This is a genomic window from Vibrio sp. VP6 (genome assembly GCF_028823755.1).
Taxonomy (GTDB): Bacteria; Pseudomonadota; Gammaproteobacteria; order Enterobacterales; family Vibrionaceae; genus Vibrio; species Vibrio parahaemolyticus.
Map to the genome: position 1 here is coordinate 1 of NZ_JAPEID010000036.1, position 49,702 is coordinate 49,702.

General features: G+C 42.8%; 34 protein-coding genes and 2 pseudogenes. 31 read left to right on the forward strand and 5 right to left on the reverse strand.

The window, feature by feature from the left end:
- The 4 genes and pseudogenes from OU793_RS19000 to OU793_RS19015 form a co-directional block, all read left to right on the forward strand.
- Positions 1–634: pseudogene (locus tag OU793_RS19000) on the forward strand (hypothetical protein); the annotation flags it as partial.
- A gap of 755 nt (positions 635–1,389) precedes the next feature.
- Positions 1,390–3,084, forward strand: coding sequence for a hypothetical protein (locus OU793_RS19005; protein WP_140103951.1), 1,695 nt, complete (start codon positions 1,390–1,392; stop codon positions 3,082–3,084).
- Between the two features lie 3 nt (positions 3,085–3,087).
- On the forward strand, positions 3,088–4,188 hold the full coding sequence (locus OU793_RS19010; protein ID WP_023624937.1) for a hypothetical protein: 1,101 nt from the start codon (positions 3,088–3,090) through the stop codon (positions 4,186–4,188).
- Complete coding sequence (locus OU793_RS19015) at positions 4,188–8,963, forward strand: OmpA family protein (RefSeq protein WP_140103953.1); 4,776 nt, start codon at positions 4,188–4,190, stop codon at positions 8,961–8,963. Before OU793_RS19010 ends, OU793_RS19015 begins: the two co-directional genes overlap by 1 nt.
- A 70-nt stretch (positions 8,964–9,033) precedes the next feature.
- On the opposite strand, the gene OU793_RS19020 is transcribed toward OU793_RS19015, so the two are convergent.
- Both OU793_RS19020 and tssH read right to left on the reverse strand, forming a co-directional pair.
- A complete protein-coding gene (locus OU793_RS19020; protein ID WP_042772516.1) occupies positions 9,034–10,665 on the reverse strand; it encodes a sigma-54-dependent Fis family transcriptional regulator in 1,632 nt (543 codons plus the stop codon).
- On the reverse strand, positions 10,652–13,324 hold the full coding sequence (gene tssH, locus OU793_RS19025; protein WP_021454247.1) for a type VI secretion system ATPase TssH: 2,673 nt from the start codon (positions 13,322–13,324) through the stop codon (positions 10,652–10,654). Before tssH ends, OU793_RS19020 begins: the two co-directional genes overlap by 14 nt.
- A 454-nt stretch (positions 13,325–13,778) precedes the next feature.
- On the opposite strand from tssH, the gene OU793_RS19030 reads away from it, so the two are divergent.
- The 13 genes from OU793_RS19030 to tssG all read left to right on the forward strand — a co-directional run bounded on the left by OU793_RS19030 (position 13,779) and on the right by tssG (position 29,313).
- Positions 13,779–14,297: an Hcp family type VI secretion system effector gene (locus tag OU793_RS19030; RefSeq protein WP_005480650.1), complete on the forward strand. Its 519-nt coding sequence runs from the start codon at positions 13,779–13,781 to the stop codon at positions 14,295–14,297.
- 72 nt (positions 14,298–14,369) lie between these two features.
- A complete protein-coding gene (tssI, locus tag OU793_RS19035) occupies positions 14,370–16,448 on the forward strand; it encodes a type VI secretion system tip protein VgrG (protein ID WP_140104054.1) in 2,079 nt (692 codons plus the stop codon).
- Positions 16,448–16,933: a hypothetical protein gene (locus OU793_RS19040; protein ID WP_020903831.1), complete on the forward strand. Its 486-nt coding sequence runs from the start codon at positions 16,448–16,450 to the stop codon at positions 16,931–16,933. Before tssI ends, OU793_RS19040 begins: the two co-directional genes overlap by 1 nt.
- A gap of 95 nt (positions 16,934–17,028) precedes the next feature.
- Entirely contained in the window at positions 17,029–18,348 is a 1,320-nt protein-coding gene (locus tag OU793_RS19045) for a hypothetical protein (RefSeq protein ID WP_021823341.1), read from the forward strand.
- Positions 18,329–19,321, forward strand: coding sequence for a DUF2169 domain-containing protein (locus OU793_RS19050; protein WP_015296668.1), 993 nt, complete (start codon positions 18,329–18,331; stop codon positions 19,319–19,321). The genes OU793_RS19045 and OU793_RS19050 overlap by 20 nt, the downstream gene beginning before the upstream one ends.
- The gene (locus tag OU793_RS19055; protein ID WP_025541357.1) at positions 19,314–20,258 is read left to right on the forward strand and encodes a hypothetical protein; all 945 of its coding nucleotides are present in this window, start codon (positions 19,314–19,316) and stop codon (positions 20,256–20,258) included. The genes OU793_RS19050 and OU793_RS19055 overlap by 8 nt, the downstream gene beginning before the upstream one ends.
- A 234-nt stretch (positions 20,259–20,492) precedes the next feature.
- A complete protein-coding gene (locus OU793_RS19060) occupies positions 20,493–22,496 on the forward strand; it encodes a protein kinase family protein (protein ID WP_025536438.1) in 2,004 nt (667 codons plus the stop codon).
- Entirely contained in the window at positions 22,496–24,070 is a 1,575-nt protein-coding gene (gene tssA / locus OU793_RS19065) for a type VI secretion system protein TssA (protein WP_086590953.1), read from the forward strand. The genes OU793_RS19060 and tssA overlap by 1 nt, the downstream gene beginning before the upstream one ends.
- Before the next feature lie 26 nt (positions 24,071–24,096).
- Positions 24,097–24,603: a type VI secretion system contractile sheath small subunit gene (gene tssB / locus OU793_RS19070; protein WP_005480589.1), complete on the forward strand. Its 507-nt coding sequence runs from the start codon at positions 24,097–24,099 to the stop codon at positions 24,601–24,603.
- Positions 24,604–24,611: 8 nt separating this feature from the next.
- Complete coding sequence (tssC, locus tag OU793_RS19075; RefSeq protein ID WP_140103949.1) at positions 24,612–26,087, forward strand: type VI secretion system contractile sheath large subunit; 1,476 nt, start codon at positions 24,612–24,614, stop codon at positions 26,085–26,087.
- A gap of 61 nt (positions 26,088–26,148) precedes the next feature.
- Positions 26,149–26,559, forward strand: a complete 411-nt coding sequence (tssE, locus tag OU793_RS19080) for a type VI secretion system baseplate subunit TssE (protein WP_005480585.1) — start codon at positions 26,149–26,151, stop codon at positions 26,557–26,559.
- Positions 26,560–26,569: 10 nt separating this feature from the next.
- Complete coding sequence (gene tssF / locus OU793_RS19085; protein WP_005480666.1) at positions 26,570–28,318, forward strand: type VI secretion system baseplate subunit TssF; 1,749 nt, start codon at positions 26,570–26,572, stop codon at positions 28,316–28,318.
- Positions 28,315–29,313 (forward strand): type VI secretion system baseplate subunit TssG, encoded by a 999-nt coding sequence (gene tssG, locus OU793_RS19090; protein ID WP_180793932.1) that lies wholly within the window; start codon positions 28,315–28,317, stop codon positions 29,311–29,313. Before tssF ends, tssG begins: the two co-directional genes overlap by 4 nt.
- A 63-nt stretch (positions 29,314–29,376) precedes the next feature.
- Here the strand turns inward: tssG and OU793_RS19095 are convergent, their stop codons facing one another.
- Genes OU793_RS19095 through OU793_RS19105 form a run of 3 tightly spaced genes read right to left on the reverse strand, consistent with a single transcriptional unit; the run spans position 29,377 to position 34,568 of the window.
- Positions 29,377–29,829 carry an Lrp/AsnC family transcriptional regulator gene (locus OU793_RS19095; protein WP_005480668.1) on the reverse strand — a complete coding sequence of 151 codons (453 nt, stop codon included), beginning with the start codon at positions 29,827–29,829 and terminating at the stop codon, positions 29,377–29,379.
- Between the two features lie 32 nt (positions 29,830–29,861).
- Entirely contained in the window at positions 29,862–33,251 is a 3,390-nt protein-coding gene (tssM, locus tag OU793_RS19100; protein ID WP_140103947.1) for a type VI secretion system membrane subunit TssM, read from the reverse strand.
- Positions 33,252–33,272: 21 nt separating this feature from the next.
- Positions 33,273–34,568: a type VI secretion system ImpA family N-terminal domain-containing protein gene (locus OU793_RS19105; RefSeq protein WP_015296676.1), complete on the reverse strand. Its 1,296-nt coding sequence runs from the start codon at positions 34,566–34,568 to the stop codon at positions 33,273–33,275.
- A 519-nt stretch (positions 34,569–35,087) separates the two neighbouring features.
- On the opposite strand from OU793_RS19105, the gene OU793_RS19110 reads away from it, so the two are divergent.
- The 14 genes and pseudogenes from OU793_RS19110 to OU793_RS19175 all read left to right on the forward strand — a co-directional run.
- Positions 35,088–35,687 (forward strand): hypothetical protein, encoded by a 600-nt coding sequence (locus OU793_RS19110; RefSeq protein ID WP_005480745.1) that lies wholly within the window; start codon positions 35,088–35,090, stop codon positions 35,685–35,687.
- A gap of 9 nt (positions 35,688–35,696) precedes the next feature.
- On the forward strand, positions 35,697–37,211 hold the full coding sequence (locus OU793_RS19115) for a type VI secretion system-associated FHA domain protein (RefSeq protein ID WP_159404127.1): 1,515 nt from the start codon (positions 35,697–35,699) through the stop codon (positions 37,209–37,211).
- Positions 37,204–37,761: a type VI secretion system lipoprotein TssJ gene (gene tssJ, locus OU793_RS19120; protein ID WP_274647821.1), complete on the forward strand. Its 558-nt coding sequence runs from the start codon at positions 37,204–37,206 to the stop codon at positions 37,759–37,761. The genes OU793_RS19115 and tssJ overlap by 8 nt, the downstream gene beginning before the upstream one ends.
- An 11-nt stretch (positions 37,762–37,772) precedes the next feature.
- Positions 37,773–39,098 (forward strand): type VI secretion system baseplate subunit TssK, encoded by a 1,326-nt coding sequence (tssK, locus tag OU793_RS19125; protein WP_005480714.1) that lies wholly within the window; start codon positions 37,773–37,775, stop codon positions 39,096–39,098.
- Entirely contained in the window at positions 39,095–39,886 is a 792-nt protein-coding gene (icmH, locus tag OU793_RS19130; RefSeq protein ID WP_005449458.1) for a type IVB secretion system protein IcmH/DotU, read from the forward strand. Before tssK ends, icmH begins: the two co-directional genes overlap by 4 nt.
- Before the next feature lie 101 nt (positions 39,887–39,987).
- Positions 39,988–43,233 carry a PAAR-like domain-containing protein gene (locus OU793_RS19135; RefSeq protein WP_236578017.1) on the forward strand — a complete coding sequence of 1,082 codons (3,246 nt, stop codon included), beginning with the start codon at positions 39,988–39,990 and terminating at the stop codon, positions 43,231–43,233.
- Positions 43,234–43,851, forward strand: coding sequence for a hypothetical protein (locus tag OU793_RS19140; protein ID WP_025536768.1), 618 nt, complete (start codon positions 43,234–43,236; stop codon positions 43,849–43,851).
- Positions 43,852–44,164: 313 nt separating this feature from the next.
- Positions 44,165–46,240, forward strand: a complete 2,076-nt coding sequence (locus OU793_RS19145) for a PAAR-like domain-containing protein (protein ID WP_236578016.1) — start codon at positions 44,165–44,167, stop codon at positions 46,238–46,240.
- On the forward strand, positions 46,240–46,833 hold the full coding sequence (locus OU793_RS19150) for a hypothetical protein (protein WP_159404126.1): 594 nt from the start codon (positions 46,240–46,242) through the stop codon (positions 46,831–46,833). The genes OU793_RS19145 and OU793_RS19150 overlap by 1 nt, the downstream gene beginning before the upstream one ends.
- Entirely contained in the window at positions 46,833–47,384 is a 552-nt protein-coding gene (locus tag OU793_RS19155; protein ID WP_180793996.1) for a hypothetical protein, read from the forward strand. The genes OU793_RS19150 and OU793_RS19155 overlap by 1 nt, the downstream gene beginning before the upstream one ends.
- Positions 47,385–47,528: 144 nt before the next feature.
- On the forward strand, positions 47,529–47,975 hold the full coding sequence (locus OU793_RS19160) for a hypothetical protein (protein WP_229652933.1): 447 nt from the start codon (positions 47,529–47,531) through the stop codon (positions 47,973–47,975).
- Between the two features lie 494 nt (positions 47,976–48,469).
- Positions 48,470–48,913 (forward strand): DUF1629 domain-containing protein, encoded by a 444-nt coding sequence (locus tag OU793_RS19165; RefSeq protein ID WP_029799952.1) that lies wholly within the window; start codon positions 48,470–48,472, stop codon positions 48,911–48,913.
- Between the two features lie 21 nt (positions 48,914–48,934).
- Complete coding sequence (locus tag OU793_RS19170) at positions 48,935–49,423, forward strand: hypothetical protein (protein ID WP_159404124.1); 489 nt, start codon at positions 48,935–48,937, stop codon at positions 49,421–49,423.
- 139 nt (positions 49,424–49,562) lie between these two features.
- Positions 49,563–49,702, forward strand: a pseudogene (locus OU793_RS19175) (TerC family protein); the annotation flags it as partial.

Here is a 49,702-nt window from a genome sequence, read left to right on the forward strand (position 1 = left end):
GCCAACCTTGACCAGCGCGACCTTCAATCCAACGCACCAGTTGGAAGGACAAAGTGTGACGGTCAGACTGGAGTTCGACAAAGAACTCCAAGCGGTAAGCGCGGCGTTGGGCGGTTCGGCGCTGGCATTAACCCAAACGGCTGACGCGAGTGTCTGGACCGGTGATGTTGTTGTGCCAGTAACGTCAGAGCTGACCGTTGGATTGGTGGTGAAAGACTACCAAGACTTGTCAGGCAACACAGGCGCAGAAGATAGCACGTATTCGATGCCAGTTACCCCAACGATCACGATCGGAACCATCAGTGATGTATCGGGTAATACAACAGTAACTATCAATGGCACAACTACTCGTTTTGAGGCGGGGGAGACAATAGCACTCAAAGCTGTTGATACCGATAGCTTGGTGGTTCTGGGCAGTGCAACAGTGTTAGTTGATGGTACATGGACCGTTGATCTTGATTTGTCTACTTTGAAAGACGGAGTAATAACCGTTTATGCAAATGGTGCCAATTCACTCTTTGCGACCGCTGATGAGGTGAATACAACATTCAATTACTCTAGTACTACAGCTCTTGTTGTTCCAAGCTATTGGGAAAGATATTCCGCGGAGTTACCTTCCCAGAAAGCAGCCTAAAGGAAAGCGAGCATTAAGCTCGCTTTCTTTTTGCTTGTATTTAAGTGATCTAGTTCAAATGATTATGCTTTTTCCATAAATGAATCAGATAACTTTATCGCCTTAATACAAGGTGAAACATCTAGAATGCCTAGACCATTTTTGTTTTTACGAGGCAATACTGTGATTGTGATGGTAATTGATGATCTTCAGTGGTGAATATGCCATGTTGATAATATCTATTAATATTATATAGTTACATGCATGTCTATACCCTAGGTGTAGAGTTCTGCATTAGGTAGTGATTACTACCTGAGTTGTGTATCTATGATGAAGTGAAATTAGCCTAGCATCGCTTCATATTAGTTACACCTTTGTGGGTGTGACACGCACTCACCTTTTTATTCATACTTCCTCAGTCGCGATAGGCTATTTATTGCTACTGAGGAAGGCGTATCCCTCCAGAACCTCAACCTGCGGCTATCAGTGCTTAAATTGAATTTGTTAACTTCTGCCCAAAAGTAAAAAACTGTTTTTGCTTAAAGCCTACCTTTTGAGTTGGATTGAAGGGTAATAAGTTTGAATTGATAGTTAAAACAACCAAACAACCTGTGGTTTTGTTGTTTTTCGGGCGTTTCGGTTTTCTGAAAGTTTTCTATGTGATTGAATGTTATGAATTAAATTAGTAGCATTAGCACACCAAATCGTACTTGTAAGCCTTATCAGCTTAAACGTCACCGCAACCATATTTACGATGTTGGTTGTGGAGAATTCAAATGCATTTAGTTTGCAAATTTATACCTAGCTCGAAGCTTTCCTCCAACGAGCTATCCTACGTCCTTACACCTGATGAGTGTATAGGGCAGCTTTCGCGTGTGCGAAATTCAGAAGACATTCTCAGAAACCTTCCTAAAGAGCTTGCTCAGAAGATCTCAATCTCTGCCAAGAAGTCTAGCTCCGGGTTGCTAACGGCTATTCGACACGAGCTAGGAAATGGGAACTGGGTTGCGTTGTCTTCTTTCTCTCGTAGAACGCCGTTAACAGATACCCAATTACAAAGTTTCCCAAGATTAAAAGCACAGCTTGAATCGGTCTCATCGACTGGTGAGAGCAAAGTTTTTAAAGCGGGTTACAAGCAGGTTACTGACGATGTAGCTCTAGTTCGCAGTTACGCGCATGTCCCTTCTGAACCAAGTCCAGATCAAAAAATCGTTGTCGAGTTTGCAGGGCAGTGGTCTAGCAACGCGGCATGTTTGATGTTGGGAAAAACCGAAGCTCAAAAAGAAAAAGTGACTGTAGGCAAGGCCGATACCGAGAACAAACACCGCAGCCTTGCCACGTTTAAAGATCTCGAAGCTGAGGGCAAAACGCTCTATATCAAAATCCCATGCACTGACCAACCTCAGCCAATCTTGCTTAAACTCGCCGAAAACCTACAACCCGTTGATAAAGAAACTCAGATGGATGAGTGGGATAACGTGTTGGTGCCTGTAGTTCCTCTATACAAATCGGGTTCTTCATGGGATGGCTACACATCAGGGCGTGTTTACATTATTTGGAATGGGGAAGTTTGGCGCGAACTACAGGTAACAAATGATGGATATTTTGCCGATGTAGACATGAGCAATAGCCGAAAAAAAACAACGGAGACAAGACATGTCAATATAGATGGCTCTTCATTATTCCCCGGTGAGAACGTTGCATTTGAACCATTCTCAATTTTGCAAGATGGGGTAGAAGTATTTAGCGGTGAATTAGACATCAATGAGCAGGCAAGAGTGTTTAGCTTGGTTGCTGAGGAGGTCGAGATCAAGTTTGCAGGTTTTGAACATGAGAAATTGATGATTTCAACACACCCTAGCCCCATGAAGGCCTCTGGTGCACCGAGTGGTGAAGTGTTGGGCTATCCGCTGCCTCATATCTGGCTACCATACAAAGTGAAAGGCGAATGCCAAGATGTGTATCTGTATTACTCGTCTCAAGCCTTGAGTGATGGTGCTGTCTCTGAGTTAGAGAGTAACTATCAATCGATGGCAATTTCACTATCCGAGATGTCGGATTACAGCAGCTCTAAAGGTTTTACTCTACAAACGGTTTTTAAATTACCAACGCTATCTGAAAGTCAAAAAGTGAAGGCGGTTGTTAATGAGCAGAACAATTGTAATGTTGCGGCAGTAAACATACCGCCTCCTGGAAGCGAGATCATATTACGCTATCGTGTTCTGGGCTCCACCGATCAACCCGATGACTATTTTATGTTACAAAACGAAGAGCATAATTGGTCGCAAAAAGCATATTTTCGTTGTGCCAAAGTCGATGAAGATGGCTATCTCAATTTACGATTTAGTGGCTGGCCTGAAAAGGTTAAAGAAGTCGATATTTTAAGGGGGGCTCATGCATCACGAGGGAATGAAACTCCCGAAACATTTAAGTTGCGCGAAAAAGTAAAAGTTACGGATTTATTAGGCTAGAAAATGAAAAAAACACTACTAATCACGTTATTAGGCTTAGCAATCATTGGTTGTAATGACCAATCTCAACAGAGTGCTTCCCCTGTTTCGAGTTCTGCGCAAACAGAGCAAGAAAAACACCCAGATCGGGTCTATGTTGGCGAGCATAACTACTACGTAATGGAATCGGCAGTGACCAATGAGAATTGGGTAGCCGATGACAAAATAAAACCTATGCCGGGTCAGTTTCCTAAATACTATGTCTTTAATTCAGATGAATGGCCCAAGGAAGACATTAACGATGCTAGCTCTTATGACCTGCCGCGCTTTCAGTTTGCGTGGGCGAGTGATGGTGATCGTTACAACTTGCAAATCTGGAGCATGAAAACAAATGGCACAGATTTACGTTTAGTGGTGCCAGATACTAAGGTTGATGGCATTGTGCTTATTCGACGCTCTCCCAACTTACGCTATGTCGCTTGGATAGATAAAGCCACAAGCAAGTATGTTTATGACCTAAAAACGGGTGTAAAAACACGCTTGATGGGATTAGGCTCTCCTGGCATGGCTTGGTCAGAGGATAGCCGCTATTTGTATTTTCATACCATGGGCGACTTTGATAACGCTCGTTGGGATTCTGAAACTGGCGAAATTGAAGCTGTGGATTTTGGGATTGGTCCTTACGCTGTCCTGAAAGATAAGACAATAACGAATCTAAGTTACACAGGGGTGTTTAAGCGAAATTTAACGGATAATGCTCTGAAATATATAAGTATTAAGCCAACAGGTAAGGTTCAGCAAAGAGAGTGGTTGAGATTTCGGGGTATGAGCCCAACGGGTCGATATGCTTGGGGCCAAAATGATCAAAATCGATTCTTTTTCGATATTGAAAATGAAACTGTACAAAAATACGAAAAAACCGAATATGTGGGTTCAGGAATATTGGGAAAAGGTGCTCGATTCAGTGCGCACGACCGTGTATCCCGTATGACAGTTGTCGATCGTGAAACACTTCGACGCTGGCAATGGTATGCTCTAGGTACTGGTGAAATAGGCATTAATTCAAATATGAGTTTATACAATGGCTTGGCAAATGATGGTCTTTGGTTTAAGGAGAGTCAGTGATGGTTGACTTGTGTACTTACGATAAACCAATGTATTTGCTTGGAGTGCACTTTCAAGGTGAAGATACAGATACAGGGCGCGAATTCAGTAATTGGAATACAGTGCCAGACTTAACCAGCGTAGAACAAGTAAAGAATGTTCGACCTCTCCCTTTTACCCCAATACTAATAGATGCTCTCGCCCAAGACTCTATAACTTTGCCTAGGTTTTGGGGAAGTGACCAATATGGCAGGCTATGTAATCTATCGTACTTAAGTGAAGCCATAGAGGGCGAATCACAAGTGCTACTTCGCCACAATAGCCCAATTACAACGATTGATATTAATCAAAGCTATGAGATGTTGTTTCCACCCACCAATTTAATTGGCCAATTAGCGCAAAGTTCATCATCTATCACTGAAATTAAGGAAAGCGTAAAGTCTCTCTATACGAAAATGAATCCTGCGTTAAATAAGCCGAGGCTTTTTAAACCGTCGAAAATTTCAGTGAAACAACTTGCAAAACCTTTTACTCAGGAGTTTGGCGAGTCCCTTTCGCAAGAAGAAGAAAACTACAACCAATGGTATGCAGATATCCAGTTATCTGACGTTGAGTTTATTGAAGGGTTTGTCGTACCTAGTGTGAATACCATTAGCATCGTGTTTAGCAGTGATATTTACATAGGTGCGGAAGTGTCATTGATAAAATATTGCAGCACACTTGGCAATCAGCAAGAAACGTCAGAGGTCGTATTGGAAAGAGGCGTCGTGAGTCAGCCTTCTTATAACGATGAAAATCGAGAGTCACAAGCTTATAAAAACACTTTGCCATCAGTAGTATTTAATTTACCGTCGGTCATCGAACCTTCGAGTTCGGGGTCAAGCACAGAAGATAATCATATCGTGCTGGGTGATGGCTTCTACGGGCTGAGGGTCCAATTCTTTGTTAAAGATTATTTAAAAGCGAATGAACGTCTTCAAAATAAAGTTCCTGAAGTTATTCAGTCTGGGCGACTCCGATTTGAACGGAATAAATCGTCAGCAGTCACTGGCGTAGCAGATCAGGATTGTTATACCTACGAATTGAACGAAAAGGTAACGTTTAAATCAATCAGTGGTTACGGAAAACTCGCCATTGTGTGCGGTGATATGATCTCTCTTGAAGAGTGTTTGTTTTACCAGTATCCCCAAGCATTACCCTCTAATTACAGCGAGTTAATGACAAAAACCGGAAAATCGGTTCCTCTAAGCGGTACGGGTATTAATACTCTCGGTTTAGTATCTGCAATCAAAAAGAACGCGGAAAGTCTGCCTGAAGGTTTCCTAATGGGAGGAAATCCATTTTCAGAAGGCCTGAAAGATACAATGTTTAGTGTAGCTAAAGGCATCTGGTCGGACATTGAGCAAAAAAAGCTGCCTGATTTGATGACCAGCAGTGTTGCACTTGCTTTTGGCTTTTCAGCGTTTAAGGAAAGCCGTAAAGAATTGGCCAAAGCGATAAAATTTGCCAATAAGGGGCTCGACTTTAATCAGGTGGCGGCCTTGGCGTTTCGCAAGAGTGGTATGAACATCTCGTTTATTAAGCGCGAACTCGATGTGATAAAAGCTAGCTTGATCACGGGTACATTCAGTGAGAACTCAACACGACTTGCGAGGTCATGGTTTAATGGCTCCGTTATGGACAAGATGAACCGAGCATTTCCAATTCTTGTATCTGGCTCTAGCTTAGTTGACTTGTACGATTTGGTGCAAAAAGAAAACGAGCTTGAGAAGAAATCTCTTGAAGCCAAAGAAGACTTTGATGCGGTATCTCAAAGCTACCTTCAATCTATTTCAGTTATTAAAGCGTATCAAGAATGGGCACAAGCGTTAGACGACGCTAAAAACGTCATCAATGGTAGTAATGGTGAGTCGATAGCTCACATAGTTGAGGACAGCCAAGGGTTAGCGATTCATATCAATTTTAAGTTCAACGAGTGGCAACATGGTAATGAGCACGGCAAGCTGAGAACAGACATTAAACAAGTGTGTCAGAATTTGTCGCAATTGATGCTGGATAACCCGAGCTATAAACTTTTGATAGAAGGGCATGCGGGTAGGATTGGCTCTTCTGATGCGAACGATCTCGTTGCAGCTAAACGCGCAGAGACTGTTACCAACGCGATTATCTCCATTGACTCTAGCTTGGAAGAAAGGGTTTACACGGCGTCTTTTGGAAATACTCAACCGCTAACGGCTGATAGTACCAAGAGCGATATGTCACAGACCGGAGACAATGCCCCTGCAGCCCTAGATCGACGAGTTGAAGTGCGCTTGATTATTCCTAACTATCAAGTTGTTTTACCACCGAGCCGCAGCGGAATGGTGGAATTAGAGAAAGCACGCCAGTTGAAGCAAGCATTGGATGTTGGCTTAGATGATACGCAGAAGGAGCAAGTCGTGGCGGTGTTAACCACTCTTAGCGGGTTTGCGATGTTTACTCCGCTAGCTCCGCTTGCTGCGGGTATTTTGTATCTAAAGTCCGGAGCAGAGCTAGCAGACTGTGCGTTATCCGTGTTGGACGAGCTCATTACTGAAAAGGCCTATTCTGACTTTAAAGGACGTTATCAGAATATCGACCAGCTAAACCAGTTAGGTAAAATCCATATCCGAGTTCTTCAACAGTACAGAGATTTAAAAGTAACGATTGAGCGTAGTGAGATAAAGACACGTGATGAAGTTGAATCTCACCTGAAGAATAAAGAAACGGTGCAAGAACTGCAGAAACGATTTTTACTACGTGCTCTTGCGCTTAATGGACTCGTGGAACTGCTTGCTCGAATTTCTCTTTGGAACCCTAATGTTTCTAAGTTGCAAGGGTTGCTTGAGGAATATCGCGTTAAGGATTACATCGATGTTTACGTTATCAATGATAACTGGGAGGCTCCGTTAAGTAGCTACAACACCATGGCTCAGAATTGGATACAACGAGTTAGGGATGATAAGTCAGGTGCAAGTGCTGCCCGTGCTTTTGCGCAATCTTGGAAAAATGAACATTCGCAACAATTGTCACCTTTGTTGAAGAGAGCTCGCATCCAAGGGGCGTTTAATAAAGGTTTCCCAGTACAAGCCCGCTTATATCAGGGGGATGCGGACAATGGCTTTTCCGATTTCGCAAAAATGTTCGATAACAATGTTGAGTCGGTTAAATCGAGCGATATCGGCTTCAGCCGTTTGCTAGTTGATAGCAAAGGAGATGGGGTTTCTTGGAAGCCATTTGACGAGTGGATTTCCCCAAACAAAACCAATCGAATTACACCTTTTACACGTGTTAAGGTTCAGATTGTATTATCAAGTAATGCCTCTAAATCTAAGAAAAAGATATTTAAGACAACGCTGCAATATTGTTGTGAACGGTCGCTTTGGGACTTTAAAGGGCCAAGCTTTGAAGTGCTGATGGCACCAAGAAAAGCGGATGACTTAACTTTGTGCGGAAGCAACGATAAGCTAAAAAGTTACTTTGACCAACACGCAGTTGAAGAGCATCTGACATGTGTTGAATTTGAGCCAACATATTGGTTCGGCGAGTATGAAATCCCAGGTCTTAAACCTTTATATTCAAATTACGAGATTCAAGACTTTGATAAGTGGAAACAAAGTGGAGAAGCTCGCTCAATGCAATACTATTTCACTGCTGATGGGAGTACGTTATCGCTAGCAGAAACTGACGAGCGGTTGACCATGTTTAACTATGGTGTCGATGACAATAATACCTATGGCAAGCAGTGTTATCTGAATGACGATGGAGAAGTCGAGGTTGATGGCTTACCGCTTGTTCTATACGACGGTCTGGCGAATAGGCAAGTAGTGATTAACGAATATGATTTACTCATCGAAGAGTTTGTTAAAAGTGCTTCTGCTAAAAAATCTGAAGGTATTGCACCGTATCTAAAAGGTGATGTTTCGAGCTTTAGTGCTGTTTCGAAAGGGAGTGGTTTTGAGTGGTTCGATGAGAAAGCTCCAAAATCCTCTGTACTTGATTGGTCTAATGATAAACCAGTTACTATTTATGTCGCTTTACTTTCCGAAGGAGGCGAAAAAGAGACATATAGGCGTATGATGGGAGAGAGCTATCAGGTGCCAATGCGCTTATCTTTGTCGATTGAAGAACAAGAGTCGATGTTTTCAAAAGACACGACTGAAGGGCCGAGTTTCTTTGGTTCACTGCTGGAAGTAGGCGAGTACACTTATAAGAAAGAAGTCCCTTCTCCTTATGCAAAAGTAGAAATTAAAGAGGTGAGTTTTACTGAGGCGGATACTGAGGTTACATCGGAATTAGCATCTTTTGTGGAAGAGTTTCAGACGAAAGTAAAAGACGCTCCTAATCGATACCTAGACCCATTTAATGACCGTAGAACGCTACATATTGTTAAGTTTGAGCTTAGATACACCTCTCCTACTGGACGACGAGTGCCTACTTTGAGGCCATTTGGTCCTATCGTAGACAAGAAAAAAGCAGAGTTCTTACCGGTGCATATATCGGTATCCTCACTATCGCAAACGGGGCTTGCACCTGGTGTAGGGGAGTATCCTATAAAGCAGTCTCAGAAATTGTCTTTGCCTGGCGGTCAAAAATACAGTCTGGAAGGTGTACCTTGGATGGAAATTGAGGGAGATGCTTCTCGAATGAATGATTCGGCTTTTCTCTATTGGCAAAAAGAGTTAGCGAACAACTCAGTGAAACGAAAGGCGTGGATCGAGGATTGGATTGTGAAAGAACCGATGAATGTTAGTGCTCCGCAGCAAAAATCAATATAAAAAAACCGCCTTCGGGCGGTTTTTCTTTTCTTACCAATGAAAACTGAAGTAAGGTTTTCTCGCTTCTCGTTTAACCCGCAGCAGAAATGTCGTATTTCTTCATCTTATGGTTGAGAGTGCTCATTGGCAGCGCCAATTGCTCAGCGGCCTTCTTGGTGTGCCAATTACACGCATTTAAGCAATCGATGATCACTGTGCGCTCGTATTGGCTGACAACATCCTTAAGGCTCTTTGAAGCGTCTTCTAAATCCGCTTGTGCTGGCTGCTCGTAAGCAGGTTGTTCTGGAGTAGGTGAGGCTGCTTTCACTTCGACAGTTGGTACATCTTCTGGGATTTGTTCGCCAAACTCGATGTGAGTAATGGTTTCAAAATCGGACAGTAGCACCGAGCGCTCAATGATGTTCTTAAGCTCACGCACGTTCCCTGGGTATTGGTAGGCAAGGAGCTGTTTACGTACGTTGGCACTTAACCCTGGCGCTTGCGGCAAACCTAGCGTGTTGGTTGTGTGCTGCACGAAATGTTCTGCGAGAGGAATAATGTCTGACTCACGTTCTCTCAAGGGAGGCAGCGTAATCGGGAATACATTCAAGCGATAGAACAAGTCAGCACGGAACCCGCCGTCTTTGATCTGCTTCATAAGATTGCAGTGGGTGGCTGCGATAACTCGAACGTCTACCTCAATCTCTTTACTGGCACCTATGGGGCGAACCTTACGCTCTTGCAGTACTCGAAGTAGCTTAGCTTGAAGTAGCATTGGCATATCACCAATCTCATCCAAAAATAGTGTGCCGCCGTTGGCTGCTTCAAACAGGCCAACTTTGTCTTTGTCTGCGCCCGTAAATGAACCTTTCTTATGCCCAAAAAGCTCAGACTCCAATAACTGCTCTGGAATAGCCGCACAGTTTTGAACGATCAAAGGCTGGTCTGCTCGGTTAGAGTTTTCGTGAATGTATTTCGCGATCACCTCTTTACCGGCACCAGTCTCACCACGTAACAGAACGTCGACAGGAAGAGACAGCACTTTATCAAGACGATTCAAGACATTGACCATTTCTTCGCTCTCTGCAATCGGACCTTGGTAGGTTTTCTTGGTTCGCTTTTTAAGCTGAGTGTTCTCGCGCACTAGGGCTTGATTGTCGGCATTGAGATTTTTAATCACTTGCCCATATTGCTCTAACCAAACGGCTTGACGAATGTTACTTGCTGCCATTCGACAAAACTCAGTCAAGGCTGCCTCGTTGTCAATGACATTCAAATCGAGTAAGACTAACAGCCCAATGGTTTTGCTTTCGCTATCAATCAAAGGCCAAGCCAGTAAGTTCTCGCTTTTTAGTCCCAATGTCTGCTCTGTTTGATAAATGCTTTCGCAGTCGTAGCCGTTGTATTTGTATAACTCGTTAATCAACACCACTTCACCATTACGAATCGCAAAGTTAAATGGGTCGTTTTCACTGGCTGAGTCTAGCTGCAATGCTTCCCAAGGGTGGGAAACGACGGTTTTATCGTTATGGTGAGCGGTACTTGGAATCAACGCCTGTCCTGTCTGGTCCAAAACATAAATGATGCCGTGATTTGCTAAGGTCATTTGTCTCGCAGCGGTCAACACGGCATCCAATGTTTGGGTAAGCTGGCTGCGATCAGCCAAAGATTGGCTGATCGCAAGTAGGGCGTTGCTAAGTTCGCTATGGTTAGCTGAACGCATAGGTCAGTGTTCCTTGCTCATCGACAGAAACTGTGATTTGCGTGTGTGAATCATCCTTATCATGCACCAATAGCTGTGTCGATAGCTGAGGCAGTAACTGACGGTTGATGACCGCGTCGATGTTACGCGCGCCCGTTTCAGCAAGGCGACAGTTACCTAGTACGAACTCAACCAAACTTTCTTCGTAGCTCAGAGACAACTTGTGATGGCTCTGTAGACGCTGAGAAACTTTGTTCAGCTTATGGTGAATGATTTCTGTCATTGCTTCATCAGATAGCGGAACAAACGGAAGCACAGACATACGCGCCAACAGCGCTGGTTTGAAGTGTTGGTTCAAAGTAGGGCGGATAGCTTCTGCGATGATGTTTGCATCGATGTCTTTGGATTGATGAACCAAAGATTCAATCTCGTGCGTCGCAAGGTTGCTGGTCATGATGATCAGCGTGTTCTTGAAGTCAATAGTACGACCTTCACCGTCGTTCAGCGTACCTTTGTCGAACACTTGGTAGAACAGGTTCAACACTTCTGGATCGGCTTTTTCTACTTCATCGAGAAGTACAACAGAATATGGACGCTGACGTACCGCCTCTGTCAGCATGCCGCCTTCACCGTAACCTACGTAACCCGGAGGCGAACCGATTAGGCGAGATACCGTGTGCTTCTCTTGGAACTCAGACATGTTAATGGTCGTCATAAAGCGCTCACCACCAAACATTTGATCAGCGATCGCACGAGCAGTTTCGGTTTTACCCACGCCACTAGGACCAACTAGCAGGAATACGCCTGTCGGTGCGTCTGGATTACCCAAGCCAGCTTTTGCGGTTTGAATGCCTTCAGACAGTGCATCGATAGCGTATTCTTGGCCTTTGATGCTTTGTGTTAGGCTTTCTTTCAGTTTTAGCGTGGTTTCTGCTTCGTCTTGAAGCATCTTACCCATTGGAATGCCAGTCCAGTCTGAGATAACGTGGCTGACTTCATCTGGCCCAACTTCAAAGTGAACTAATGGGTTGCCATTGCGGATTGCGTCTAACTGTTCTTGGCATGCTGAAATCGCAATGCGGACCGCTTCTTCATCCATTTCTGTATATGGAGAAACGTCTTGTTCTGAATCTTCGTCTACAACAAGCTCTTCTTCATTTACTTTGCCAAAGACCAGTTCATGTAAGCGAGAGCGTAGAGCAATCATCTCTTGGATCTGCTCTTTTTCTTTGTGCCATTGTGCTTCTTGTTCTGCTAGCTCTTCTTTCGTTGTTTCCATTGCTAGTTTTAGGTCTGGAATATTAGCAAGGCTGTGCTTGTCGCCAGTTTGCTGCAGAGCATCACGCTCAAGTGCTTCAAGCTCGCGCTGTTGAGCTGCAAGTTCTTGCTGCAGAGTCTCTACAGAAGCAGGAATGGCATTAAGGCTGATGTTCACTCGTGCACACGCCGTATCTAGTACATCGATCGCTTTGTCTGGTAGTTGACGACCAGAGATGTAACGCGCAGAAAGTGCTGCCGCAGCAGTGATGGCGTCATCACGCACGTAAACGTTGTGAGACTTCTCGTATGCAGGGCGCAGACCACGAATGATCAATGCTGCTTGCTCAGGAGATGGTTCGTCGAGTTTCACCAATTGGAAACGACGCGCAAGAGCAGGATCTTTCTCAAAGTACTTTTTGTATTCCGACCATGTTGTTGCTGCGATTGTCTTTACTTCACCACGTGCTAGGGCAGGTTTTAATAAGTTAGCAGCATCGCTACCGCCCGCTTGGTTGCCGCCGCCAACAAGGGTGTGTGCTTCATCGATGAATAAGATGATCGGTGTTGGCGAGTTTTTCACTTCATCCAATACCGCGTTTAGGCGTTTTTCGAATTCGCCTTTTACGCTTGCGCCTGCTTGCAGAAGACCCATGTCCAGGCCGTAAAGCTCAACACCTTTAAGGTTGTCTGGTACGTCACCTTGTACAATCTTAAGTGCCAAGCCTTCTACTACTGCGGTTTTACCAACGCCCGGTTCACCAACAGCAATAGGGTTGTTTTTACGGCGACGAGCAAGAATGTCTACAATTTGGCGGATTTCTTGGTCGCGGCAGAAAACAGGATCGATTTCGCCTTTGCGTGCTTTACCAGTGAAGTCTGTCGTGAACTTGCTCAGTGCAGAACCATCTTCACGAGCTTGTGTTTTCTCAGAAGTCGCTACTTGCGCCTCAATAGAGTGGCTTGTTAGTTCTGCAAAGTTACGTTTAAGGCTATCAGGGTTTACTGCTTCAAGAATAGAGGCGTAACCATGTTGGCCATAACGCAGAGGGTTGCTAACAAGAGTAAGGAGTAGGGCGCCAGAGCGGATTTGTGTTTCGGATAGATCTAAAGAAGAAACCAGCCAGCTTTCTTGTAACCATTCGATTAATAAAGCAGAAAAAACAGGTTTGCTGCCATTTCCTTTGGCGTTGGTGTCGAGTGTGGATCGAACCGATTGTCTCAATAAGTTCTCAGAACAATCAAAATGACTTAATAAGACGTCAAAATCACTATTTGGCCTTTCTAATAGACTCAGTAAATAATGCTCAATTTGAACTTCGTTTGCTTTTTCCGAGACTGCGAGTGCTGCGGCATCTTCTAATGCTACTTTAGCTATCGGGTGTAGACGCTGAATTAATGAAGAAAGGTTTATATTTATCATAGCCATTTTATTCTTTAGAGGAAAAGAGGTGAGAGCTATTATACTAAAAGTGGTTACGCCATTTTTTTATCAAGATATTTTAACTATCGTTTTCTGGTGATTTGAATGGCTATGTTAGTGGGAATATTTATTACAAGTAATTATGCATTGCTATTGTGAATTAATTATTGGTTAATACGACTAAAATGCCAGTGTTATTAACTTTATTTTGTTCTTTATATATGGTCATTTTAACTTTTTAAAATTGAATCAATTTATTATTATCTGATTACAATTTATTGGTTTTTTATCCAATAAATTGTAAGAAACAAATTAATTCATAATGGAGTTTTATTGTAAATCATTGTTTTTGCTCTACTTTAAAAGTTGGCACGGAGTTTGATTATACCAAGTAGTCGCGGTGATAAGCGATTTGGTGATTTAAACAAAACAGATTTTAGAAAAGGAAATAGCGATGCCAACTCCAGCATATATGTCTATCAACGGTGAAACTCAAGGTCACATTACTAAAGATACATACTCTGCAGATTCAGTAGGTAACACATGGCAAGAAGCTCACGTTGATGAGTTCCTAGTACAAGAACTTGATCACGTGCTAACTGTTCCACGTGATCCACAAAGTGGTCAACCTACTGGTCAACGTGTACACCGTCCACTTGTTGTGACTAAAGTTCAAGACCGTTCTTCTCCACTACTATTTAACGCATTAGTGTCTGGTGAAAAACTTCCTGAGTGTTTGATTCGTTTCTACCGTACTTCAGTTCAAGGCAAGCAAGAGCACTACTACTCAATCAAGCTGATTGATGCGCTATTGGTAGATATCCAAACTCGTATGAACCACTGTCAAGATGCAGCAACAGCTGATCGCGTTACAGAAGAAGTTCTTAAGTTTACTTACCGTGCAATCGAAGTAACTCACGAAAACTGTGGTACAGCTGGTAACGACGACTGGCGTGCTCCACGCGAAGCATAATTGCTTTTTGCGTAAAGATTCAGGGCCAACAATTGTTGGCCCTAATTCGATTATTTGTATCAGGTAAAAGATATGGTGAATGACGTAGAATTTAAATTTGAAGTGCCAGGGTGTGGGCACGAGTTTCGAGTAGAAAGCTTTCAAGTAAATGAAGAGCTTTCGAAACCTTTTCACATCAGTCTCTCATTACTTTCACTTGATCCAGATATCTCTTTTGATTCGTTAATACGAAAAGCAGGTACACTGACTCTTTATGGACAAGGCTTAAGCGCGGCACGCATATTCAATGGTGTGGTGAACGAAGTTCGTTATTTGGGTACAGGCCGTCGCTTCTCTCGCTATCAGTTAGTTTTGGTTCCGCAGGCTTGGTTCTTATCACAACGCCAAGACTGTCGTATTTTCCAACAAAAATCAGCGAAAGATATAATTACAGAGGTGCTTGATGATGGTTCAGTGACCGACTATCGTTTTGAATTGTCTGGTATTTATCCACCAAAGGAGTACGCACTGCAATACCGTGAGTCAGACCTACACTTTGTTCAGCGTATGATGGCAGAACACGGTATGTGGTACTATTTCGACCACACCGATTCAAACCACACAATGGTCATTGTCGATAGTAACGATGCCATTGCTCCACTGGTTAGCTCTCCTCTCAATGCATCTTATATTGGGCCGATCGTATATCATGCCGATAGTGGGGGTGTTGCTGACCGTGAGCATATCTCCGATCTCGAGTTAGTTAACCGTGTCAGAACGGGTCAGGTTACTTACACTGACTACAATTACGAGCAGCCAAAGATCCCGCAAGAGATGACCCACGCAGGTGATCTGGACCAAGATTTAAAGCAGTTTGATTATCCTGGACGTTATGTTGACCCTGTAATGGGGCAGGTGAGAACCACTGAGTGCATGTCTGAGCACATTGTCGATAATCAGCAAGTAGAAGCGAGCAGTGATGTGATGCGTTTGGCGTCTGGTTACAGCTTTAACATCAGTGACCATCCTCGCTCTGAAATCAACCGTGATTACATCATGTTATCCGTCATGCACACAGGGCAAGACCCACAAGTGCACGAAGACGAAGCGAGTGGCATGCCAACTACTTACTACAACCAGTTCACGTGTATTCCACGTGATGTTGTATTCAAAGCGCCCAAGTTGGCGGCTCCAGTAGTGGATGGTCCGCAAACTGCGGTTGTAGTTGGTCCTGCAGGGGAGGAGATTTACACCGATAAACTAGGACGAATTAAGGTTCAGTTCCATTGGGATCGCTATGGTAACAACGATGAACATGCAAGTTGCTGGATTCGTGTGAGTCAATCAATGGCTGCTCCAACGTGGGGCGCGGTTTACTTGCCACGTATTGGCCATGAAGTCGTAGTGACCTTCCTTGAAGGCGACCCAGATCGCCCATTGGTGACTGGCGCAGTTTATAATGGTCTTCACTTCCCTCCGTACTCGTTGCCTGAGAACAAAACTCGTACTACGTTCCGTACGCAAACGCACAAAGGCACCGGCTACAACGAACTGAGTTTTGAAGACGAAGCGAACCAAGAAGAAGTCTACATTCATGCTCAAAAAGACATGTCGACCAAAGTTCTCAACAATCGTTACCGAGATATCGGTCAGGATGAGTTCTTAAAGGTTGCGCGTCATCAGACGAACGAAGTCCATGGTGATCATAAAGAAACCATTGATGGCCACAAAACAACCCAAGTAAACAGCACTTTTACCGAGACAGTAGAGCAAGACGTTACCGTTACATACAACGCCAACGAAACCCAATATGTGAAGAACAATTCTGATTTGGAAATTGGTGATAACCGCACAACCAAGATCGGCAAGAACGATGACTTGGATGTGGGTGAAAACAGTAACTTAACTGTTGGTGCATCAAAAAGCTCGGACATTGGTGCCGATGATAACCAAACAGTGGGTGGCAACTTAACCGTATCGGTAAAAGGCAATACATCTTACAAAGCCGATGGCGCGACGCAGATCATCAGTGGAGACAAGATTGTACTGAAAACAGGCGGTTCTTCTTTAGTGATGAACAGTGATGGTTCAATCAAGCTCTCAGGGTCTTCAATCACCATTGAAGGCAGCGATAAAGTCGTCGTGAAAGGTGGTAACGTAGCGATTAACTAATGATGGAAAAACAAACTCTTATTAAAGAAACCATCACGAAACAGCAAGCCGAAACATCGGCTTGCTTTTCGCGTTTTGGAACCATAGTCGCCATTAACGAGTCAACGGGCAGTGTTCGCGTTGATTTTGATGGCAACCCATTTAACCAACCACTTACCGCAAGGTTAGGGCGTGGCTTTCGCCGCTCTGAATTGCAAATGGCTATCGACAATCGATTAAATTGTCGAATCGAATTTTTGAACGACGACTTAAGCTTGCCCCTTGTGACGGACATTTTTTTCTCCATTCTGGATGACTCTGATGAGTTTGTATTGCGGGCGAAGAAGATGGTCATTGAGACGGAGCAAGAACTGATCGTCAAAAGTGGTGAGACAGAAACTCGCTACAGCGGGCGTGATGGCCGTATTACAACTAAAGCGAAGTACGTTACTTCTCAAGCAGAAAAAGCACAAAAAATTCAAGGCGGAACGATCGCAATTAACTGATGACTATCAGTGTTAACTAATTACATCGTGTTAACTAATTACATCGTGTTAACTAATTGCTATCGCGTTATCGCGCGCTAACAACGGATAAGTAGATGCGACAAAGAATTGGTGTCGAGCACCTAAAGGCACCCATAACCAATCAAGAAGTCGAAGGTGCGTTGGCCAAAGCTGAACGTGCTGTTAAAGACCTTTCCCAATTGCCAGATACATGGCTGGACTTCTGCAACGAAAAGCTGGCTATCACTTCTGAGAGCCTCGGTTTTTTGATCAGGCAGCGTGTTCAACTTCATAAACGTGGTTATCCGAGCCGTGAACTGGATTACCTGAAATTGATCGAACGCCAAATTGAAGAGCTCAAGCAAGTGTACTTGTCATTCTATCGATTAGCTCCAGGTCTGATTCATCAATTAAGAGGTCGAGAACCAGAAATCTATGCTTGGCTCACGCTACAAAAAGAGCTCGGTTCTGAGTTCGATAACCTCTTGTGTGGATTAAGTTTACTCGAAGAGTTAGACGCTCAAACCGCGATGGTCATTGTTACGCAATCGCCAGTTGAAAACATGGATAGCGTGATGTCGGAGCTCATTGAGGGCAAAGCGAAATCCAGTACGTTTTACTTTGAATACTTACGTGTCCGCCAGGCATTGAGTGTTGCGTTGATTAAACGTTGGCACAAAGCCGAAATTATTCGTTCTAATATCGCGCTACCTCTACTGGCATTGCAAGATGTGGAAGAGGGGATTGAATGGATTAATGATAATGTAAATACTGAACAATATCTGTTTGAACGTTTGATCACTAAACGTGACAGAGGCACATGGTTCCGTCAGTGTTTTGGTATCGAGCCGAGCGGTTTGCCTTCTGCACAAGTGTTGACCTTTGCAAAGCTATTGGAGATCAAAGAGTTTGAAGCGTTTGATATCTCCTCTTCATTAGCTCCCGTTGATTTTGCTCTGAGTGGCGATTGGAAGTTAGTGCCAGAAATCATCGAGCACTTGGAAACACTGGAAGAGGATGAGGGCGAAATTTGGATTCAAGCTTTGTATGTGGTTTACGGAAAGCTTCTTCCCCTGACTCCTCAAGGTGTTGGTGTCGAGTATGAATGGGAAGAGATCGTCGATCTGCTCAATGAGTGGGTGGAAGATGAAAAATATATCCAAAACCTACCGAGCCGCTTGGGCTACGCATTGAGCTTCGAATCTACTTTAGCAGCGATGCAAGATGCCAACGTCGATGTCTTGTTTCGAGATTGGTTATGGCGACAAATTTGCATTCAATCTCGAGCCTACGTGCCTTGGGACATGGCGATGCCAGTTTACCAACAAGATTGGAATTTCAATAATCTAAAGGCCGCACCTTCTGCGAGTGAACGATTCAATTTAAGGAATAGCAATGCAGTTATGGGATATTGAAGCGTACCCAGAGCTATCGATTAAAGGCCGTTTTCAACGTGACGAAAACGGTGATGAAGTTTGGGTTGTGGTTGCGAAACGCACATGGCAATTCGACGGTGAGGTTTGGCACGAATTGGGTGACAGCGAAATCTTCGACGATCCCCAGTATTTGGGCGAAGAAGGTTTCTCTGCGATGAAGGTCGACCAAGAGTTCGCTTATACCAAAAACAATACGGATGTGCTTGTCTACGGCAAAGCTCGCAGCTACGCGAAAAAGCCAGTGACATACCAAGAATGTCGTGTGCTGATTGATGGTCATATCGATAAAACTCTCGCCGTTCACGGTGAACGCGTATGGGTTGAGCATGGCGGCAGCGTCACATTGAGCAAACCTGTGCCTTTTATTGAAAAGGATATCGATTACACCTGCGCAATTGGTGGTGATTTACGTAACCGAATTGGTGGTGGTGTGGCGGATTCGAACAAAGAACTGCTTGAGCAGAAAGTGCCTTCTGTGTTTTATCCAAAAGAAGAATGGAGCTCTACATCGAAAAATCTAAGAGTGGCTGGCTTTGGACCTGTTCCTCCATTCTTTGAGGCTCGCCAAACATTGGCTGGTACGTTTGACGAAGAATGGATTGAGAACCGCAAGCCTATGCTTCCACTGGATTTTGATCGACGTTTCTTTCAAAGTGCGCCTGCTGATCAACAATGCAAAGGCTTTCTTAAAGGTGGGGAGCGCTTGATGATGAGTGGTTTCTGTCATGATGACACGATTTCATTCCGCATTCCCAAAGAAAAGTACCGCGCAATCGCGACGTTCAAAGACGGCAGTTATCCAGTTGACATGGCGATGTACACTTTATTTGTTGATGCTGAAAAGAAAACCATATCAATTAGTTACACAGCTGCATTTCCTTGCCAGAGCAAAGAGCATTTATTGGTGTCGACGTCTATTACGAAAGTGGAAGAGGTAAGCGAACATGCATAACTCAACAGGTCGTTACGTGCTGGGAATGGAAGTGATGACGCCTACTGGCATGAACTTGGATATTGCTACCAGTGTAGCAAATGCTGACTTAGCCAGATTCGACCAAGTAGTTGGCGAGGACGGAATTGAGCGTTTCACCTTTGCCAAAATTGAATACACAAAAGAAAGTGATTTGTTCGAAAAAACCTGTGAGTTAACGGCAAATTTATTGGATTCGCTTTTGACACAGCTGCCTCGTTCTTTGAAGCCGATTCCATTACTTATAGCTGTGCCTACGACAATTTCATTAGTGAAGATGCAAGAATGGCTTGGTGAAAGTGACTATTCTGACTTTCTTTCTGTGGTCGAAGCAGTTCACGCTAGTGGCCCTAGCTTCGTGCTACAAGCCATGAAGTCGTTGGATAAATACGATGCCATGATGTGTATTAGCGTCGATTCTATGGTCAACAGAATACAAGAACTCATCGACGATACCATGGTAATGAGCACAAATAATCCATGGGGTGTTATTCCAAGTGAGGGTGGCGCGGGCCTCATTCTTTGCCGAAGAAATACCGTAGAAACACTCAAACTTAAGCCTTTAGCGCAACTTGGTTATATCGATACAGAACTGAACACTTCAGACCGAAGAGGTATGTATCGTCTTGTACAGCGTGCGAGTAAAAAGCTTACTGCTTTCGGTGAAGTGTATTCTGACATGACGAACCTGCGCGCGCACAGTGAAGATTACGGTTTCGCGCTGGGTGCCAAAGCTGAGCGATTTATTAACCCAGAACAACCTTTGCTTATCAACGAGTTATGGGGCACGATGGGAAGCTGTTCATCTCTTGCTCTTGGAGCATTTGCGGTTAAAAATCATCACTTTAACCAGCCCGTAACGCTGCTGATGTTTGACTTCGGGGGGGATAAAGCGCTACTTCAATTACTAGCGTGCTAATCATTCTTTGTCGAAATATATAATGAAAATGAAGTCATATTACGTTGTTGAAATTTTAATTTCTAAAACAACATAATTCAGGTAGTGAAAGCGTAAGTCAAAGAGTCTAATAACTTAGTAATTATAACTAAAATAATAGGCTTACTGTTCGTTTTAAATACTACCCTTGAAACAAGGATGTTTCAGCAAATATTATTTCGGTCTAATAATATTTGTTCCATAAAAGAGTGCAAAGTGTCTGATATTCAGGGTGCAGCCAAAGGATACATTGATCAGTTGGTTGTTAAAGCCATTGAGAAAAAGAAACTGAACGAGCAAAGATTGGCGCAGAAAAATAAGCCAAAGCTTGAGTACGTTCTTTTTTCACAATTTGATGTATTAGACACGTTGCCATCTAAAAATGGTAGAACGACGGTTTACCACCTCGCAAAAAAAGGCCAGCCAGAAAAACAAATTTGCTGCAAAGTCGTCAATGAAGACGCCCCAGAAGTCGCAAACAAAATGTTGGTGAATGAGGCAAGCAGATTAGAACTTTCTCAGCATCCAAGTGTTGCGGACTTTATTAAGTTCGGCAACGAGTTTGAACGACCATATTTAATGTATGAGTGGATTCAAGGCGAATCACTAGCGGAAAAAATGGAACGCTATTCTTCCAAAGGCTTTCGTCATGACCATATTGCATGGTTAGTTTATCAACTCGCAGGTGCGCTAGAATTTATGCACACTCGAGGTATTTGCCATCTTGATATCAAACCGTCGAATGTTCTGGTTAGTGAAGGCGACTACGTCAAGCTTATCGACTTTGGTGCAGCTCGTTATATCGGCGAGATTGAATCTCACGCGGAAGCGAGTTTAAGTTACGCGTCGCCACTTTATCTCGAGACGGGAACAACTGAGCCACAAGACGACGTTTATTCTCTTGCATTGCTTAGCGGTCACTTATTTTTAGGGGCGATCTTTGGTGATGCTTGGCACAAGCAATTAAAAGATCGCAAACGTCCTGCATTAATTCCGAACCATATTTGGAAGCTGCTCAAGCAAGTGATAAATAACCCAAGAGGGCATGGCTACACAGCTATTTCTTTTGCTCAGCAACTTGCCCGTATTGATACTCAATCCATCGACTCTCATTCTAATGCGCCCATTTTTAGTAGTTTGCGTAATGCGGATCTACTGCTGACTCATTGTAGACCTCAAGACAAAGCGGGCTATGGCCGCTTTAAAGTGCTTGAAGCGAGCTTGGTATTGAGTGTTGTAGCTATTACGGGTAATTACCTTTATCAACAAAGCCAGCCAGAATGGAAAACGATTGTAAAATCGGAACCTACGATTTCTAAAACCGAAACACCGTTGGTGAGTAATATCAAACCAGCACAAACGGCGTCTTTTTTGGCTCAACCTCCTTGGATTATTGAAAAGGCACTTAATGATATGGAAAAGGACGTTGTGTCGACAGCACCATATCGAGAAGCTTATCAAGTACAGCAAATGAAACTATCTGCGCTGTATAAACAAAACCAAGCACAATTAATGTCTTACCAAGCTTTGGCAGATGACTTACCAAAACAGTTGGTGGATTTACGCAAAGAGCTAGTCTTATTACGAGAAAAACTCGTTGATGATGGTGCGTTGTTTCCATACGCAGATAAGACTCTGACTCAAGTTATGGCAGGGTTAAACACAGCGTCAGTAAACTCGATGAAAATCTCCGCTGTTGCTGGAAGCAAAGATGAACGAATCGCCAATTTGATCTTGGATGGTGAAGCGAAGTTGGCTGATGAAGAGATGAAAGCGGCTTGGTTATTAAATCAATCAGAGGCTTACTTTTACAGCCAAGTGCTGCCAAACAAGGTGATGGCGAACATCAACGACTCTATTGAACAGCACGCAAAAGATCATTACTACACCAAAGCCATAGAAGAAGCGAAAGCCGCTAAAACGTACTTTGGAAATGCGCCAGAATTAAACAAAAAGGTGAAAGACCTGATCGTTGCTCGCAGCGAATACATTCTGTTTAGCACTGTGACGGAGCAATCGGTGTTTGATAAACAAAAACTTCACGATTCTCTGGCTGACCTTGAGCGAAATGCGCCGACAAAGTTTGGTGAAATTACTGATCTGCTTGAAAGCATGGCCACAGACTCTATCGATAAAAGTCATCAACTTTCTCGTCCTGCACGTGGTGCAATTGCAATTGAACGCGCCTTGAGAGATTACCTAGCAGAGGAGAGAAGTTAATGTCTGTGATCGAAATTGAACGTTTACTTGCGCCTATCTCTGACGTAAATCCTGTCGGTGAAGATGCTCGTTACGAGTTTTGTTATGAAATGATGGAATCCGAAGTGAAGAAGTTCGGATCCTTGTTTGGCGAAACGGTAGATTGGAGTGTCGTAAAAACGCACGCCATTGAAGTTCTTGAACACCACAGCAAAGATTTAAAAGCAATTTGTTACCTTGTTCGCGCGCTTACAGAAGAGTTTGGTCTGCAAGGTTTCGAGCAAGGTCTAAAGCTGCTTAGTGAAGCGTTAAATCGTTTTGGCGTTGAGCTGTACCCGTCGCGAAAACGGGGTAGAGATGGTGCGGTAGAGTGGTTGAACCATCAGTTTAAATTGGTGAGCAGCAGGTTTGCAGAAAGCGCTCAGTCATGGGATTTGGTTTCAGGTTGTATTTCGACTATCGAAGAAGTCCAACGTCAGTACGACGATATTTACCAAGACTCCGAAGCGGACTTCTTTGAAATTCGTAGTCAACTCAATGCGCTATCTCAACAAGCGATTGTCGATGAGCAAAGCGATGTTGCAATGGCTACCATCGAACAAACAGCTCCGCTAACGGCTTCACAGCCTGTAGCAGTAGAAACTCCGGCACAAAGTGAAGTTCAAACCGTTGTAGCAAAAGCGGTTCCGTCGGCTCCTAAACCTGCACCAGCTAAGAAAACAGTAACAAAAGAAGTCGATGTCGATACGGATTTTTCATCGCCGACGGCTTCTAAACGTACACTTAAGAAAGTTGCGGAAGTTATGATTCATGCGAATCCAAGTGAGCCGCTAGCTTACCGAATTTATCGTCACCTAACTTGGGATGATATTGATGGTCTTCCTGATCATCAAAGCAATGAAACGCCATTGAGTTTGGCTGTGTCGTCTGATCAGCAGGCTGAGTACCGCGATAAAGCCTCTCAAGAAAGCGACATTGATACAGTTAAGCGTTTGGAGCGCACGTTAACCGATGCTCCATTTTGGCTGACGGGTCACTACTTTGTTTATTCGATGTTAAACAATCTAGGCTTTAATGACGCAGCGCTTGCTGTGAAGCAAGAAGTGAAGCGTTTTGTCGATTCATTAGAGGGCATTGAACTCCTCACATTTAAGAATTCTATACCATTTGCAGATGAAGCAACGTTGAGCTGGTTATCGACTCAAGCTGCAACTTCTTCAAGTGCTCAATCTGTCGTTCAAACGATTGTCATCACAGATGAAGATTCACTGCCAATGGAAGATATCACCCTAGCCAACTTAGGGGAGTATGCCGCAGAACTCGCACACAAACTCGAACTGGATTTCTCGGGACGTGGGCAGTTTATGCTGCATTTACAATTGATAGCAGCTTACCAGTCTGTTGGATTATACCCGTTGTGTTTGCCTTACCTTGAAAAAGCTTGGGAAGTGCAACAAGCGTTTAATCTCGCGAGCTGGGAACCCCACTTATCGTCACAGCTAGAAGACCTGATTCGAAAAACACTGCATCAGTTATTCAGAAATAAGGATCTTTTGCCTGAACAGTACGAAAAGTGGAAAGCAATTTATGACTAATTAAAGAGTTAGATAAGGAACTAATTATGTCACGTGACGGCTCGGTGGCTCCTAAAGAGCGAATTAATATCCGTTATGTTCCAGCAACTGGTGATACGCAAGAAGACGTTGAGCTGCCGCTGAGCATGATGGTGGTTGGTGACTTTACTGCACGTGCAGATGAGACGCCAATCGAAGAACGTACCCCAATTAACATCGATAAAGACAACTTTAATGACGTGTTAGAAGGCATGTCTCCAAACGTTAAAGTAAATGTTGAAAACCGCTTATCTGATGAAGAAGGCGCACAGATCGGTGTTGACCTAACGTTCCAAAATATGAAGGACTTCTCTCCGGAAGCGATCGCGAAAAGTGTACCTGAACTTAACAGTCTTCTTGAGCTTCGCGAAGCATTGGTTGCACTAAAAGGTCCTCTAGGTAACGTACCTGCGTTCCGTAAGAAGATTGCATCGGTTCTTCAAGACGAAGAAGCAAGAAAGAAACTGTTGGATGAACTAAGCATTGGCAACGACCAAGACGCGAAAGAAGAGTAAGGGATATCATGTCTGCAGAAGCACAAGCTCCAGAACAAGAAGCAGCCTTAGTTGAATCAGGCTCACTTCTGGATAGCATTCTTAACGAAACTCGTTTAAAGCCAAGTGATGAAGGTTTTGATGTTGCTAAACGTGGCGTAGAAGCATTCATTAGTGAGCTACTGAGCAGCTCGAATACAGAGAAAGTAGACCAATCTTTGGTTGACTTAATGATCTCTGAAATCGACCAAAAACTGTCTAAGCAAATTGATGCGATTCTTCACAACGAAGAAGTTCAAGCGATTGAGTCAACTTGGCGTGGCCTGAAGTATCTTGTTGATCACACTGATTTCCGTGAGAACATTCAAATCGAACTAATTTCAGCGAAGAAAGACGAAGTTCTTGATGATTTTGAAGATGCACCGGAAGTGGTTAAGTCTGGCCTTTACAAGCAGATCTACACTCGCGAATACGGCCAATTCGGTGGTAAACCTGTAGGTGCAGTAATCTGTGACTACAACATGTCAGCGTCTTCTCCAGATATTAAGCTGATGGAATACATGGCAAATGTGGGCGCGATGTCTCATGCACCTTTCATAACGTCAGCATCGGCTAAGTTCTTTGGTCTGGATAGCTACGAAGAGCTACCAAACCTAAAAGATTTGAAGTCTGTTTTCGAAGGTCCACAATACACGAAATGGCGTGGCTTACGTGAACACGAAGATGCTCGTTACCTAGGTCTATGTACGTCTCGCTTTATGTTACGTACACCTTACTCTGTCGAAGATAACCCAATTAAGGCGTTTGACTACGACGAGCACGTAACAGATAGCCATGATAACTACCTATGGGGTAACTCAGCGTACGCGATGGCTTCTAAGATCAGTGAGTCATTTGCTAAGTACCGTTGGTGTCCAAATATCATTGGTCCTCAAAGTGGCGGTTCGGTTCATGACTTGCCAGTTTATAACTTTGAAGCAATGGGCCAAATCGAAACGAAGATCCCAACAGAAATCTTGGTATCTGACCGTCGTGAATACGAGCTAGCCGAAGAGGGCTTTATCGCTCTAACGATGCGCAAAGGTTCTGACAACGCGGCGTTCTTCTCTGCAAACTCTGTTCAAAAACCAAAAGTGTTTGCAAACACGCCAGAAGGCAAACAAGCAGAGATGAACTATAAGCTGGGTACTCAGCTTCCTTACATGTTCATTATCAACCGTCTAGCGCACTACATCAAAGTCCTACAACGTGAGCAAATCGGTTCATGGAAAGAGCGTTCTGACCTAGAAATCGAATTGAACAAGTGGATCCGTCAATACGTTTCTGACCAAGAGAACCCACCAGCAGAAGTCCGTGGTCGTCGTCCACTGCGTGCTGCTAAGGTTGAGGTATCAGACGTAGAAGGCGATCCAGGCTGGTACAAAGTATCAATGTCTGTACGTCCTCACTTCAAGTACATGGGCGCAAGTTTCGACTTGTCTCTAGTTGGTAAACTAGACCAATAACCCATTACTGAAACCATCAAGCAGCCAGTCTTCACTGGCTGCTTTTTTCGTAGGACCTAACATGGAAAAAGGTTATCGTCTTTTAGAGCGGATTGAACTGGGTGAGCCAAAAAACTGCTACGAGAAAGTGGTCTCCCACAAGCATTTGATTGAATCTATTCATTTGCATCTTGCAGATTTGCTGAATACGCATTCTGGTAATGCGATGATCGATAGTGAATATGGTTTGCCCGATTTTAATGACGTTCTGTCTAATAATACGAATCTCGTTCGCCACATCCAAAAGAACATCACAGCGACCATAGAACGCTTTGAACCTCGGCTACTTAACGTCGAAGTTCACTATCGTGAAGACCACCACAATCCATTACAGCTCGGTTTTGGTATTCGCGGAGAAGTTTCCCATAACGGCGGTAAAGTTCCAATGTCGATCGATGTCTACATGGGAACCGACGGCCAATTCAACGTTTAGTAGGTGTCACTTGAGTAATAGTAAATACTTTCAAGATGAACTCACATATTTGCGCGAATCGGGTAGTGAATTTGCCAAATATCATCCGAAGTTAACTCACTTTCTCTCTGAAGGAACATTCGACCCAGATGTCGAGCGATTGCTGGAAGGTTTCGCTTTTCTGACTGGACGTATTCGAGAGAAGATAGATGACGAACTGCCAGAACTGACGCAATCTCTGATGACTTTGCTGTGGCCGCATTACATGCGTTCAATTCCATCTTTGTGCATCAGCGAGCTAAAACCACATACGGGAAGTGTTACTGAAAAAACGGTGGTAAAACGTGGCGCAGAAATGGCCAGTGAGCAAGTGGAGGGCACGCAATGTCTTTTCCGCACTTGCTACGATGTGAATCTGTACCCAATCACGATCACCAACATTGAACAAACCAACAGCCGCACCAGTTCAGCGATTGATGTGACGTTGTCGACGGAGCATGGCCTAGAGCTGTCTCGAATTGGTTTAGATACGTTGCGTTTGCACTTGCATGGTGAGATTCATATTACCCGCACTGTCTTCCTCTGGCTGTTCCGTTACTTGGATTACGTGGAGTTGGATGTCGGTGGCGGCTATAAACATCGTTTAGGGCCAGAATATGTTAAGCCGGTAGGGCATGAAGAAGACGAAGCGCTTCTGCCTTACAGCAAAAATTCATTCGCGGGTTATCGTTTGCTGCAAGAATTATTCTCTTTGCCAGACAAGTTTATGTTCTTCGACATTACAGGTTTGGAGTGGCTAAAGGGTATTCCACAACGAAGCACAGTGAAAATCAAATTTCACTTTAAACGCGCATTGCCGTCAGAGGTTGTACTTAAAGATAAGCACTTAAGGTTGCACTGCACGCCGGCGGTGAATTTGTTTGAAAAAGATGGTGACCCAATTCGTTTGGAGCACCGTCGTAACGAATACAAAGTCCGTCCTCAAAGTAATACGCAAGAGCACTACGAAGTGTATTCCATTGAGCAAGTTGAGAGTTGGAGCAAAGACGAGCGTCGCCGTAAACCGTTAATCGAATTCGAATCGTTCGAGCATCAAATCAACCAACGAGACAAGCGAGAATTCTACAAGTCGAAGGTAGGAGAGCGTGTTAGTGGAAGAGGGTTAGAGCGCTATATCTCGTTCCACACTCATAATGGTGATATTGCGGATTTAGGTACGGAAACCGTACTCATGAAACTGCAATGCAGTAACGCTGATTTGGCCGAACGTCTTTCGGTCGGCGACATTACTTACGCGACTCACAAATCGCCAACGTATGCGACATTTAAAAACATCACCAAGCCAACACAATCGGTAAGCCCACAGGTAAACGGCGAGCTTCAATGGCAGTTGATTGCCAACATGTCGCTCAATTATTTGTCTTTGGCAAACATTGATGTATTAAAAGTGCTGCTCTCGACCTATGACTTTCATTCTCGTGTTGACAGACAAGCTCACCGAGCATCGATTCACCGACTCGATGGCATTGTATCGTCAGAGATGAAACCAATTGACCGTGTATTCCGTGGCGTGTCTGTGCGTGGTAACCAGTTCAAACTAGTAACCAACTCTAAGTTCTTCGTCAATGAAGGCGATATGTTCCTGATGGCAACGGTACTGAACGAATTCATCCGTTTGTATTCGAGTGTAAACTCCTTTACCGAGCTAGAAGTATTTGATGAGGCAACCGGTGAAGTATACAACTGGAAAAGCTTAATCGGGCAGCAGACGATTCTATGATTAATACACTTTCTGAAAAATCGAATGAGTTTAGTTTTTATCAAGCGGTTCTTTTGCTCGAGAAGCACTACCAGTTTGAACCAAACTCTAACTTTGTCGCCGTGGGAGAGAACAAATATTTTCACCAGGAGCGAATTGAGTTCAGCGTGTCGCCTAATCTATGCTTCCCTAAGAGTGATATGGAATTTATCGTTCATATGGAACGAAATGGGCAGCAGTATTCACGAGTCGAAACGAACTTCCTTGGTTTGCATGGTTCGAGCTCTCCATTGCCTGCCTCTTATACGGAGAAACTTACTGGGCGTGAACCTGATGACAACCCGGTAAAAGATTTCTTTGATTTCTTCCATAATCGCTACACCAGTTTGCTCTATCGTGTCTGGAAGAAGTACCGTTATCATGTACAGTACCAAAGTGGTGCGACAGACGCTTTTTCTGGACGGATGCTGCACTTAGCTGGTTTATCAGGTGTTATGCAAGATTGTGGTGTTGCAGAGTTAGACCGCGCAAAAGTCCTGTCTTACGTTAATCAACTGTCGACACGTACACGTTCTCCTAAGCTAATTTCAGGTATCGTTTCACATTATTTCTCACTTCCTAGCGTTCGTATCGAAGAATGGGTTTATCGCCGTGTGGAGATTGCAGACAGTCAACGAAATAAACTCAATCGAGCCAATTGCATATTAGGTCAAAGCTTTCATTTAGGGCAGAGTATCGCAGATTTAAATGGTAAGTTTAATCTTTGCATTGATGACATTGACTTCGAGACATTTAAGCAGTTTTCTTACGAAGGTGAGTTGCATAAAACGTTGGTTGGTTTAATGCGATTCATCTTGCGTGACCCGATGTCTTGGGATCTCAAACTGACAGTTAATCTCGACAGTATTCCAAATAACCGACTTGGCAATGGAGAAGGGAACAACTTAGGGCAGACATTTTGGTTAGGCAATCCCACAGATGAAGATGTGAAGATCAGAGTAATTGGTAGCATTTAGATGCTGTAGGCCAAAAAGCCGCTCAATGAGCGGCTTTTTGATATGTGTGAGATTGGGAAAACTCTATCGACTGATCGGCTGATGAAGTACAACCGTAGTGTCTAGTTTTTGTATCCCATTAAAAGACTCAATTTCGTTACAAAGGTGGTGAATAGACTGAAGGTCTGGTGCTTCAATCAAAGCAATAATATCGAAGCTGCCGCCAACTACGCTCGTAAGACGTACTTCAGGAATTTCCTTTAGGGCGTTAGTTACTTCGTTTTTCTTTCCTTTTTCACATGAGATAAGTAAATAGCTAGCAGCTTTTCTCCCGTCACTTTCAATCCGAATTTGTGCGGTATAGCCTTTTATAATACCGGTTTTTTCCAACCTATTGATCCTTTCTGCGACAGCAGTACGGGACAAACCGATATTTCTAGAGAGATTTGCAATAGACTCACGCCCGTTTGTTAACAGGCTGGAAAGTATTTTGCGATCTAACTTATCTAAGCCTTGTAAAGTCATATTAGAAATCATGTGTTCTGCCTATTCTGGTTATTATATTGTTATCAAATCGACTCTGGGAGCGTAAAGTTGTACAACTCAGCCAAAGTGAAAGGGTTTTTTTGTGTCAAGGGAGTTATACGGAGGCTCAAATCCCTCCCTGATACTTTTATGTCACTAACGAAGCTACCGTTATGAGTGTTTGTCAGGGTCGAATCACCTAGCAATCTATATATCGCCCATTGACCACTCTTATTTAAAACGTGTTGTTTACCTTCGTCTGTCACATCTTGGATCGTGATACTAATGTTGAAGTCGCCGTTTTGCGGTGGCCACTCCATTTCACGAATTCGGCTCGGACCGTGATAGTAGTTGATATCAGTGTCAGAGATTTTCAAACTGGCTCTGATAGCACTTGAGTCAAGATCTAATACTTTCGCACTGAATGGAATATAAACTCGGTTAGTACTCTTATTAATCAGCGTATCGCGGATAACGTTGTAATTGCGCAATTGCACCAGTAAGGCTGAAGATAGTGGCATTGTTTCACCATCCACCTGTTTTGGTACCCACAAGTTGGTATCGTAGAACGGTGCGAAGTTTTTCTGAATAAATGTGTCTAATAACCCACCTGAAGCAAACAACAGTTCGAAGTCTTCGATAGAAATCTCCTCTGTTGCTGTGAGATCAAATGGGTATTTACCAAGTCCTATCTCTTTAAATTTGGTGTAAATCTCACTATACCATTGGGTTTGAATGCCTTTTGCTGACTCGGTGATCATTACCGACCAGCTTTGCTTTACGACATCAAGTAACCAACTGCGTACTGGCTCTGGTGACTTCTGAGCAATCTGTTTAAGTTTAATTAGCGGATCGGCTTCAGAGCTGCTCATTCGGTGTTGAGCGGCTGCAAGTGCTGCCATTTGTGGATCGGGAGCATCCGCAATATCCTTCATGTAAGTGCGCACTCGGCTTAAAGCTGCGATAGTTTCGTCCCATGGAGTAGGGGAGTTAGGAGTCTCGCTTACTTGAAGCTGATTTAGAAGATGGAACGCTTGTTCTACACGCTTCATCAACAAGTAATCCGGCTGAACCACTTCTTCAACCGCTTCTGACGCAGAGTTCGCCACTTCTGCCAGTTTTGGGTCTACTTTCGAGATGAGTACGTTTTTTTCTCCTACCGGTGAAAACTGAGTATTTGCATAGACCTGCTTTAATACAGTCGTCATTGGTGAAGATGGTCCAGAGATTAGGTCGATAGCATTTGTTAGATCACCCACATTGCTATAACTCTGAATTTTTAACTCACTGAGAGCGTTGCGCCAGTAGTTGATATAATCATCGGTGTACTTTTTACGTACTTGATTTTTAAACGATTCTTGCTCTTCTTTGGTTGGGATAACATAGCTGGACAATCCTAGCACCCAGTTATCACTGATCACTTGTTTAGACATCAAGTCGATGCGAGGGCGATAGAAGGTACTAAAGCCAGTGGAGGTATAAATCTTATCGATTACTAGTCGGTTGTCATCTAACGGCTCGTTAAATACGTTGTTAAATTCAAAGCCAACTGCACGTTGTAGATCGAGTGTGCCAAGATCGATAGCATCTGCTTGGTTTAAAATGCCTGCGTAAACAAGATCCACATTTGAATTTGCCAACAATGAGCGACGAGTTGCTCGAACGACATCCATGTTGATATCTACAGGTGAGAATTGAGTGCGGAAGTAGGCGTCCAAGTATCGCATAGCTTGATTTACCACATCCGGCTTATCGCTCAAGTCTGTCAGTGTTTGCAATGTTTGGCGTCGTAAAAACTGAATATCTCGCTTGGTCGGATCCTTCAACATCAAGTAGCCTTTTAGTAACGGCAACGTTGCAGTGACATCATGTTGGTTGTGTGTCAGTTCAAAACGGTAGCCTTGCTCAATAACAGGCATAAGTTGTTGAGCAACCTCTTTAATCAATGCTTCATACGCTAATTTTGTACTTTCGTTTAACCTGCTTATATTTAGCGGTATTACTTCTTCATCTAATGCTCGTGATCCTTCTAACCAAGCATTGTATGAGGGTTGGATTGCACGAGTAGCACTCATCAATAACTGGTTGAAGCTTGCTTCTTGTTCTGTTTGAACTTTTTCGTCGATATTCAGCAATTGGTTAATAACACGCAAGTTACTGTCTAGTGTTGTGACAAAAAAATAAGTACCGCCTGCCAATAAGACAACGGATGCCAGCATTGCCAAATGGCTTTGACGCTGAATCATGCGTAGGTAAGTCTTGTTCTCGCCTGCGAAGTCACTCTCTGGGAGGATTTGAGAGTCAAGCAAGAAGCGAGAAAAGTACGGTGTTTCAGTTAGTTGCGTGTGCTCAGATGCGATAATTGGTAAATTGAAGTAATTACTGCAGCTTTTGGCTAACAAGTTGTACTTGCGTCCACCTTGCAAAGAAGAACAGAAGAAGATTTCGCGAATATCCAACGAGTAAACGCCATTGTTTGTATCGCAAAGACGTTCAAGCACGTAGCTGATTTCACGTTGACAGAGTTCAAACTGTTTTGGGAAGGCAAGGATGGCTTGCTTTTCGCTGATATCTGTTGAGTTTGCCGATGCGTCTAAAGCGTTGCTTTCTAGCACTTTTACCAGATTATGGAAGCTATCTAGGTAGTATTCGGTAAGTACACCTTTCGCTTCCTTCAATGGAATGGACAGAAATTCAATACGTGTTTTTAGTGAACTAGAGTGAACGTATTCTTTAAAGCCATCTAGTTTGTCGAGTTTCGTCATCATCAAATAAACAGGTAGTGCAGACGAAGTCTTCTCAGTGATAGAGTTCAAACGCTGCAATAGCGCTGTCATGGTGTAATCTTTCTGCTCTGGCTCAGATACAATCATAAATTCGAAATCAACAAAGAATAAGCAACCTGAAAACGGTTTTCTCGGACGATGACGAATCACCTCATCAATAAAAGTATTCCAGAGAGAAGCATCACTGCTTGAAACTTCCTGGAAGATGAGGCGTTGATCTGGCTTAACATAAACGGCACCATCAGATTCATACCATTCGAAGAAATCGTTTTTTGCTGTGCGAGAACGGTCCATCGGCTTAATTGCGCTGGAATTAAACAAAAACTGACGTCGACCGGCCCCTTTATTACCAACCATCAGATAGATTGGCTTTTTGCCCGCATTAGAAAGAAGAGGGCGGATCACCATTGAAAGAGCTTCTTCTTCCGTCTCTAAACGTTGAACTTTTGAGCTGTTTTTTTTCTTAAGCCATAGGGAAAGCTGGAATGTAAAATAAAAACCAGTAATAACTCCTAAACCAACCCATAGATAAAGCTTATCTGCGTCTTCAAGTATGAATAAATATACCGCTGCAAATATCGCGGCTAATACCAAAGCCACTATGGTAGAAACCACGACTGGATTTCTTAGTATTTTTTGTTTGAACATAAGCCTGTAACTTCTTTACTTTTATTTATTGTCTTTTTCTGCAGCTTGTAGCTGGTTGATTTTATATAGGTAAGCGTTCAGCAAAAGAAGTGATCGTTCAATTTCCTTTCGCTGAGAGTTCTTTTCTGCATATTCAATTCGCCCAAGAAGGGGAAATAGCGAATTGCTGTACTCATATGCTTTCTTAGCGTCCTTGTCTGCACTTTGTTTTGCAATGTTGGCAAAGACCGTTCTGGCATATGCAAAACGTTTGTATATAGCCTCAAATTCATCTTCAAAATAAGAACGTTGGCCTAAAAAATTATCGCGAAGTTGTTGTGCAGAGGATGAGTCTGGATAGAGCTTGGTCAGGTCAGTCGTTAACTGTTCAATGGTATTGACCTGGCTCACTTTGACTGGATCTAATGTCCAACCTGACATCAAAGTATGAAGACGCTCAACCGTGACAGAGCGCAAGTCATCTTGGTAATTTTTGTTTTCGACACTGAGCGAGTTAACAATCGTCACTAATTCAGTAAGTGATGCTGACCCAATTCTTTCCTTGAGCATTGTGTATTGATGCTGTTTGTATATGAAGTGGGACGTAAAAGCTATGATCAGCAATCCGATCATTGTATAGATAATGAATCGGCTTGATTTGGCCTCTTCTTCCACTTTAGGCTGCTCTACTTTCTTTTGAACAGGTCTATTAGGCGGTGCTATTTCGACTCGGATGCCTGCCGAAGGAGGATTTGCCGCAGGTTTTGTTTGTGAGGTTTTCTCTTGTTTCGCCTTTTCTTCTTTAATCTCTTCAATCCACTGATTTAGGGGACGACGAATACGTCCAAAAGAAGGTGCCTTAATACCATAGTGAAGGCGAAGTTCCTCTTCGATACGTAGACAAAGCTGATGAGCCGCTTCAATTAGGGGGAGTTCTTCCGGCAGGACTCGGTGTTTCTTCATTCGTTTTTCAGTGTACTCAACCATCCATTCAATCGCACTAATACGGGCATTAGCTTTTGTGTACTCAGGATAGGCGGAGAACCAATAAACAACACACAAGTCGAGCACAGAATTTAAGCCCTCAACTAGGCCTTTTAGTCCGTCATTATTAATGGCTGCCACAGTAAAGTAACAGCTACAGCGAAAGTCTTTGCCTTTCGTTCTAAGGATTTCTTTTGATAGTGTCTGAACTGTCTTCCATGACACACGGCCTGTTACTTTGTTCAAGCCATTTATTTGACGTTTTATTTCATCAAAGTCGTCTAAGCCATTTGGATTGGTACCGCTTGGATTACTTTCATCGATCGGTCTTCTTGTGAAGTCACTGAAAAACATAATGTTAAGTTCCAACTGAGTTGATAATAAAATAATAAAGATAGATTTTTTTATTGTATTCGCTTGCTATGCCAAATGACATGCAATGCATTTTTTCTGATTTTATAGATAAAAAAAGATTTTTAGACAATAAAAAGCCGATAAATCTAATTAAAATCCATTTTGTGTGATCTTTGTTCCTAATATTAATATCAATTGGCTAATTTGTGTGTAGGAAAAGTCCTATTTTTCATTCACTTTGTTAGTTTTTTATGATGTAAATGAACATTTTAATGAACTTAATATTAGGTGTTTTTTTATTATCAATTGCTGATATACGGTCTTGGCTTATTCAATTTTCTAGAATAATGCGGCTATTTATCAAGGTTCTATAATGCGCCTGTTTATGGTTGAAATGCCTATTTTGGTAGTTAAAGTGTGCTTTGTTGTGGTCGCTTTATTTTATATCTTGAAAAAGAGAGTGTAATTGATATCGTCCTTCCTCCAAATAATAAAAAATAGATTTTATTGGGGAAATCAATGTCAAAATCTAGTCAAGTTGGACTCATTTATGCCATGTGTTTTTTTTCTACTTTTGCGGTGGCAAAAGGGGAGCGATATGGTGCTTCAGTCAATATGATCACTGTAGAAAGTATTGACTATGACGAAGGCTCTAGTGGTGACGTAGATGCTTTACGATACGGTCTTGTTCATACCCGCCCAATCGATGAAAATAACAACCGTTGGCGCTGGTGGCTTGGGTTGAATTATCTCGCGGAAGATGTCAATGCTCCTTCAAACGGCCTTTATCAAGAAGTTACAAATTACGAGTTTCGTGTTGTTCCTCAATATGCTCTGAGCTCGTGGAGCATATTTACTCCTTATGTCGGTGCTGGCTTATCGTTTGGTTACTCGCAGTATTCAAACCGTTGGAAAGTAGACCAAGATGGTTACCGTTACGAAAGTGTCGAAGATACAGATCAGTTTGAGTTGGGTGCAGTCGTTACATTTGGTACGGCCATCAAATTAGGCAGTAACCCTGATGCGCACATTCAAATTATTCCCCAGGCTTCCTATATTCTTCCAGTCGTTAATGACGGAATTGGTGGAGTTGAGCTTTCTGTTTCTCTACTCTTTTAAGGTTTAGCAATGCAAACACATCAGCTAGTCCTATTTATTTCTAAATGCCCAGAGGAATATACGGGCGCAAAGCATATTGAAATGCCAGAAGGTGGTGGCTCAGTTGGACGAGCGCCTAGCTGCACTCTGTCTTTAACGGACCATAACCGTTTTATCTCTGGTACACACTGTTTGATAAGTGTATACGGTGACACTTTCTACATTAGCGATGTGTCGACAAATGGCACTATGGTTAATGGTAATAAGATTCTAAAGAATCAACCGATATCTATTGTTGACGGTGACGTTGTTTCATTAGGGCAGTACGAGATTGGCGTTGCATTAGAGCATATATCCGCTGTTCAAGATATTGCCGCCGATATTGCCCCAGAAAGAGTATCGAATGATCCACTCGTCAATCTCGGTGAGGCGGTCGTAGAAGAGGAAGAAAAAGTCGGTGCATTAGAAGACTTATTCATGGAGACCAAGCAAGACGGTGTTAATACTGACGATCCTATTGCGCATCTAAAGTTTTCGATGCAGCGTGAAGACGACTATCTTATCCGCGATGTTGAAAAGCCTGAGCCTGCACCGGCTAAGACAATCGAAAATACGCGACAAGTCGTTGATGACAGTTTCAGTATCCATTCTGAATTCGATATTCCAAATTTAATCCCTGAAGATTGGCTGGGAGGCGTTGCCACGAGTCAAGAATCTGTTGAACCAGCGACAGAGCAAGCTAAGCAAGCCGCGTTCATTCCAGAAGATTTTGCGCACACGAAGCCCGTTTCGCCTCAGGCTAGTGTGGTTCAACCAGACGTTAACCAACCTCAACAGCCTCAATATGAAGCGCCACTTAGTCACGCGACGTCAAATGTTACTCAAAGAGCAGAGCCTGTTAGCCCGAAATGGGAAGAGGTAACACAAGCCTTTGTTCCATCAGCACAACCTACTCAGCCAGAAACGAAAGCGAAAGAGGCCCAACAAGGTTTTGTAAGCAACGAGTCTCTAGCGACGGAGAGTGCGGCTCATTCTTCAGATATCGGTAAAGCGTTTTATGAAGGCTTGGGTATTAGTAACCCTGATCTGATCAGTAACGAAGCTCTGCTGTTTAAACAAATGGGGGCATGTCTTCGTTTGTGTATCGATAACTTGCAAAAAGACTTGCATGAAGTTGAGTCACTTAAAGGTGAACAAGGTTTAAGCGAAGCGGATTCAAACTTAGCGGAACTGATGTTAACGCTAAATAGTCAGAACTTGCTGTCTCCGAATGAATTGGTGGAGCAAATGTTGGATGAGCTCAACGATCATCAAATTATTTTTAACAAGGCACTCAATGAGTTGCTAATTGAACAATCAGAGACGAATGACCCTGTCACGTTTGCAAACGACGTTGCAAGTAAATCCATGTTCACCACCAAATCAAAGTTATGGGGTGAGTATCTTGAGTTCTACGCCAATAACCGTCGTCAAATGAATGAGACGTCATTGAAAGGTTTGATCAAGAAAAACTACACCAAAGCGATTAAGGGAAGCCATGCGTAGTATTGCAATATTGCTCGGATGCGCCTTGCTATCCGGTTGTGCCATGTGGGATCAATTTAAAGAATCAACAGGCATCACGCCTGAAACGTCCTCGATTGAGTTGGTGATTGAGGCGTCTTCGGTTCTAAATGTTCGTGAAGGCGGACAATCCTCTCCGGTTATTTTGCGAGTTCACGAACTGACGTCACCAGTGTTGTTTCGACAATCCTCTCCGGTTATTTTGCGAGTTCACGAACTGACGTCACCAGTGTTGTTTCGTAGCTTAGACTTCTTCGCATTGTTTGAGAACGATAAAGCATCACTGGGTGATGAATACATCAAACGTTATGAATACCAAATGCAGCCTGGTGAAAAGATCCACGAATTTTTGGAACTCGACCCAGCAACCCGTGCGGTTGGATTCTCAGTCGCGTTTCGCGATATTGACGGTTCTTCTTGGCGTAAAGTCGAAGTGATTGAAGAGAAGAGCGAGTACTACATAAAACTCAAGTTAGAAGGCAGTGAGTTAATTTCTGACAACACTCGCGGCATTGAACAAGTTTATTTTTAAGGAATAAAAGCATGTCTTTATACAATCCAGTTGTTTGGCAAGATGGAATGTTCATGAAGCCGCAGCACTTTCAGCAACTCGATCGTTCACAAAGTAAACTGTCGAGCATGCTGAGCGCAAATGCATCACCTTTGCATTGGGGCATTAAGCGCTTAGAGATTAACTCGCAACTACTGGCGTTGGGCAAAATTGGTATCACTCGCGCTGAAGGTATTCTTCAAGACAGAACACCATTTGAGCTGCCGCTGCTGGCTGAACTTCCAGAAGTGAAAGACGTTGATCCTTCGATTGCTGACAAAGTGGTTTACCTTTGTTGTCCGTTACCTTCTGAGCGCTCTGAACTATTCGGCACCAAGAAAGACGGCGCACGTTACACGCTGGAATCTCAAGAGGCGGTTGACGCTTGTTATGATTCAGAAGACATGGCAAATATCGTAGTCGGTAAGCTTAACTTCTGCTTGATGTATGACCATGAAGATAAGAGTGCTTACACATCAATTCCAATTCTGAAGATCTCAGAAGTGAAGCCAGACGGCAGTGTTATCTTGGATGAAAGCTTTATCCCGACTTGTATCGATATTCATGCCTCTACCGTGCTAAACAAGTTCGCAACCGAGTTTGCCTCTATGCTGAAACACCGTGCAGAATCCATCGTTCAGCGCTTAGGTGTGGTTGACCAGCAAGGCGTATCTTCAGTTTCTGATTTCATGCTGCTGCAAGCTCTAAACCGATACGAGCCGCTATTCTGGCACTTTGCGAGCGCAGAAGGGGTTCATCCTGAATCGTTTTATCGCATTCTTCTTCAAGCGGAAGGTGAGCTTTCGACTTTGTGTTCAGCATCTCGTCGACCAATCGAGTTCACCAAGTACAACCATGGCGACCTAACCAGCTGTCTATCGCGTACATTGGATAGTGCGAAGATGACACTAAGTGTGATGTCTGAGCAGCGTGCAATTCCACTGACGTTGAAAGACCAAAACTACGGTATTAGAACGGCAGCGATTCCAGACAGCAAGATCATCGATACCACAACCTTTATTCTTGCGGTTAAAGCTGATGTTACTTTGGATGTTCTACATACTCAGTTTGTTAGCCAAACGAAGATCGGTTCTATCGATAACATTCGTGACTTGATTAACCTTCAACTGCCGGGAATCGAGATTAAACCAATGCCAGTCGTACCTCGCGCATTGCCTTACCACGCAGGTTACACCTACTTCGAACTGGATAAGACTGGCGAAGAGTGGGCAGCACTGAAAAACACGGCTGCAATTGCGGTTCACGTAGCCGGCGACTTTGCTAACTTGTCGCTGCAACTATGGGCAGTTCGTCTATGAGTTACGCAGAAACTGACGTTACTGTAGTCTTATTCCAACCAGAGCCAGGCAAACCGATGGAGGTGATGCCAGCGCCTGACTTGTCTCGTAATATCGCGGTACAAGACCTAAACATCGAAAACATGGGCATCAACCCGTTGGTCGACCAGTTCTCATGGTTGATCGCCAGTTTGTCTTGTATGTCTTCGATTCCTTGGCTTGATGACCCAATGCCGTTTCGTGAACAAGTAGCTCGTGAGATAAGAAAAGGCGAGCGTAAGCTCAATGAAATGGAACTGGATCGCGCATCCATTTTGGTCATCCGCTACTGTTTGTGTGCTGCGATTGATGAGTCGGTCTGCCGACAAGAGTGGGGCGCTAACAGCCATTGGAGCCAGAACAGTTTGCTGTCAGAGTTCCACAATGAAACATCTGGCGGTGATAAGTTCTTCGTTATTCTCGAGCGATTAAAAGCAGACCCGCGCAAATACCGTCACGTTATCGAGTTTCTGTATTTGTTGCTTCAACTTGGCTTTCAGGGCAAATACGGCCGTGAAGAGCGCGGTAACGAAAAGCTAGCAGAAATCGGCAATACAATTTATCGCTTAGTACGTGATGAACGCTTAGCAGAGCAAGAGAAAGTCTCTCTCGTTAACCTTAAGGCCAAATACCTTAAGAAGCCGTTAAAAAGGGTGATTTCACCCAAACTGATTTTAGGCATCAGTGCGATTACCTTCGCAATCATGTATGCCGCGACTTACATCGTCATAGATTTAAAGTTTCAGCAATTACTTGAAGTGTATCGATAAACAGAAGATCTCGAAATGAGATCTTCTGCCGGTTTTAAGGTTTATTGTGAATGTCACTAGCGATTTAGTGAAATTCACTAGTCATTTAGAGGGATTGCAATATGCGATCTCTTTTATTATTCAATCAACAAAATTCAAATGGATTGGTTATGGGCGTAACAGTTGGTGCAAATGGACTTTCGATAGTTCATAAAGGCTCAGGTGGTGAAGCGAATGCAACGCTCCCAGATGTTTGTTTAACGAAGGTCGGCAAGCCGATCGTTCCTATCCCTTATGGCAACAATGCCAAATCAGCAGATCTTGCTGGTGGCACTACGACTATCTCTATGGATGGTGGCAACAGTGTCGCAATTAAAGGCAGTACGTTTTCAAAAAGTACCGGTGATGCGGGCGGCGATAAAAAAGGCGTCGCATCCGGCACGATAGAAGCCGAAGCAAAATTCATTTCAGCCTCACCAACGGTTAAGTTTGAAGGCAAGGGCGTATGTCGCCTGTCTGATCAAATGACCATGAACAAAGCCAACACTATGTGTTTGGGCGGCGCACAAAACCCATCGGTCTCTGTGACGGAAGAGCAGGAAGGGACGTACACGCTGGATATAGAGTGCCGCTATCCTGATGGAGAACCTCTTGCTAATGCGAAGTTTAAGGTTTTTGACGGGAATAATGCTGAAATAGGGAGTGGAGTACTTGATTCTAATGGGCGCAGTAGTGTGTCCTCTTTACCCCCAGGTGAATGCTATGTCGTCTACGAGGAAGATTCAAGAAAATATGAAGCTAAAACATCTCGTGGCTTAAATGGACATAAATATGAGTGGAGCGATGACGAGCTCTTTGCCCATTGTGCAAAAGAAAAACTCCCGTTTTGGGAGCCTAGAAGTGTCGACAGCGTCCGTAGTACTTGGGGTGTTTTTGACGAAAACTTAGGTTCAGATAAAGACTTTATCTCAATGTTAGCAACGGAAGTAAGAGCGCATTTTGAGTATGAGTTAACAGAGAAAGAAGCGAATGATATCTCGCAAAATATCGCGCTACTATTTGGCACAAACGATGATTATTCTGTAGTAGCAAACGAATTGATAGCTCAAGTCGCACCAATCATTGATAAAAACGGTGTAACGCTTAACTTATTACATTCCATACACGAAGATGAATCGCATAACAATATACTGGCTCTGTTGAGGCAGCAAGGTTACGGTGATTCAGAGAAGTATTTAAAAGAATTAAACTGGAATGACTGGACAAAGTTAGTCTCTGGGCAGCTTGACACCATACTGAGCAAAGTTGCTCAACGATTTGATGCTCTGTCAAAATACGCTTCGATGAAAGGGTATCAAGTTGCTTACGATACGTTGCAGGTTCAAGCAAAAAGTGCCAACGAAGTAAAAGCAAAACTACCAGATATCACCGCTTCAGGCATGGAGAAGCTGCAAGAGAAAAGTTCAAAACTGATTTCTAACGGTGCAAAGCCAAAAGTCGTGAATAACTTTTCTAATGGGCAAACGACTCAATCCGAAAAAGTATCCGATGTTGTACACGCAGAAAGAACACTACCAGTACCTTTTGCACTGGAGTTATGTTACAACGACAAAGAAAAAACACCAGTATCGAATGTACCTTATAGACTCACTTATAGTAGTGGTGAGGTCTTTGAAGGCCTACTTAATGGTAAAGGGGTAGCAAGTGTTTATGGGGTTCCTCAGCACGAAGTGCCGAAAATTGAGTTCGGTGACCCAGATAAAGCAGCCAAAGCCGAAGCGGATCGTCCGGCGCAGTTAGACGTGCTAAAAGAGGAAATCAAAAAGTATGCCGATTATCTTGTAAAAGAAACCATTGCTTACAACGCTACCCAACCAAGCCCTCAGAAAGAGTTACTTGAAGAGCTAAAGGCGCAAACTGAAGAAGAATTAAACGAACTTCGAGCGAGAAAAGCCGAGTTAGACAGTGCGTCGACGACAGAATACCTTTGGGAAATGGCTAAGTCATCAATCGAAGGGGTGGGAGATGGTGTAACAAACTATGTGCCTGACTTTGGAGAGATTGGCGATTACCTAGATGCTCTAGATATTGACCTCAGCGTATTAATTTATGCCATTACGACCGGTGATATCGATGAGCTAGAAGAAGCGTTGAAAAGGGTTGATCGAGGGGCTCTGTACTTACAAGAGGCGACTGAAGCAATGGAGCGGTTACTTCTTATCATTTCTGATCAGGAAATTAGAGAATATCTGCTAACTATTCCTCAGCTCTATTTGGAAGCGCTACCAGCAGATGAAGCGGTGAAATATAGTCTATCCCTAGCGACTCAAAAGGGAATTGATGGAGCAATAGTCATAGGCGGTACTGCGGCCGGTACTGCTGCTGGCGGTGTCGGTGGCCCCGCAATGGCTGTCTTATTGACAGGTGCAACGACAGCGAGATCGTCTGGGAAAGTCATAGAGCGTTTAGTAAAAGTTCTGAATGATGTGGTTGCAGGTAAGAAGCATTCGAAAAATAACCACAAAGAAAAACCCAAAGACGATGAAACAGAGCTAGATAAAATCTGCCCGATTTGTAGAGACTCTAAATGCAAAAACCGAAAAAGGTTGAAAAAAGGGAAAGGTCAGAATAAAAAAGGTGGATATTTGGATGCGATGGAAAAGGCTTATCGGAGCAAAGGTAAATCCTATCCCGAGGGACATGATTGGTATGTAGGAACAGGCTCGTTAGAAGTTCACCATGTTATCCCGCTAGAAGCAGTAAGCGACAAAACGTTCAAAAAGCTATTTGATAATTTTTCTTATGATATCAACCAAATACATAATTTAGTGGCTCTTCCTGGAATAATGGAGCTAGCTTGTGAGTTGGGAGTTCAGCGACATCAGGGAAATCACGCTCAAGGTATGGCACTCAATGAAAACAAAAGAGCTCTAAGTATACTTGAAAGCCATGAAAATAATGCTCGTCATGAAAATATAAAGAGCTTTAACAGAAAGTTATTCAAGAACAATAAAATTCAGGGCAATGATTTACGTTATCCTAAAGCAGCAAAAAGTCAGGTCCTTAAGCTAAAGCGTCAAATTGAAAGAGGTCTACTATGTGCTTATGCAGATAGTCAGGAAAAGGTTAACATGATGTTTGAGCGAGAAATGAAGAAACACAGCAAAAAAATACTTGGATTTATCCAAGATTTTACTTGGACGATTGCTTACGATGGACGCGATTATCGACAAGGGGGCCCCGGTTGTAGCAATGTTTCAACAATTAAGCAGAAGCGTCAAGGACTACAACGAGCTACATTCTGTGAAACTCGAGAGCATGGCTTCGGTTTAGGACGATTTAACGGTACATTACGTTTGGGAAAATAGATGAAATACGATAAGCAATATTATTTACTGTGTGAGTCTGGTCATGCAGGTTTTCATATGCTTGGGCAGGCTGAAGATTCTGATGAAGGGCTTGAGCACCTGATGGCTACACGTTCGTTAAAGCGGGAAGTAAAAGGTCTTGGCAAGGTGGAAGTGTGTGAGGGGAACAAAAAGAGCTTCTCCCCTTGCGATTATCATGAAATTGCAGAGCAAATGGTATCGGAAAAATTTAGACAAGTATTGTTACCATTTGAGCTACCGAGGGTCGATTTTTATCCAACAGAAGTGACTAACGGCGACAAAGTCTGGTCGAGTTACTTCATGATGCATATTTGGAATAACTATAGAGCTATACATCAAGGGCGTTCAGTCATTGATGGGACATATGTGAAAAATGACTTTTTCTTAGAATCCCTATCGCTAGATGAAACGGTTTTAGACAAAATCCCGTTTGAAGAGCGTTTGGTATTTACCTTAGATGAAGATCCTAAGTTTTTGTTCCATGAAACAGTGGTTGATGCTCTAAAAGCGGCAAATCTTACTGGGGTTGGTTTCATTAGGGTTGACCAGTGGGGACCTGCTGCAATGTTTAGTGATGATGACTTTGGCGATTTATAGTTTTTTTGCTGCTCTGAACATTGGTTTATCTGACAAAGTAGATGTACTTCTGTAGCAAAGAGCAATATTGGTTTTCCTCATCATCGAGAGATACAAAACTCAGATGGGTAAATAACATGAAATATTATCGAATGATGAGGGTGGGTTGTATTTATCTGAAGCTCTAGTTAATGCATTAATTAGCTTTAAACCAATAACGGTGATGCATAGACAGTTGAGCTTATGAGCTATTTTCCGGACAAGTCAAATATAATAAACCTTTTTCATTTAATACTAGATTTAATCTATAAATCATGTAAACACACCTTCTTAAGTGTTTTTTCCGAAGGTCGGCAAGCCGATCGTTCCTATCCCTTATGGCAATAATGCTAAATCAGCAGACCTTGCTGGTGGCACTACGACTATCTCTATGGATGGCGGCAGCAGTGTCGCGGTCAAAGGCAGTACCTTCTCAAAGAGTACCGGTGATGCGGGCGGTGATAAAAAAGGTGTCGCATCCGGCACCATAGAAGCCGAAGCAAAATTCATCTCAGCCTCACCAACGGTTAAGTTTGAAGGCAAGGGTGTATGTCGCCTGTCCGATCAAATGACCATGAACAAAGCCAACACTATGTGTTTGGGTGGCGCACAAAACCCATCGGTTTCTGTTACGGAAGCAGATGATGGAACATTTACCATAGACATTGATTATCGATACCCAGATGGAGACCCAGTATACAAAGCCGATTTCAAGATTATTGACAGTACTGGTACAGAACATGTTGGCACTTTAAGCGACAAAGGTAAGGGGACGATTACGGGCTTACCAGCAGGTTCTATCAGTTTATTCCTGGGTGAGGATAAGAGAGATATAGAGCCAATCCAAAAGCCGCAACCAAACAAGGATTATCTTGAACTGCCGGGGCCTTTGGACTTAGTAGAGTTTGCTGGACGTGGCTTGGTTGAATATTGGGATGCTGTTGAAATGCCGAGTGATTATAGTCAATGGGCTTGGGGAGCGATCATGGGGGACTTCAATCAAGATCGATCTGCTGGCCAAATTGCTTTTGATAGTGCTGTTACAGCTATACCATTCATCGATCAAATTGGGGACGGTCGAGACATTAGTGCCAACCTTTATGCTTTTTATAATGCAGACGACATAAGAGAAGATAAAGAAAAGTACACAGATCTCGTTATCACTCTAGTTGGCTTTATTCCCACCGCAGGTAGCTTGATAAAAGGGTTATTTAAGGAACTTAAAATCTTGGGCAAAGCCGCTGATTTAGATATGATTGCTGCTTTCCTTAGAGCCGGAGCAAAAGGTGATGTGGTCAAATGGATGCAAAGCCTTGATATGTCCGTCATCAAAAATGATATATATGGTCAACTAGATGATATTACTAAACAAGTAAAAACGTTAATGGATACACTTGAGCAAGAGAGCCGTAAAAGAGGGTATACTGTTGTTGCTGACGCCTATAAAAGGTGTGTGGAACAGCTAGATGACTTTTTTAAGAAAGCTGACGGACCAATATCTAAAGTCTTAAGCGATTTTGATGATAGGCTCAAGATGATCCTGCCTGAGGCACCTTTAGTTACATCAGGGACTTCCTTTAGCATTTCTGCAGGGACGGCTCAAGGAGGAGGCAAAGCTGAGGTAATTAAGACTCGTAATAAGACGAAAAAGAAGACTGATACGTGTCCGTTGTGTAATAAAAAGATTGGAAAAGGGAAGAAAGAGTGCGAAGGGGCGAAAGTCGGTAGTATCAGCAAAGCAGTTATGGACGATGGTTCCTCTCAAAAATTATGGAAAGAATTCGAAATACGAAATGGTTGGCGAGACAAGACAGAGCACCCTTGGTGGCACGGGGCGGGAGCAGTGCAGGCTCACCATCTTATTCCTAAAAATGCATTCAAACTAAAAAATGCAAAGAGTAAGCAAACTAAAGAAAAAATGATGTTTCTTAGACGAATTGCTCAGACGTGCGCTTACAACATCGACTTTTGGAAAAATGGTGTTGGCCTTCCTAATAAGAAAGAAACAGCGTGTTTTTTGAGGAAACCTCGACATGCAGGCGGTCACGATCGTAATGAATTTAACTACACGAACGAATGTGTAAAGCTTGTTCATGACAAGTTAAGCTCAGATATCAAGAAACGAACAAAAGAAGGTAGTTGTTCCAAGACAACAAACTCTTCGTTGATTATGAAGTTCAATGAATCAAGCAAAAATATTTTTGATAATATTGCTGACTTTATCTGGTTTATTACTCGTGATGGAAAAAACTATGATCCTAAAGTAGAACCTTACGTGGGCTGTAGTTCAAATTGCAAAAAAATACACCCGATTATTAATATAAACACTAAGCGACAAATTGAAAACTATGACTTAGAGATTGGAAAATAATGATTTCAGATATTAATGAAGAGTATTATGTACTTGTGTGTGGGGCTGGTAAAGTACCTTCTCCTTATGTTTCTTGTAGTAAAAGCCACTATTTGATTTTCCAAGAACCTATGTCACTTAAAATGCCAATCCGGATAGAGTCAGCAGCTGAAGCCCAAGAGAAAGTTCCATTAATCGAAGCTATGGCTGCCCCGAGTGATCCTGTACTTTCAGGTAGAATAACACAAGTCCTCAACTACTTTGACCTTTATAAAGTTCAATTGCTCCCAGCTATATATACCCACAATGATGATAGCGATCACTCTTATTCAGTCTTAGTTGTTGATAACGATATTGATGCTTACGATTTTGATAACGGCCTATATATTGAGCGTTTGGATGATGGTGAGGTTGGAAACCCAAGAAACTGTCGACTTGACTTCGAAAAACTCTCAAAAATCCCGTTAGAAAAACGTTATATTTTTAAAATACGGGGCATGATGGATTGTTTAGTCCACAAAACAATTGCCGAATCTCTAATCGCATTGAATGCAAGTGGACTTCACTTAGTTCCAGTATTGGAATGGGACATTGGTTTTGGAATGAAAATTTAATGGATAAATCAACGATGCATGGCTATGAGATTTTTCATCGTAGTAAATACTACCAAGAAAATAATCGCCTTATACAGGCAAATAAAGAGAGAATGATGGAGACTCAACCAGACTTAGTGGTAGATTTCTGTCAATGTCCACGTTTATTTTTTGCAGAGAAATACGCTGATATTCTCTCTGACATGGAACCTTTGGGGATAGAGCGAATTAAGAACCCGTACCGACCTCACCTAGATGCAGAAGTGCAGATTGACATAGGTGATGAAGAAGAACACGAGATAATTGACGATGTTGATTATGTACTCTTCCACGTATTTAACCGCTATGACGTATTAGATAATGAGGCTACTGTGTGGAATTGCGAAACTCCCTCTATTGGTGCTGTCGTATCCCCTGTATTGGATGAAAGTAAGTTCCATGCTATACCCCTTCAGCAGCGATTGATATTTAAACTCGATCAAGACCCCTCATTTATGTTCGTGCATGATAGTGTTGTTGATGCCATGCTCAATGCCAATATGCAAGATATCTGGGTTCGTTGGGCAGATTGATTTTGCCACTTCCAAATTCAGCGCCGAAAGGCGCTTTTTTTTGAGCACATAGCTTCAATTTATGTAATGTGTTGAGTATTTTGTAAGAGGAGACGCAAGCTGAACGCTTAGCCTTCTTTTTATTATTTGTTTAAGAAGCATGATGTGATGCCAATTAGTGAAGAATATTATGTGTTATCAAATGACTACTCAAAGGTGAATTTTGTAGTAAACATGGAAGATGAACGTGGATTTAGTTTGTTAATGGATAAAGCGATATCTACATCCATGCATGTTAACTTTGAATGTATTAGCTTAGAGAGTTTTAGCGCTATAGATGCTCCATTTGATGTTTCTGTCAACACGGAGATATTATTTGACCTGGATTTTCTTGAAGTGTTATCAGAATTAACACTATACAAAAATTCACTTGTTCCAGCTAAGATTAAAGATAAAGAGTTTGTTTATCTTCATTGTTATAATATTATTGATATAGAGGATGAAGTTAAGGGGGTTAACTTTGATCTATTATCAGAAATACCCATCGAGGAAAGGTTGGTATTTAAGCCCTCTTATGGGGCTATCGTTGTTTTTTTCATAAATCAATTATAGAAAAAAATCAACTCTGTTAAGAGTTTTTCATATTCAAAGCATCAAAAGGTTTCCGATTGGTCTGTTGAATGGGAAATGTCATAAATTATACAGAGCTTAAAGTTGATGACCTAGCTAGCTTGGATAATTATAAACTCCGACTTGTTAAAGTTGAACCGGATATATATATCCCAAACATACGGGCTAAGTGTCTTTATAAATGATTATGTCAAAGGGAAAATACGTCATGTTGACGCTCTGAAATTAACTGAGAGTGTTATATCAATCCGTTGTTTTAAACCAGATTGTTTTTTCTATAATATAATTATTTGTACTTACGATTGTTCTTAACCTGGTTTATGTTATAAAATTTGGAGCTTTCCACGTTTAAAATGCAAATAGCATACATAAATGAGAACTTTAACGAGGGTGAATCATTATTTACTTCCGTTGATAGTCGGTCATCTTTCTATGATGATAATGATTTCACTCCCACTTCTTGTAAAAGTGAGATTGTGTGGAAAGATGATGATATCTATGAAATTGAAGCATTAGATTTAATCAGAGGTGGAGCTTTTAATGTCAGTAAGCCCATTGCTGAACTAATTATGAGTTTCGATCCATACGGTGTTGAAGTTTATCCCGCAAAATTAACCTGTTCCGGAGACGGAGTGTTAACTGAGCGCTACATAATAGCAGTAGATAACTTAGTAGATGTCGTTGATTATGATAAAAGCATAAAAGTGACTGACGTAACTACCCGTTTTTACTTATCTGATGAAAAGATTAAGGAACTTCCGGATAGCAAGAGGCACGTTTTTAAACCTGTCGGAATGACAAAAACGTTCTTCTCAATCGAGTTGTTTGAAGCGCTTGTCCGTTTAGATGAGGAGGGTAAAATAAGTACTAGTATCGTTGCCTTTTCATTTGATACATCCGAAGAGACGCCCCGAGTCTAGTGTAAGTAGGTAAATAGAATAATGACTAACTACATAGTTTTATCTAAACAATCTTTGAGTGACTTCCCATTCCAGCAAAGCCCCAAGCCAATTGTGCCAGTAGAGCCAGATTTGCTTTTGGAAATGACCTTTTCTCCAAAGCTATTTATCATCAGTGATATTGCATCAGAAGTAGAGAAACTGGTTGTACACGGAGTAGAGTGGTTAGACGCTCGCGTGGATTGTTCTCCAAGCCAGCCATCTGATGATGAAATTAAAGTTTACGAAGATTATCGTATGCCTTACATCCATCAAACTTATAAATTGACGGATAAAGAAAAACAATACGGTAAGTTGAACTGGTTAGACATCGAGTCAACAGAGTTTGACTTCTCTAAACTAGATAATGTTCCTTTAGAAGAACGATTAATATTTAAGCTAGAAGAAGACTTTGGCTTCATTTTCATTCACCAAAGTGTGATTGACCTTCTTAAAAAAGACGTCAAAGACGTTTGGGTAAGGGATGTATAGAAAGTGCCGAAAGGCGCTTTTTCTTTTAATTACAATCCAATTACTATTCTTAATAGTTGATGTTATGTAGATAAAATTCGCAATGGGCTTGTGGGTAACTGTTCAATTGTGAATTCCTACCAATTTCACTTTTATCTGAAATATTGTCATCACAGCAGTCGGCTGAACAAGTGAAGTACCACTTATGGTTGCTGCAATTATTGCTTCTGCATTGGTCATGGTTATGACTGCTGAAAAGATCAATAACCTAGTTACCTGTTACCCTGGTTTCAAAACCTT

Coding starts and splice junctions, on each gene's coding strand:
- OU793_RS19005 (WP_140103951.1), top strand. CDS start 1,390: ATGCATTTAGTTTGCAAATTTATACCTAGCTCGAAGCTTTCCTCCAAC.
- OU793_RS19110 (WP_005480745.1), top strand. CDS start 35,088: ATGTCAAAATCTAGTCAAGTTGGACTCATTTATGCCATGTGTTTTTTT.
- OU793_RS19135 (WP_236578017.1), top strand. CDS start 39,988: ATGCGATCTCTTTTATTATTCAATCAACAAAATTCAAATGGATTGGTT.
- OU793_RS19150 (WP_159404126.1), top strand. CDS start 46,240: ATGATTTCAGATATTAATGAAGAGTATTATGTACTTGTGTGTGGGGCT.
- tssH (WP_021454247.1), bottom strand. CDS start 13,324: ATGATAAATATAAACCTTTCTTCATTAATTCAGCGTCTACACCCGATA.
- tssG (WP_180793932.1), top strand. CDS start 28,315: ATGATTAATACACTTTCTGAAAAATCGAATGAGTTTAGTTTTTATCAA.
- OU793_RS19105 (WP_015296676.1), bottom strand. CDS start 34,568: ATGTTTTTCAGTGACTTCACAAGAAGACCGATCGATGAAAGTAATCCA.
- OU793_RS19095 (WP_005480668.1), bottom strand. CDS start 29,829: ATGATTTCTAATATGACTTTACAAGGCTTAGATAAGTTAGATCGCAAA.
- OU793_RS19050 (WP_015296668.1), top strand. CDS start 18,329: ATGCAGTTATGGGATATTGAAGCGTACCCAGAGCTATCGATTAAAGGC.
- OU793_RS19140 (WP_025536768.1), top strand. CDS start 43,234: ATGAAATACGATAAGCAATATTATTTACTGTGTGAGTCTGGTCATGCA.
- tssK (WP_005480714.1), top strand. CDS start 37,773: ATGTCTTTATACAATCCAGTTGTTTGGCAAGATGGAATGTTCATGAAG.
- icmH (WP_005449458.1), top strand. CDS start 39,095: ATGAGTTACGCAGAAACTGACGTTACTGTAGTCTTATTCCAACCAGAG.
- OU793_RS19020 (WP_042772516.1), bottom strand. CDS start 10,665: ATGCGTTCAGCTAACCATAGCGAACTTAGCAACGCCCTACTTGCGATC.
- OU793_RS19115 (WP_159404127.1), top strand. CDS start 35,697: ATGCAAACACATCAGCTAGTCCTATTTATTTCTAAATGCCCAGAGGAA.
- OU793_RS19155 (WP_180793996.1), top strand. CDS start 46,833: ATGGATAAATCAACGATGCATGGCTATGAGATTTTTCATCGTAGTAAA.
- tssE (WP_005480585.1), top strand. CDS start 26,149: ATGGAAAAAGGTTATCGTCTTTTAGAGCGGATTGAACTGGGTGAGCCA.
- OU793_RS19015 (WP_140103953.1), top strand. CDS start 4,188: ATGGTTGACTTGTGTACTTACGATAAACCAATGTATTTGCTTGGAGTG.
- OU793_RS19170 (WP_159404124.1), top strand. CDS start 48,935: ATGACTAACTACATAGTTTTATCTAAACAATCTTTGAGTGACTTCCCA.
- tssM (WP_140103947.1), bottom strand. CDS start 33,251: ATGTTCAAACAAAAAATACTAAGAAATCCAGTCGTGGTTTCTACCATA.
- tssA (WP_086590953.1), top strand. CDS start 22,496: ATGTCTGTGATCGAAATTGAACGTTTACTTGCGCCTATCTCTGACGTA.
- OU793_RS19055 (WP_025541357.1), top strand. CDS start 19,314: ATGCATAACTCAACAGGTCGTTACGTGCTGGGAATGGAAGTGATGACG.
- tssC (WP_140103949.1), top strand. CDS start 24,612: ATGTCTGCAGAAGCACAAGCTCCAGAACAAGAAGCAGCCTTAGTTGAA.
- tssI (WP_140104054.1), top strand. CDS start 14,370: ATGGTGAATGACGTAGAATTTAAATTTGAAGTGCCAGGGTGTGGGCAC.
- OU793_RS19040 (WP_020903831.1), top strand. CDS start 16,448: ATGATGGAAAAACAAACTCTTATTAAAGAAACCATCACGAAACAGCAA.
- OU793_RS19010 (WP_023624937.1), top strand. CDS start 3,088: ATGAAAAAAACACTACTAATCACGTTATTAGGCTTAGCAATCATTGGT.
- tssJ (WP_274647821.1), top strand. CDS start 37,204: ATGCGTAGTATTGCAATATTGCTCGGATGCGCCTTGCTATCCGGTTGT.
- OU793_RS19030 (WP_005480650.1), top strand. CDS start 13,779: ATGCCAACTCCAGCATATATGTCTATCAACGGTGAAACTCAAGGTCAC.
- OU793_RS19045 (WP_021823341.1), top strand. CDS start 17,029: ATGCGACAAAGAATTGGTGTCGAGCACCTAAAGGCACCCATAACCAAT.
- tssB (WP_005480589.1), top strand. CDS start 24,097: ATGTCACGTGACGGCTCGGTGGCTCCTAAAGAGCGAATTAATATCCGT.